The organism is Chryseobacterium jejuense (assembly GCF_900100075.1).
Classification (GTDB): domain Bacteria; phylum Bacteroidota; class Bacteroidia; order Flavobacteriales; family Weeksellaceae; genus Chryseobacterium; species Chryseobacterium jejuense.
Genome location: NZ_FNEG01000002.1, coordinates 1 through 57,671, shown reverse-complemented (window position 1 = coordinate 57,671; position 57,671 = coordinate 1). Strand labels below are relative to the sequence as shown.

The 57,671-nt window shown below is 35.5% G+C and carries 50 protein-coding genes and 1 riboswitch (1 of these 51 running past the window's edge); of the genes, 38 read left to right on the top strand and 12 right to left on the bottom strand.

Annotated features, from left to right (window positions below):
• Positions 1–107: the 3' portion of a helix-turn-helix domain-containing protein gene (locus BLS98_RS05840; protein ID WP_089734575.1), read on the top strand. The gene continues 958 nt to the left of window position 1, outside the view; the window shows 107 of its 1,065 coding nt (coding positions 959–1,065); its start codon lies beyond the left edge, outside the window; its stop codon occupies positions 105–107.
• A 79-nt stretch (positions 108–186) separates the two neighbouring features.
• Positions 187–2,361, top strand: a complete 2,175-nt coding sequence (locus tag BLS98_RS05835; RefSeq protein ID WP_089734573.1) for a TonB-dependent receptor domain-containing protein — start codon at positions 187–189, stop codon at positions 2,359–2,361.
• A 36-nt stretch (positions 2,362–2,397) separates the two neighbouring features.
• Here BLS98_RS05835 and BLS98_RS23215 read toward each other — a convergent pair whose 3' ends face one another.
• Entirely contained in the window at positions 2,398–2,556 is a 159-nt protein-coding gene (locus BLS98_RS23215; RefSeq protein WP_164464413.1) for a hypothetical protein, read from the bottom strand.
• A 973-nt stretch (positions 2,557–3,529) separates the two neighbouring features.
• Here BLS98_RS23215 and BLS98_RS05830 point away from each other — a divergent pair.
• The 11 genes from BLS98_RS05830 (at position 3,530) to BLS98_RS05785 (ending at position 14,046) form a co-directional block, all read left to right on the top strand.
• Complete coding sequence (locus BLS98_RS05830) at positions 3,530–4,444, top strand: dimethylarginine dimethylaminohydrolase family protein (RefSeq protein WP_089734571.1); 915 nt, start codon at positions 3,530–3,532, stop codon at positions 4,442–4,444.
• An 82-nt stretch (positions 4,445–4,526) separates the two neighbouring features.
• Positions 4,527–5,450 carry a citrulline utilization hydrolase CtlX gene (gene ctlX / locus BLS98_RS05825; RefSeq protein WP_089734569.1) on the top strand — a complete coding sequence of 308 codons (924 nt, stop codon included), beginning with the start codon at positions 4,527–4,529 and terminating at the stop codon, positions 5,448–5,450.
• Between the two features lie 20 nt (positions 5,451–5,470).
• Positions 5,471–5,830 carry an S-adenosylmethionine decarboxylase family protein gene (locus BLS98_RS05820; protein ID WP_089734567.1) on the top strand — a complete coding sequence of 120 codons (360 nt, stop codon included), beginning with the start codon at positions 5,471–5,473 and terminating at the stop codon, positions 5,828–5,830.
• Positions 5,831–5,874: 44 nt separating this feature from the next.
• Positions 5,875–7,296 (top strand): DUF4178 domain-containing protein, encoded by a 1,422-nt coding sequence (locus tag BLS98_RS05815; RefSeq protein ID WP_228425457.1) that lies wholly within the window; start codon positions 5,875–5,877, stop codon positions 7,294–7,296.
• Positions 7,297–7,299: 3 nt separating this feature from the next.
• A complete protein-coding gene (locus BLS98_RS05810; protein WP_228425455.1) occupies positions 7,300–7,491 on the top strand; it encodes a hypothetical protein in 192 nt (63 codons plus the stop codon).
• Between the two features lie 12 nt (positions 7,492–7,503).
• Positions 7,504–7,719: a DUF350 domain-containing protein gene (locus tag BLS98_RS05805; RefSeq protein WP_045491052.1), complete on the top strand. Its 216-nt coding sequence runs from the start codon at positions 7,504–7,506 to the stop codon at positions 7,717–7,719.
• A complete protein-coding gene (locus BLS98_RS05800) occupies positions 7,712–9,226 on the top strand; it encodes a polyamine aminopropyltransferase (protein WP_089734563.1) in 1,515 nt (504 codons plus the stop codon). Before BLS98_RS05805 ends, BLS98_RS05800 begins: the two co-directional genes overlap by 8 nt.
• Positions 9,227–9,311: 85 nt before the next feature.
• A complete protein-coding gene (locus tag BLS98_RS05795; RefSeq protein WP_228425453.1) occupies positions 9,312–10,790 on the top strand; it encodes an NAD(P)/FAD-dependent oxidoreductase in 1,479 nt (492 codons plus the stop codon).
• A 39-nt stretch (positions 10,791–10,829) separates the two neighbouring features.
• A complete protein-coding gene (locus BLS98_RS05790; protein WP_089734559.1) occupies positions 10,830–11,852 on the top strand; it encodes a hypothetical protein in 1,023 nt (340 codons plus the stop codon).
• Between the two features lie 127 nt (positions 11,853–11,979).
• Entirely contained in the window at positions 11,980–12,132 is a 153-nt protein-coding gene (locus BLS98_RS23210; protein ID WP_167356177.1) for a hypothetical protein, read from the top strand.
• A 159-nt stretch (positions 12,133–12,291) separates the two neighbouring features.
• Positions 12,292–14,046 carry a discoidin domain-containing protein gene (locus BLS98_RS05785; protein ID WP_089734557.1) on the top strand — a complete coding sequence of 585 codons (1,755 nt, stop codon included), beginning with the start codon at positions 12,292–12,294 and terminating at the stop codon, positions 14,044–14,046.
• A gap of 51 nt (positions 14,047–14,097) precedes the next feature.
• On the opposite strand, the gene BLS98_RS05780 is transcribed toward BLS98_RS05785, so the two are convergent.
• The 6 genes from BLS98_RS05780 to recJ form a co-directional block, all read right to left on the bottom strand.
• Positions 14,098–14,952 carry an alpha/beta hydrolase gene (locus BLS98_RS05780; protein ID WP_089734555.1) on the bottom strand — a complete coding sequence of 285 codons (855 nt, stop codon included), beginning with the start codon at positions 14,950–14,952 and terminating at the stop codon, positions 14,098–14,100.
• Between the two features lie 81 nt (positions 14,953–15,033).
• Positions 15,034–17,295 (bottom strand): TonB-dependent receptor domain-containing protein, encoded by a 2,262-nt coding sequence (locus BLS98_RS05775; protein WP_089734553.1) that lies wholly within the window; start codon positions 17,293–17,295, stop codon positions 15,034–15,036.
• 43 nt (positions 17,296–17,338) lie between these two features.
• Positions 17,339–19,615, bottom strand: coding sequence for an outer membrane beta-barrel family protein (locus BLS98_RS05770; protein ID WP_089734551.1), 2,277 nt, complete (start codon positions 19,613–19,615; stop codon positions 17,339–17,341).
• Positions 19,616–19,856: 241 nt separating this feature from the next.
• On the bottom strand, positions 19,857–20,195 hold the full coding sequence (locus BLS98_RS05765) for a DUF3817 domain-containing protein (protein ID WP_089734549.1): 339 nt from the start codon (positions 20,193–20,195) through the stop codon (positions 19,857–19,859).
• An 81-nt stretch (positions 20,196–20,276) separates the two neighbouring features.
• Positions 20,277–20,861: a nicotinate (nicotinamide) nucleotide adenylyltransferase gene (gene nadD / locus BLS98_RS05760; protein WP_089734548.1), complete on the bottom strand. Its 585-nt coding sequence runs from the start codon at positions 20,859–20,861 to the stop codon at positions 20,277–20,279.
• Between the two features lie 46 nt (positions 20,862–20,907).
• On the bottom strand, positions 20,908–22,620 hold the full coding sequence (gene recJ, locus BLS98_RS05755) for a single-stranded-DNA-specific exonuclease RecJ (protein ID WP_089734546.1): 1,713 nt from the start codon (positions 22,618–22,620) through the stop codon (positions 20,908–20,910).
• A gap of 109 nt (positions 22,621–22,729) precedes the next feature.
• Here recJ and BLS98_RS05750 point away from each other — a divergent pair, with 109 nt between their 5' ends.
• Positions 22,730–23,539 carry a M48 family metallopeptidase gene (locus BLS98_RS05750; protein WP_089734544.1) on the top strand — a complete coding sequence of 270 codons (810 nt, stop codon included), beginning with the start codon at positions 22,730–22,732 and terminating at the stop codon, positions 23,537–23,539.
• Positions 23,540–23,614: 75 nt separating this feature from the next.
• Here the strand turns inward: BLS98_RS05750 and BLS98_RS05745 are convergent, their stop codons facing one another.
• Positions 23,615–25,237: an ABC-F family ATP-binding cassette domain-containing protein gene (locus BLS98_RS05745; RefSeq protein ID WP_089734542.1), complete on the bottom strand. Its 1,623-nt coding sequence runs from the start codon at positions 25,235–25,237 to the stop codon at positions 23,615–23,617.
• 121 nt (positions 25,238–25,358) lie between these two features.
• On the opposite strand from BLS98_RS05745, the gene smpB reads away from it, so the two are divergent.
• The 5 genes from smpB (at position 25,359) to BLS98_RS05720 (ending at position 30,176) form a co-directional block, all read left to right on the top strand.
• On the top strand, positions 25,359–25,817 hold the full coding sequence (gene smpB, locus BLS98_RS05740; RefSeq protein ID WP_045501613.1) for an SsrA-binding protein SmpB: 459 nt from the start codon (positions 25,359–25,361) through the stop codon (positions 25,815–25,817).
• Between the two features lie 77 nt (positions 25,818–25,894).
• Positions 25,895–27,406 carry an OmpA family protein gene (locus tag BLS98_RS05735; RefSeq protein WP_089734540.1) on the top strand — a complete coding sequence of 504 codons (1,512 nt, stop codon included), beginning with the start codon at positions 25,895–25,897 and terminating at the stop codon, positions 27,404–27,406.
• A 97-nt stretch (positions 27,407–27,503) separates the two neighbouring features.
• Entirely contained in the window at positions 27,504–28,244 is a 741-nt protein-coding gene (locus tag BLS98_RS05730) for a YebC/PmpR family DNA-binding transcriptional regulator (RefSeq protein ID WP_089734538.1), read from the top strand.
• Between the two features lie 136 nt (positions 28,245–28,380).
• On the top strand, positions 28,381–29,205 hold the full coding sequence (locus BLS98_RS05725) for a UDP-2,3-diacylglucosamine diphosphatase (RefSeq protein ID WP_068940214.1): 825 nt from the start codon (positions 28,381–28,383) through the stop codon (positions 29,203–29,205).
• The gene (locus BLS98_RS05720; protein WP_089734536.1) at positions 29,205–30,176 is read left to right on the top strand and encodes a glycosyltransferase family protein; all 972 of its coding nucleotides are present in this window, start codon (positions 29,205–29,207) and stop codon (positions 30,174–30,176) included. The genes BLS98_RS05725 and BLS98_RS05720 overlap by 1 nt, the downstream gene beginning before the upstream one ends.
• Here the strand turns inward: BLS98_RS05720 and BLS98_RS05715 are convergent.
• A complete protein-coding gene (locus tag BLS98_RS05715) occupies positions 30,165–30,455 on the bottom strand; it encodes a GNAT family N-acetyltransferase (RefSeq protein ID WP_089734534.1) in 291 nt (96 codons plus the stop codon). The genes BLS98_RS05720 and BLS98_RS05715 overlap by 12 nt on opposite strands.
• Before the next feature lie 122 nt (positions 30,456–30,577).
• Positions 30,578–31,327, bottom strand: a complete 750-nt coding sequence (locus BLS98_RS05710) for an RDD family protein (RefSeq protein WP_089734531.1) — start codon at positions 31,325–31,327, stop codon at positions 30,578–30,580.
• Positions 31,328–31,354: 27 nt separating this feature from the next.
• Here BLS98_RS05710 and BLS98_RS05705 point away from each other — a divergent pair, with 27 nt between their 5' ends.
• From BLS98_RS05705 to BLS98_RS05670, 8 genes are all read left to right on the top strand, one after another.
• Positions 31,355–32,338 carry a stage II sporulation protein M gene (locus BLS98_RS05705; protein ID WP_089734529.1) on the top strand — a complete coding sequence of 328 codons (984 nt, stop codon included), beginning with the start codon at positions 31,355–31,357 and terminating at the stop codon, positions 32,336–32,338.
• The gene (locus BLS98_RS05700; RefSeq protein ID WP_089734527.1) at positions 32,322–33,284 is read left to right on the top strand and encodes a DUF4013 domain-containing protein; all 963 of its coding nucleotides are present in this window, start codon (positions 32,322–32,324) and stop codon (positions 33,282–33,284) included. Before BLS98_RS05705 ends, BLS98_RS05700 begins: the two co-directional genes overlap by 17 nt.
• Positions 33,277–34,056: a DUF4129 domain-containing protein gene (locus BLS98_RS05695; RefSeq protein WP_089734525.1), complete on the top strand. Its 780-nt coding sequence runs from the start codon at positions 33,277–33,279 to the stop codon at positions 34,054–34,056. Before BLS98_RS05700 ends, BLS98_RS05695 begins: the two co-directional genes overlap by 8 nt.
• 11 nt (positions 34,057–34,067) lie before the next feature.
• The gene (locus BLS98_RS05690) at positions 34,068–35,225 is read left to right on the top strand and encodes a DUF4350 domain-containing protein (protein ID WP_089734523.1); all 1,158 of its coding nucleotides are present in this window, start codon (positions 34,068–34,070) and stop codon (positions 35,223–35,225) included.
• 65 nt (positions 35,226–35,290) lie between these two features.
• Positions 35,291–36,322 carry an AAA family ATPase gene (locus tag BLS98_RS05685; protein WP_089734521.1) on the top strand — a complete coding sequence of 344 codons (1,032 nt, stop codon included), beginning with the start codon at positions 35,291–35,293 and terminating at the stop codon, positions 36,320–36,322.
• Positions 36,323–36,392: 70 nt separating this feature from the next.
• Positions 36,393–36,743, top strand: coding sequence for a four helix bundle protein (locus BLS98_RS05680; protein ID WP_089734519.1), 351 nt, complete (start codon positions 36,393–36,395; stop codon positions 36,741–36,743).
• Between the two features lie 67 nt (positions 36,744–36,810).
• Entirely contained in the window at positions 36,811–38,133 is a 1,323-nt protein-coding gene (locus BLS98_RS05675; protein ID WP_089734517.1) for a DUF58 domain-containing protein, read from the top strand.
• Positions 38,134–38,156: 23 nt separating this feature from the next.
• Entirely contained in the window at positions 38,157–38,576 is a 420-nt protein-coding gene (locus BLS98_RS05670; RefSeq protein WP_089734515.1) for an OsmC family protein, read from the top strand.
• Positions 38,577–38,784: 208 nt separating this feature from the next.
• On the opposite strand, the gene BLS98_RS05665 is transcribed toward BLS98_RS05670, so the two are convergent.
• Positions 38,785–41,400, bottom strand: a complete 2,616-nt coding sequence (locus BLS98_RS05665; protein ID WP_089734513.1) for an MGH1-like glycoside hydrolase domain-containing protein — start codon at positions 41,398–41,400, stop codon at positions 38,785–38,787.
• Positions 41,401–41,588: 188 nt separating this feature from the next.
• A riboswitch (SAM riboswitch) is annotated at positions 41,589–41,696 on the top strand.
• Positions 41,697–41,756: 60 nt separating this feature from the next.
• Between BLS98_RS05665 and BLS98_RS05660 the strand changes: the two genes are divergently transcribed.
• The 8 genes from BLS98_RS05660 (at position 41,757) to metF (ending at position 52,013) form a co-directional block, all read left to right on the top strand.
• Positions 41,757–42,695 (top strand): alpha/beta fold hydrolase, encoded by a 939-nt coding sequence (locus BLS98_RS05660; protein WP_089734512.1) that lies wholly within the window; start codon positions 41,757–41,759, stop codon positions 42,693–42,695.
• 4 nt (positions 42,696–42,699) lie between these two features.
• On the top strand, positions 42,700–44,238 hold the full coding sequence (locus BLS98_RS05655; RefSeq protein WP_089734510.1) for an ACT domain-containing protein: 1,539 nt from the start codon (positions 42,700–42,702) through the stop codon (positions 44,236–44,238).
• Positions 44,239–44,424: 186 nt separating this feature from the next.
• Entirely contained in the window at positions 44,425–45,585 is a 1,161-nt protein-coding gene (locus tag BLS98_RS05650) for an O-succinylhomoserine sulfhydrylase (protein WP_089734508.1), read from the top strand.
• 105 nt (positions 45,586–45,690) lie between these two features.
• Complete coding sequence (locus BLS98_RS05645) at positions 45,691–46,701, top strand: homocysteine S-methyltransferase family protein (protein WP_089734506.1); 1,011 nt, start codon at positions 45,691–45,693, stop codon at positions 46,699–46,701.
• 83 nt (positions 46,702–46,784) lie between these two features.
• The gene (locus tag BLS98_RS05640) at positions 46,785–47,876 is read left to right on the top strand and encodes a fatty acid desaturase family protein (RefSeq protein WP_089734504.1); all 1,092 of its coding nucleotides are present in this window, start codon (positions 46,785–46,787) and stop codon (positions 47,874–47,876) included.
• 1 nt (position 47,877) lies between these two features.
• A complete protein-coding gene (gene metH / locus BLS98_RS05635; RefSeq protein ID WP_089734502.1) occupies positions 47,878–50,544 on the top strand; it encodes a methionine synthase in 2,667 nt (888 codons plus the stop codon).
• 2 nt (positions 50,545–50,546) lie between these two features.
• A complete protein-coding gene (locus tag BLS98_RS05630; protein ID WP_089734500.1) occupies positions 50,547–51,026 on the top strand; it encodes a hypothetical protein in 480 nt (159 codons plus the stop codon).
• A 27-nt stretch (positions 51,027–51,053) separates the two neighbouring features.
• On the top strand, positions 51,054–52,013 hold the full coding sequence (gene metF / locus BLS98_RS05625; RefSeq protein ID WP_089734499.1) for a methylenetetrahydrofolate reductase [NAD(P)H]: 960 nt from the start codon (positions 51,054–51,056) through the stop codon (positions 52,011–52,013).
• A 278-nt stretch (positions 52,014–52,291) separates the two neighbouring features.
• On the opposite strand, the gene BLS98_RS05620 is transcribed toward metF, so the two are convergent.
• A complete protein-coding gene (locus tag BLS98_RS05620; RefSeq protein ID WP_089734497.1) occupies positions 52,292–53,443 on the bottom strand; it encodes a hypothetical protein in 1,152 nt (383 codons plus the stop codon).
• Between the two features lie 187 nt (positions 53,444–53,630).
• On the opposite strand from BLS98_RS05620, the gene folE reads away from it, so the two are divergent.
• The 3 genes from folE (at position 53,631) to cysS (ending at position 56,322) form a co-directional block, all read left to right on the top strand.
• Positions 53,631–54,296: a GTP cyclohydrolase I FolE gene (gene folE, locus BLS98_RS05615; protein WP_045490962.1), complete on the top strand. Its 666-nt coding sequence runs from the start codon at positions 53,631–53,633 to the stop codon at positions 54,294–54,296.
• Between the two features lie 4 nt (positions 54,297–54,300).
• Positions 54,301–54,732 carry a DinB family protein gene (locus BLS98_RS05610; protein WP_089734495.1) on the top strand — a complete coding sequence of 144 codons (432 nt, stop codon included), beginning with the start codon at positions 54,301–54,303 and terminating at the stop codon, positions 54,730–54,732.
• Between the two features lie 123 nt (positions 54,733–54,855).
• Positions 54,856–56,322, top strand: a complete 1,467-nt coding sequence (gene cysS / locus BLS98_RS05605; protein ID WP_089734492.1) for a cysteine--tRNA ligase — start codon at positions 54,856–54,858, stop codon at positions 56,320–56,322.
• Positions 56,323–57,671 lie beyond the last annotated feature (1,349 nt).

Sequence of the window (57,671 nt, the reverse complement as noted above, 5' to 3'; positions counted from 1 at the left end):
AATCCACTTTCTTTTCAACATTCAAAAAAATAAAAAATACAACACCACTTTTATACAAGCAGTCACAAATCCTTACTGAGCCAAGGTTTCAGAGTTCAAATTTATAATTTCGTACTGCGGAATTTATATTTCAAAACCTTATTTTTAGGATAAGCCAATACTTTTGACTTCATAAAATTAAAAATTATGATTGTCAAATTATGGCTCTTGTTATTGCTGCTATTCTTATCTTTCTTGGGAAAAGCTCAGGATATTGCAAAAAGGAAAGAGGCAGATTCACTTGCAGAGATTAAAACGCCTACAACATCTATTTCTGAAGTAGTTCTTCAGTCTGCTTCACGAAAAATAAAGCTCAATGATGGAAACTTGGTAATGGCCGTTTCCGGAAATAAAGATTTTAAAACTTCAACCCATCTTCTCGATGTTCTGAGAAAAACTCCAGGTGTTTCTGTGGATCAGGAAGACGGAATTTTTATTGGTGGAAGAACTACTCCGGCTATTTTCATTGACGGAAAACAAATGGTTATGAGTAATCAGGAGTTGCAGGCCTATTTAAGATCGTTATCCCCAGAAATGGTAGAATCTATAGAAGTGAATACCAATCCTTCTTCAAAATATGATGCAGAATTTAAAGGGATTATTGAAATAAGATTAAAAAAGAATGTAAATCTAGGTTTGAAAGGCAGTTACAATGGAAATATATATGCCAATAAATTCAGCTACAGGGAAAATACATTCAATATTTCTTACAATACAGGAAAAGCAACTTACAATGTTCAGGCAGGACTTAATGATGGGATTTCAACGTATCGATATAATGCTTTGCAGCATTTGGCCAATACCAATATCATGAGAACTCATACTTATCAGGAAGATCAGGGGAAAGTTTATAGCATTCAGGCAGGAGCCGATTTTAAATTAAATGATAAAAACAGGCTGGGCTTCAATCTAAGAGGTAATTTCAGGACGAATGACCGCCTCCGAAACGGATCTCTCTATGCTGTTGCTAAGAATGAATCTCAAACAATCTTTAATACAATCAGTGAAAACCCAATACATTACAATCAGGATAATTATGGAGTAACAGCTGATTATTCCTTTCTGAATAAAGGATTTAAGCTTAATATTTTGGGAAACTATCTCTCTGTGAAAAACATGCAGCAGGATCATTTTATCAATAAAGATAAATCTTCTTCTGAAGTATTGTCCTACTGGAAATCTGATATGTTTAATAAGATTGATATTTATGCAGGGCAGATAGATGCTTCTCAGAAAATAGGAAATGCAGATATAGAAGCAGGCTTTAAGTACAGTAATTCGGTTACTAATAATAATATCAGATATGATACTTTATCTGTAAACAATCAGTTTATTTTTGATCCTACAAGAAGCAATGTTTTCACTTACAAAGAAAATATAATAGCAGGTTATCTGGCATACAGACAAAAGTTTGAAAAGTTTCAGATCAATGCGGGATTAAGGGTTGAAAACACGCGAAGTATTTCAGATGCCATTACTGTGAACTCTGTTGTTTCGAGAAATTATCTTGAATGGTTACCTTCTTTAAGTCTCAATTATACTTTTAATAAATCCAGTGAGTTTTCCCTTTCTTACAGCAGGAAAATAACAAGACCCGTTTTCTCTCAACTTAATCCCTTTCGGTTTTATTTCAGTCCTTTGAATTACTGGATAGGAAATCCTTATCTGCAACCTTCCTTTACCAGTCAGATTAAAGCAGCTTATCGTTATAAAAGCTGGGTGATGAGCTTGACGGTTGGAAAAGAAAAAGATGTAATGACTCGTTATCCGCTGTACAATCCGGAGACGAATGTATTAGAATACCTTGGAACCAATCTTCCCTACAGGAATTTTGCCATTCTTGAAACGAGTTTTCCTGTGAAAATGACAAAATGGTGGAATATGACGACCCAGATCACAGGATATTATAACTATGAATTAAGACCTTATCTGGATGAGGTTTTCGCTCTTAACATTTATAATTACGAAGTAAGAATGAACCACTCATTTTCGTTGCCAAAAGGAGTTACGATGAATGTTTTTGCCAATTATGAATCCAGAACAGGAAATAGCCTTTACATCATAAAACCGAGGTATACAGTAGATGTGTCTGTTCAGAAATCATGGTTTGATAATAAGCTCAATACAAAAATAGGCTATAATAATATCTTTGATTCCTACGATCAGCATTTAGAATTCCGCCATAAACAGATTATGAATAACCGATTTACCCATTGGTGGGACAGCAGCCGTCTGGTTCTTGCATTAAGCTATAATTTTGGAAGTTCGAAATATCAAGTAAAAGAAATGCAGAAAACAGAAGAAGAAAACAGAGCCAGATAAAAGAAAACCTGCTTTTTAAAAGCAGGTTTAATATTCTTATGGGCAAACGCAGTTACCACATGTCCAGATTCTGCAGCTGCCATCTTCATTCCACTCGCAGCAGTATCTTTCTCTGTTTATTCCACCGATTACCGATTTTTGTTGCTCTCTTCCTAATTTTTGTGCATTTTTCAGCACAGGATTTTTCTTGTTCATGATTTTGTTATTTTTGATGTTAATAGATAGTTAAGTTTTGATTTTTTATGGGCATTGACATCTATCACAAGTGTAGAGCGTGCATTTTCCTGACGGATCCCATTCACAGCATCTTTTGCCTGCTGAGATTCCTATTCCACCTACTACTGATTTCTGTTGCTCTCTTCCTAATTTTTGTGCGTTTTTTAGCACAGGATTTTTCTTGTTCATGATTTTGATTTTTTGATGTTGATAGTTAAGTTTTAAACAATATAATTTAACGATAAATTATATCACTAATATATGACTTTATTTTGTTTAAAAAAGAATTTTTTATTATTATGTATGTGAAATTAAACAAGTTGTATTGTATTAAATAGAATTTCAACAATTTTTTATCATAAAATAAAGAGGATAGAGTACGACTCAGAAAGGTGAAATTGAAAGTTACTGTTACAAAAACCCTTGTACATATAATTGGATGTAGGCTCATTAAAAAAGCCGTCTCAAAATTCATGAAACGGCTTTCTCAATATTTTATGGACAGCCACATTTGTTGCATATCCAGAGCATGCATAATCCTGTTACATCATTCCATTCACAGCATTTTCTGGGACCGGTGAATTCACCTCCGATAATAAATTTTTGTTGGTCTCTTTCTAATTTTCGTGCGTTTTTCAGCACAGGATTTTTCTTGTTCATGACTTTGTTTGTTTTGATGTTAATAGTAAAGTTTTTGAATTATAATTCCGCGAAAATTATATCACTAATGTAGGATATTGAATTGTAAAAAAAATCTTTTTTTTCGTTCTTATGTAGATGAAATGTAGTAGGTTGTAGATGTTTTTGTATGCTTTACACTGCGGTTTGTTGGATAGGGGGAGAATTTCGCTAAAAGAAGGAGTCTGTGAAGGGCGAATTTCAGACATAAAATAATCCAAAAATTTTCTAGATAGAGACCTTTACTTATATTTGTAGTATTGCATAAATCTTTATGAGACTAAACATTAAAAACGAAACGGGTAGGCTGAGATCAGTAGTTCTAGGCCAGCCTAATTCACTGGGAGCTGTTCCCACACTAGAGGAAAGTTATGACGCTAAGTCATATTACTCAATCGAACACAACATTTATCCTAAAGAAGAGGATATCATTAATGAAATGAACGCTTTTGAAGCGGTGTTAAAAAAGTATGACGTTGAAGTACTTCGTCCAAGCATTATTCAAGATTACAATCAGGTTTTTTCAAGAGACGTTGCCTTTGTAATTGATGATAAGATGATTATTTCCAACGTAATTGCAGACAGAGCTGACGAACAGGAAGCATACAAAAGTGTTTTTGAAAAAGTAGCTTGGAGAAAAATTATAAACCTTCCGGAAACAGCTCATATCGAAGGTGGAGATGTGATCGTATGGAATGATTTTATTTTCATCGGAACCTGCTTCAGCGAAGATTACAGAAACTATAAAACGGCAAGAACCAACGAATATGCCATCGAGATTTTAAAAGAATATTTTCCTAAGAAAAGAATCATCGACCTTGAATTAAAAAAGAATGATAAAATTCCTTTTGAAGGGATTCTACATTTAGATTGTACTTTCAACCCGATAGGAGAAGACAAATGTATCATCTACAAAAACGGATTCGTAGACGAAAGCGATTATCGTCTTATCATCGATATTTTCGGAGAAGAAAACTGTTTCCACATCAATGATGAAGAAATGTTTGAAATGTTCCCGAATATTTTCTCTATTTCTCCCGATGTTGTAGTCTCCGACAAAGCATTTACAAGAATGAATAACCATTTAAGAAATGAATGGGGAATGACTGTAGAAGAAATTCCTTACAGGGAAATTTCTAAAATGGGAGGTCTATTAAGATGTTCTACAATGCCACTTGTAAGAGAGTAATTGAGTTGTAGAGTTATAGTGTAGGAGAGTTTTAGAGTGGGAGATAATCTTTCAATCTTTTAATTTTTTAATTCAAAAAATCATGCAAACAACAGATACAGTATTAATGATAGAACCGATTGCATTCGGTTATAACGCAGAAACTGCGAAAAACAATTACTTTCAGATAGAACAGACAGGTTCAGATATTCAGTCAAAAGCTTTGGCAGAGTTCAATACTTTTGTTGGGAAGCTGAGAGAAAAAGGAATCAATGTTATTACCATAAAAGATACACTGGATCCTCATACACCGGATTCCATTTTCCCTAATAACTGGGTAAGTTTCCACAAAGACGGAAAAGTGGTTTTATATCCGATGTTCGCTTCCAACAGAAGAGTGGAAAGAAGAGATGATATTCTTGAAAACATCAAAGGTCAGGGATTTGATATTGCTGAAATTGATGACTGGTCATTTCCTGAAACCCAAGGCCATTTCCTTGAAGGAACAGGAAGTATGATCTTCGATCACGACAATAAAATTGCTTATGGTTCTGTTTCTTTGAGATTAGATGAAAGCTTATTCAGAGAATTCTGTGCAAAATATGGTTTTACGCCGGTAGTTTTTCATTCTTATCAGACTGTAGGTACAGAAAGACTTCCTATTTATCACACCAATGTTATGATGTGTGTGGCAGATAAATTCGTAGTGATTTGCCTTGATTGTATTGATGATGAACTGGAAAGAGAAAAGGTGATTGAAACCATCAAAAATTCAGGAAAAGAAATTGTTGAAATTTCAGAAGAGCAGATGCAGCAGTTTGCAGGAAATATGCTTCAGGTTCAGAATAAAGAAGGAGAAAAATTCCTTGTGATGAGCCAGACTGCCTACCAATCTTTAAACCCGGAACAGGTAGCTGCTATTGAAAAGTATTGTGGAATTATTTATTCCGATTTAAACACTATTGAAGTAAACGGAGGTGGAAGCGCAAGATGTATGCTTGCAGAAGTTTTTCTTCCAAAAAAATAATATATTTACGAAAAAATTAATTGAACCCATTATCAAATAAAGGTTTACATATTCTTCTGACTTTGGAAACAGAGTCAGAAGATTTGTTATTAGACAGCACAGGTTTTCTTGCCTTCACAGAAAGTATTCTGAAAACCAAAGAAGTAGAGATTGTAGGAATTACCAATCACGTTTTTGAGAATCATAGTTTCACTTCGGCAGTGTGCCTTAAAGAATCCCATCTCTGTATTCATACATGGCCGGAATTTAAACAGCTTACCTTCGATGTTTTTCTTTGTAATTATACTCAGGATAATACCGCCAAAGTAGAGCAGATTGCAGATGAGGTTGTTCAATATTTTAAAGCTAATACCATTCAGAAACACAAAATTTACAGATAAAAATGGATCACATTTGTCCTCTTTGCCGGACTAACAACAATGAAATGGCTATAGATTTTACCATTGAAGAGTTTATTTGCAGCCATTGTAAAAATCTTATTACCGTAGGACAGTCTACCCAAAGAAAGATTGTTAAAAAACCTGTGGAAAACGTTGCTTTGGAAGTTGGCGGTAAAGGAGTTCTTTATGGAACAGAGTACTGGGTGATTAATATTGTTATTAAGAAATACGGCTTAGATACCTTTTGGCGAGAATATTCATTAAAAGACAAGGCCGGAAACAATGTATACCTTAGTGAAAGTGATGGGCATTGGGTTTTTCTTCGTCCCGTAGATTTTGCTTTTAAAGAATTCAAATATTATGCTGAAGCAAATGGCAAGAATTACAGATGGTATGAAACTACCCCTTGTACAGTGTATGCCGCTACCGGTTTTTTTGAAGATAAACTACAGTTTGGACTGGCTACTTACAAAGAATATGTAAATGGAACTGAAATGATCTCCCGTGAGGAATATGGGAAATCAGTGCAGTTTTTCAAAGGAAATCATATTTCAAGGTCTGAAATTAAAAAAGCATTTGGCGTTACAGATATGCCTTACCGCTCCGGAACCGGAATTGTTCAGCCATTTTATTATAATGTTAAGCAATGTACCAATATTATGGCAATTACGGCCTTATTGATATGTGCTTTGCAGTTGTATGTGGTAACCTCAAGAAGTAATCAGACGGTCTTTGAGCAGAACATCAATTTTGCCGATGTTACGGATAAAGAAGTGGTGAGTAAAAGTTTTACTCTTTCAGGCGGTTCTGCACCATTAAAAGTACATGCATTTTCTGATGTGGATAACTCCTGGGCGAGTGTTGGGCTCAGTCTTGTGAATGAGAAAACCAACGAAGTGATTTATGCTTCTAAGGATATTGAAAAGTATTCCGGATATGAAGACGGAGAAAGCTGGAGCGAAGGAAGTCAGTCAGAAGATTTCAACTTATGTGGAATTCCTGCAGGAACTTATCATTTTCTGATCTCGGCAGAAAAAGAAGGCGGAACTACAGATCCCTTTAAATTGGGCTATAGACCTCAGAATGCAGATTTTTCAATTCTTAAAAATAATGAAGGAGGTTTCTCGCTCAAAAATGATAAAGATCAAACAATCAGGACCTATAATGACCTGGAAGTTTTAACAAGTGAAATCATATTGAGGACCGGCCTTCAGAATACTATAAAAGAGACTGGAAAATTAGATTCTATACTTCTCAATATGACTCAGGAGTATGGTGATCCTGTCAATTTTGAGAAAAACCCAGCCGTAAATATTACAGCCACCTGGCTGCCGGTTTCCTTCTGGAATTTTGGGATTGTCCTGGTTTGTCTCATCCTATTTACAGTATTGAGCTATTGGATGAAACGTACTTTCGAATCAGGAAAATGGAGTAATAGTTCTAACTCACCTTATTCAAGCAATTAAACCATGGAAACAATAATCAATTATATCAAAAGCAACTTGCTGTTAGTGGCGATCGGAGGATTTTTTATGGGGTTGTTTGTTTATCTTACATTTACAGGAAATCAATTCTGCGATTGTGTAAAAACAGAAAAATATCGTGACGGAACTACAAAAAGCCATTCCAGAACAGGATTTTACAGATACTATCACAAATAAAAATTAAAAACTATGGACAATATCAATTTCTTACCAATATTAAACTCGGTTCTTTACTCATTTTTAGGAATCGCTATTCTGCTCGTATGCTATTTCATTATTGAAAAGCTTACTCCAGAAAAGACATGGCATGAGATTGCTCAAAATAAAAATATAGCGTTGGCTATTGTATTCGGAGCATTTATTATCGGAATTTCAATGATTATAAGCGCGGCAATTCATGGATAAGAAGAGGATCCCTCTTGAGCTGCTTTTATTATTTTCTGTATTTGTCATTGCGACATGTGGATTGATCTATGAACTGGTGGCGGGAGCATTGGCAAGTTATCTTTTAGGAGACTCTGTAAAGCAGTTTTCCTTTATTATTGGAGTTTACCTGTTTTCTATGGGAGTAGGTTCCTATCTGGCTAAATTCATTAAGGGAAACCTTATTGATAAATTCGTAGAAATCGAAATTCTGGTTGGAGTTGTTGGCGGGGTAAGCTCAGTGGTATTATTTGTTTTATTTAATACACTGGCGCATTTTGAAAGTGTGCTTTATCTTTTTGTTTTCTTCACAGGATGTTTGGTAGGCGTGGAAATTCCGCTTTTAATGAATATTTTGAAAGATAAAGTTCAGTTTAAAGACTTAGTTTCAAATGTATTCGCCTTTGATTATATTGGGGCTTTACTGGCCTCTATTCTTTTCCCTTTGGTTTTAATTCCGCAGTTGGGAATTGTAAAAACCCCGTTGTTTTTTGGGTTGATAAACATTTCCATTGCTATATTCTTATGCATTTATCTTAAGAAAGAATTATCAAAACCTTTCTTACTAAAAATAAAATCAATAGCAGCATTTATTTTGCTGGTTGGGCTTTTCGTCTTTTCAGATAAGATTTTGTCATATTCTGAAGAAAAACTTTATGGGGAAAACGTTGTCTATACAAAGAGTTCTCCTTATCAGAGAATTGTTTTAACAAGAAATAATAGGGAATTCAGGCTTTATTTAAACAATAACCTGCAGTTTTCATCAACCGATGAATATCGTTATCATGAAGCATTGGTACATCCGGCAATGTCAATGGCTAAAAATATTGATAATGTATTGATCTTAGGCGGTGGTGATGGTTTTGCAGTGCGCGAAGTCCTAAAATATAAAGAAGTGAAAAAGATTCAGCTTGTTGATCTGGATGGAGAAATGACAGATTTCTTCAAAACCAATGAAACCATGCGAAGACTAAATCAAAGTGCTTTGTCCAATCCAAAAGTGGAAGTTATCAACAAAGATGCTTACATCTGGGTAAAGGAAAACAAAAAGAAATTTGATGTCATCATTATAGACTTTCCGGATCCGTCCAATTACAGCTTAGGAAAACTGTATTCTCTGCAATTTTATAAAGAACTTGAAAGACTCACTACCCCGGATACCAAAATTGTAGTACAAACCACTTCTCCTTATTTTGCGCCGAAGTCTTTCTGGTGCATCGAGAAAACCCTTAACCAGATTTTTCCTTTTACTTCAGCATATCATACCTATGTTCCGTCATTTGGAGAATGGGGATTTTCCATGGCTTCCTTTGAGCCTGTGAATAATAAGACCTATAGAAGGCTTTCCAACTTGAAATATTATGATTATGATTTTTCAAAAATATCATATTTCAGCAAAGATATGAAAGTAAATGAAGTAGAAGTTAACCGTCTGGATAACCAGATATTAGTCCGTTATTTCGATGAAGAGTGGGGGAAAGTTCAGTAGAAAAGATTTCCTGAAAACAATAGTGTTGGGAGGATTGATGCTCCCTTTTCTGCAATATTGCGGAAGGAAGGTCAAATCTCTGCTATTGAAAATAACGGGAACGAACCATGTGCTGGGGCACCAATTATGGGCAAAAGATTTTCCACAATTTTCTGAAGTTATCCACACTAAGTATCTTGTGGTAGGGGGCGGAATCTCCGGGCTTTCGGCTTGCAGGTTTTTCAGTCAGCATGATGAGAATGATTATCTTTTGTTGGAAATGGAAGATCATTTAGGTGGAAATTCCTCTAATGGGCAGAATAAATTTTCAAAATTTCCACTGGGAGCCCATTATCTGCCTTTGCCCAATAAAGAAAATACAGAGATCATCGAATTTCTTACAGAGTGTGGTATCTGCCAGGGAACGGAGGAAAACGGAGAACCTATTTTGGATGAGTATCAGATGACTTTTCCACAACAGGAAAGGCTGTTTTATAAAAACTCATGGCAGAACGATATTGTTCCCCAAAAAGGAATTTCAACAGAAGTACAGAAAGAGCTTGATAGATTTTTTAAAATGATGGATGATTTCCGTCAAAAGAAAGATGCTCGGGGAAACTATTGGTTTGCAATTCCTGTTCATGATTCCAGCAGGGAAGATGAGGTTCGAAACCTTGAGAAAATTATTTTTAAAGATTGGTTACAACAACATAATTTTAAGTCTGAAGAACTTCTTTGGCTATTGGATTATTCCTGCAGAGACGATTACGGGTTAGGAATTGATTACGTTTCTGCCTGGGCTGGAATTCATTATTTTTCAGGCAGAAAAAACAACTGGAGTAAAAAATATAAGGATCAGGTATTCACATGGCCGGAAGGAAATGCTAAGCTAACTTGTTATCTTTCAAAGTATACGAAGGAAAAATTATTAACTAATAATTTAGTTTTTAATATTAAAGTTACTGATAAGGTTGAAATTTTAAGTTTTGACAATGCTCACAAGAAGACCAGAAAAATCATTGCAGATAAAGTTTTGTTTGCCACGCCAAAGTTTGTCAATGAAAGAATTTTTAGCAACCGAAAGGCTTCCTCATTTCATTATGTTCCCTGGTTATTAACAACCATTACTCTGAAAAATGAATTCGGGGGCGATGAAGAGCTTGCTTGGGATAATGTAATTTATGGATCATCCGGTTTAGGATATATTTTTGACCAGCATCAGAATATCAACCAAATTATGGGAGAAAAAGTAATTACTTACTATAAAAGCTTCTCTACAAATGATTGTAAAAAGGCAAGAAAGAAACTGTATTCCATGAAAGAAGCTGAACTTAAAAGTTTAGTTTTAGAGGATCTGAAGAAAGCTCATCCTTTGATTGAAGATTTTATCCTTGAAATGGAGTTTCATAAAATAGGGCATGCAATGATTGCTCCCGTTCCGGATCAGATTTTTGGAGACCGTGCAAAAGAAGCAAAAGAACCTATTGGTGGGAAAGTATTTTTTGCCCATTCTGATCTCTCAGGAATTTCTATTTTTGAAGAAGCTTTTTATCAGGGAATTAGAACAGCCAAAGAAATGCTATAATTGTTAGAACTGACAAGATGATATAATAAATATCCATTAATGAAACAACCTTGGATACATAGTGCAAAAACAGACTGGTGGTTTATTTTATCCCCACCTTTTTTGGTATTGCTGATTATTTTTCTTTTTCAGAAACAAATTCAGGGATTGGAAAACCATTATTCCTTTTATACATGGCTTTTCCTGATCGTTTTTGTAGATGTAGCGCATGTCTATTCCACTTTGTTTAAAACCTATTTTGTAAAAGCTGAAGTACAGAGAAGAAAGCTGCTGTATTTTGGGATTCCTATCATAAGCTGGTGTTTAGGAGTTGCTTTGTTTCAGTTGGGAAGTTTGACATTCTGGTCTGTACTGGCGCTGATTGCAGTTTTTCATTTTATCCGTCAACAGTACGGTTTTATGAGAATCTACGCTCGTTTTGAACCGGATAACTGGAGTAAGAAAATAGATGAGGTTGCAGTGTATGCGGCTACCATTTTTCCAATGTTATATTGGTTTCAGACCCCACGTGCCTTTACCTGGTTTGTGGATAATGAATTTACCTGGCTTAAAAATGTACCTAATTATATTGGAGGTCTTACGGTTCTGTATATTCTGATTGTAACAGTTTGGATCATCAAAACAATAGTAGGAGCTATAAAGACTAAAACCATCAACATTCCTAAAGTAGCACTCATTGTAGGAACTTTTCTTTCCTGGTATTTTGGAATCATATACTTTAACAACGATCTTCTTTTTACTTTTCTGAACGTAGTGTCTCATGGTATCCCCTATATTGCTCTGATCTATATCCGTGAGATTAAACAGAAAGATCAGCAGCAGCTAAACTGGATGCAGATTTTTAAATCATTTTCAGGGATCTTTTTATTTGTAGGAATCATTTTAGGGCTAGCTTTACTGGAAGAATTCCTGTGGGAAACTCTCGTGTGGAATGAGCACTTTTCATTAGATTTTGCAGTTTCCGAAAATCTGCTTCAATTTTTGGTTCCTCTATTAGTCGTTCCACAGCTTACTCATTATCTTCTGGATGGTTTTATCTGGAAGAAACAAAAAGAATCCTAATCATTTTTTTCATTGAAGAGAGAATAATTCTTGGAGGTTTCATTAATTATTACTAGTTTTATAAAAATCCAACTGAAGTAATTGTCTTACAGTTGGGTACAGTGTCAAATCAACTAAAAATCTTATTATGAAAAATCAAATTAAATCTAATGCAAAAAAGCTAAACAGAGAAGTATTAAAAAAAATTGAAGGAGGTAGTATTCCAATTGACGGAGGTGGCTGCAAGTGGCCTGAATGTATGAATAGCTTTGGAAGATGCTCCCGAATAGCTTGTATATAAATTAAATCATAACCAGATAAACCGTTGTATATAAATTTTACAACGGTTTTTTTATGTCTGACAGTTGTGCCATAGCTTACGCTCTATCTTCTGGATGGTCTTATGTGAAGAAAACCCAAAAAAGTTAGTTAACTTTGTCATTATCTTTAAAATCTAAAAATGAGACAATATCTTCTGTCATTAGCAATTTTTCTTGGAATCATTGTGGGAGCTCAGCAGAAAACATTTTGTAATCCGATCAACATAGATTATGGGTATACTCCTTTTGAAGTATTTTCAAAACAGGGGAAACACCGCGCCACAGCAGATCCGGTAATCGTCAATTTTCAGAATAAGCTGTTTCTTTTTTCCACCAATCAAGAAGGATATTGGTACAGTGATGATATGCTGGACTGGAAGTTTGTAAAAAGAAAATTTCTCAGAGATAATAAATACATTCATGATCTTAATGCTCCGGCAGTATGGGCAATGAAAGATACACTCTATGTGTATGGCTCTACCTGGGAACAGGATTTTCCGATCTGGAAAAGTACAAATCCCACTAAAGATGACTGGAAAATTGCAGTAGATACTTTGAAAGTAGGAGCATGGGATCCCGCATTCCATTATGATGAAGATAAAAATAAATTATACCTATATTGGGGCTCAAGTAATGAGTGGCCATTGCTGGGAACAGAAGTGAAAGTGAAAAATCTTCAGTCTGAAGGCTTCGTTAAACCTATTCTTAAACTGAAACCTGAAGATCACGGATGGGAGCGTTTCGGGGAATATAATGACAATGTTTTTCTTCAGCCTTTTGTAGAAGGAGCGTGGATGACGAAACATAACGGAAAATATTATATGCAATATGGTGCTCCGGCAACAGAATTCAGTGGATATTCCGATGGAGTATATGTAAGCAAAAATCCTTTGGAAGGCTTCGAATATCAACAGCATAACCCATTTTCTTATAAACCTGGAGGTTTTGCAAGAGGAGCTGGGCACGGAGCCACTTTTGAAGACAATTATAAAAACTGGTGGCACATTTCCACCATCTTTATTTCTACCAAAAATAATTTTGAAAGAAGACTGGGGATTTGGCCGGCAGGTTTTGATAAAGATGATGTGATGTATTGTAACACTGCTTATGGTGATTATCCAACTTATCTTCCACAGTATGCACAAGGGAAAGATTTTACAAAGGGTCTTTTTGCAGGGTGGATGTTGCTGAATTATAATAAACCGGTTCAGGTTTCATCTACTTTAGGAAGTTATCAGCCCAATTATGCTGTAGATGAAGACATCAAGACCTATTGGAGTGCTAAAACCGGAAATTCCGGAGAATGGTTCCAGACTGATCTTGGTGAAGCTTCTACAATCAATGCCATTCAAATTAATTATGCGGATCAGGATGCTGAGTTCATGGGAAAAACCCTAGGGAAAATGCATCAATATAAAATCTATGGCTCCAATGATGGTAAGAAATGGAATGTGATTGTGGATAAAAGCAAAAACACAAAAGATGTTCCTCATGATTATGTTGAACTTGAGCAGCCCGCAAAAGCCCGTTTTCTTAAAATGGAAAACCTGAAAATGCCTACGGGAAAATTTGCATTAAGTGGTTTCAGAGTATTTGGTAAAGGAGCAGGAAAGCAGCCTGCCAAGGTAGAAGGTTTTGTGCCTTTAAGAGCTGATCCAAAAAAATATGGGGAAAGAAGAAGTATTTGGATGAAATGGCAGCAGCATCCTGAGGCAGATGGCTATGTAATCTACTGGGGGAAATCTCCCGATAAAATGTACGGAAGCATTATGGTATATGGAAAAAATGAATATTTCTTTACAGGTGCAGACAGAACAGATGCTTACTACTTCCAGATTGAAGCGTTCAATTCCAATGGGGTTTCAGTAAGAACAGCAGTCGCAAAATCTGAGTAAATCAAATTAAAAAATATAAAAGGATAGCACGTTTTGAACCCTCAGAACGTGTTATTTTTTGTCTGTCTTTTTAAGAAAGTCTTCAATCTTATCCATAAGAAAAGTATTGTTAGGTTGTTTATCCCAATCCAAATGCCCACCGTTAAATTCATAAGACTCATGAACAACATTATTTTTACTCAAAACAGAATCCAAAATTTTGTTTTGACTTAAAGGAACCACACGGTCTGTTTTTCCATAGTAAGAAAGAGTGGGGGAAGAAGTGGTGTTAATCCAGTGTACAGGACTTGCAAAATTAACTGCTGAGGTTTTTACAGGCAATGTTTTATCATCAACTAAGTGTTTTTCTACAAAAGAATATTCTTCATAACTCTTAAAACCTTCATCTGAAAGATCAGCAGGACCTACAATATTGATCACTGCTTTTACGTTTTTATCAGTATCAAAATGATAAGCATAAAGCATGGATAAATGTCCGCCGGCACTGTTTCCCATAAGAATCACCTCAGGCTTATAGTTGAGTTTCTTTTTCAGAAATGCAATGACACTTTTAATATCATCTGTTTGATCGGGAATAGCATATTGGGTAGCAGAAGCCAGCCTATAATTCATATTGACAAAAATATGGTCCGGAAATCTTTGCATCATAGAAAGCGTAAAAAAGGTAAGCTGAGATTTATTTCCACCACGCCAGCCGCCACCGTGAATCATAATAAAGACTTCCTTTTTTTTAGATGATTTTTTATTGGGAATATAAAGATCCATAACCTGTTCCGCATTATTTCCATAATGAAGATTTTCCTCTTTATTAAAGCTGATATTATTTCCAAGACTAATCTTGTCTTCTTTACAGGCAGTTAATAACAGAGAGATAAAACAGATGATAAATACGAATTTCTTTTTCATACAATTAAAGATAAAAAACCTGCTGAAGAATCAACAGGTTTCTGTACAAAATAATTTGATTGAATATGAAGAAAGATAGTTTTATCTGGTTCTGCTCTTGATAGAATCTGAAGCCCCTTCAATGTCCCTTACTTTTTTCAGCTTTTTATTCCCGAAATTGTAAGTAAGACTCACAGTTAAGTCTCTTCGGTACTGATTCTGGTGGACATAGTTATAATTTCCGTTGGCTTGATAATCATCAATTACTACAATATTGGTTCTTAAAACATCATTTACATTCAGGGCAAACGTCCAATCGTTCCAGTTTTTCTTGATGCTGAGATCTAAACTTGATAAACCTCGTAACATACCCAGCTCTATCTGTTGCTTGTCTATGTAAAAGAAGTTAACCCCAAGGAACCACGTTTTAGCCTTATCAAGACGAATGGTATTATTGGTTTGAATCAAAATACTGGTAGAATTGATATTATTGACGTAGGTTAAAGGATTACCTTTCTGATCTACGAAGCGGTCTCCTGTAGTAGGATCTATATCCAGGCTTCCATTATTTCTGTTATGCTGAACGCCAATACTGAAGTTGGTTGTCCAATACTGCTTGAAAAATGTTTTTTGAATTCCAACCATGGCAGACATTTCCTGTTTATCCCCAAAATTGGTTCTGATATACCGTAAAGCAAGATTTTTTTCGACAACATCGTTAGGATGTTTAGGATATCCCTGCAAAGGAACCTGAGTGATAGCATCTTTAATATAAGAATGATTTAAAACTACAAAATAGGAGTTCTTATACATATACATCAACTCCTGATTATAATTGGATGCAGCTTTTACAAAAGGGTTGTTTTGAGTATAATTATCATCAGTCAGTTTATTTCTTACTGGATTTAATTCCCAAAAACTAGGCCTTCTCATTCTGCTTGAAAATGAATAGGAAATATTATTCTTATCATTAATCGCATAGTTAAGGCTTAGATAAGGAAGGAAATTATTGTAGTTTCTTTCAATTCTTTTAAGAGCTTCTGCATCTGAAGGTGGATTATCTGATGTTCCTATGCTGTTGGTAATTTCATATCTAGCTCCCAGCTTTCCTGAGAATTTATCCGAGAACTTCTTCTCAGCAGTAATGTAAAAGCCATAAATATTTTCATCATAAACAAAATGATTAGGTTTAGGATCAAATACTGGTGGTGGTCCAAAAACAAATGTGTCGTTTTTAGTATCGTTGTCTGTTTTTGTTTTATTATAATTCCCACCCACAGAAATAGTCAGATCATTCTTAAATTTCTGAATGTAATCTACCATTCCGGAGAAATTATTGATGACCTGTGGCAGATCCTGTATCAATTGTGTACTCTTTCCTAATACCTCTCTATTGATATTAGAGTTGTACGTCATATTATTGATATACTGAAATTTTTTATAGTTAAGATAAGATGCATTTACATTCAATTTACTCCCTAAAGAATCTGTTTTTAATTCATAATTTAAGTTCAGTGAGTTATTGTAACTTCTTGCATCCTCTTTGTTTTTAGACCAGGTATATTTTGGTTCTTTTTGGGGAGCAATAATCGTATTGAAGAGATTGACCGTAGAATTATAACTTTTATTGGCCCATGTATTCCAAGATAATGCTAAGTTGCTCTTATCATTTAATTGATAGTCTATATTCAGATAGCCGCCAATGTTTTTATTTGGATCATCAATATCACCGGTAGATTCATTGGATGAACTGTCACTACTGTTTTTCAGCGTGTAGGTTTGGGCTTCAATATTCTCACCACCACTAAGGCTGGCGCTTATTCCTAGTTTATCTTTTCTGTAATTAGCCGAAAAGCTTGCCTGGCTGCCATTATATTTACCTTGGGTATTAGAGAATCTCATATTTCCGTTAAGGCCATCGCTCATTTTTTTCTTTAAAACGATGTTGATAATCCCATCAGAAGATTCCACCTGATATTCGCTTCCCGGGACCGTAATCACTTCAATTTTTTGAATGTTTTCTGCCGGCGTATTTTTTAGGAACTGAGCCAATGATTCTGCATCCATATTGGATTTTCGTCCATTGATATAGATTAATACATTGTTCTTTCCTGCAATCTTTAAGGTTTTATCATCCGTTGAAGACAATAAGGGAGTTTGTTTCAGAATGTCGAACGTTGTATTTCCTTTCGCTATGGGAGAAGATGCAACATCATATACCAGACGGTCACTTTGTTTTTTGAAAACCTGTTTGGTGATGGTAACACCTTCTATATTTTTAGTCTTTGTAGAGTCAGATTTCTTTTCCTGAGCAAATGCACAGGTGCCGAAGATGACAGCTATTGACAAAAGTATACGTTTCATGTTTGTTTTTTTAGAGTGGTTAAGAGAGAGACGTTTTTATAGATTAGGTTCTTGATTTTACAGCATCATTCGCTGATTTCATTTCCCTTGCTTTTTTCAGTTTCTGATTTCCGAAATTGTAGGTTACTCCAATGCTTATTAATCGAGGATAACTGAAGTTGGTGATATTATTATATTTTCCATTAGGCTGTACACCATTAACTCTGTAGAAGCTCTGATTAAAAATATCATTACCTTCTGCAACGATGGTCCAGTCACCAATAATTTTCTTCACACTGATATCAAAGCTTTGTCTTACCCCTATTGTTCCGCCTTCCATGGCTACTTTGCTTCCGAAATAATAATTAACTCCTAGAAACCAGTCTTTTTTAGAAGAAAGACGAATGATATTGTTAAGGGTTGCAGACATATTATAGTTTTTAACATCTACGATATAAGGTTCCAGTTCTTCAGATTCATATGGACCCAGTTGAGAAGTGGGATCTTGCCATACTCCGCCTGTATAAGTATTGTATGCGAGATTTACAGAATAGTTAGTTGTCCAGATATCTTTAAACCAGGATTTGTTCATCCCAAGTGTTAAACCTATTTCTCTGTTCTTCCCATAATTGGTTCTGATGTATCTCAGGAATCTTATTTTGTCCATAAGCATATTACCCGCTGCATCGTATATGTAATTACCATTTTCATCCTTTTGGGGAGTCGTTAAAATTCCCTGTAGAGGAAGTAAGTCAGAAGCTGCCGCATCGTCTACCATAGTATAGCTCAGATTAAAATAGAATGCATTTTTGTACATATAATTCAGCTCCTGATTATAGAATTTAGCAGCAAGCACAAACGGATTATTCTGAGTATAGTTGGTAGGAGTAAAATACGTTCTGGATGGGTTCAGTTCCCAGAATCTCGGCCTTCTGATTCTGCTGGAGAAAGTGTAACTTAAATTGTGATCCGAATTGATAGCATAGTTTAAATTCAGATAAGGAAGCAGGTTATTATAATTTCTTTCAAATCCTGTTTTTCCAATTATATCTCCGGTACTTCTTGTCATTTCATAGCGGGCTCCAATCTTTCCGGATAACTTTTCAGTCAGCTTTCTTTCATAGTTAAGATAGATTCCTAAAATATTTTCCTTGTAAATAAAATGATTAGTTTGTTTAGTATCCATTACAAATTCATCACCTATCAATTTATCCTGTCTGGTATCATTATCTGTATTGGTGTAATTATAGCTTACTCCCATTAACCAGGTTGCTCCTTTTGTCGTTTTTTTAAGAAAGTCTATGTTAGCTGCATAATTGTTGATGATTTGTGGTACAGATTGTTGTAAAGCAGAGTAATTTTTTTTATACATTTCACTTGAAGGATCAAGACCTAAAGGAATACTTTCATTAAAGCTTACCTTGTCTCTGTTAAACCATAAATAAGAAACATTAGAAGTTAGTTTACTGCCTATAGAATCTGTCTTTATTTCATAATTTAAATTGAAAGAGTGATTTCTTGTTTGGGCATCTTCATGATTCACTGTTCTGTCGGATAGTTTTCCGTTTTGCCAGTTCGTCATATCCAGAATAGAATTGAAACTTTTATTATATCTCATATTATAAGAAAGTCCCAGACTCTGTTTTTTGTTGATCTCATAATCAACATTAAATCCACCACCGAAGTTTTTATTAGGATCATCATTAGTACCGTAAGACTCATTTCTGAAGGTTGCATCTCCATTAGAAAGCGTATATCTTTGTCTTTCCGTCCAGCTTCCCATTCTGAAATTAGAATTTCCTGACCATTTTCCCTGTCTGAAGTTAAAAGATCCTCCTGCATTAGGGTTGTTGTAATAAGCCTGCTCGTTCTGCATTTTCAAAGTTCCATTGTAGCCATTACTTTTGTTCTTCTTCATTACAATATTAATAACCCCTTCCTTAGATTCTACCTGAAACTCACTTCCGGGAACTGTAATCACTTCAATTTTCTGGATATCTTCTGATGGAGTAGACTTCAGCATTTCAATCAATGCCTCAGCATCCATATTACTTTTTTTATTATTGATGTAAATAATAGCATCAGATTTTCCGAGAATCTTCAATGTTTTACCATCAATACTTGAAATCATGGGAGTTTGTTTCAAAAGATTAAAAGTATTAGTGCCTTTAGCAACAGGAGAGGCTGCTACATCGTAAACAAGACGGTCTCCCTGCTTTTTGAAAACCTGTTTCTTGATATTGACTGACTCAATAGCATTTACTTTCAAACTATCTTTTTTCTGCTGGGCGGCAACAAGTCCGCTGAAGAATAGAGCTGCAATGAGAATTTGAGTTTTCATGATTATTATTTTTTAATTAATAGCTTGTATGGTTTGTTATTTTACATTACAAAGATATATAATAAATTTAGTATCATGCAATACAAAGTACTTAAAAATAAATTAAAATAATTTTAATACATTGATTATCAGTTGTTAAATTTTATGTTTAAAAATTTACTTGCTTGACCTTTCCGTATAATAAGACAACTGTAACAATAATTTTGTTACAGTAAAACATGAAATTTTATGAAAAATAATTTTATTCCCTGTCGAATTTTGCCAGTTTTTTATCTACCCATACCGTAGCAAAGGGGAAAAACGCAGCTAATAGAGCGAAGACAAAATCTTCATCATCCCAATTGTAGATTTTTCTTGCAGGAATGCAGAGTAAAAGATAGAGGGTAAAAAATAATCCGTGTAAGCTACCAACTACACTAATAAAAATAATGGAATACAGATTTTCATCATATCGAATCCAGATCATCGCAACACAATACAATAAAACACATGAAATGGCCTCTGCAAGACAAATCTGTTTAAACCATTTGATGAGCTTTTCCTGGGAGTATTTTGAGAAAAATTTTTCGATGAAGTCCATTTCTTGTATGATAAGTAGAGCGTTAAAAGCGAAGAGACTTTTGTTTCTAATTTTTAACCTCTGATTTTTGGTTTTGCAAAATTACTTATAAAAATTACTACCATCCAAATATTCAAAGACTTCAGGTGGTAACATAGGCCTTACATTCTTACTGTCTTTTATCATATTACGGATTTCAGTAGCAGAAAGTTCTATCACCGGAGCTTTTATCATAGAGATATTCTCATGCTGAAGATATTCAGAATCTTTCTTTTCGCCTTCAAATACCCTCGGATAAACAATGATATGGTGATTCTTAATCAGAGCATCAGCATTTTTCCATTTGTTAAGACTATCCAGATTATCTTCTCCCATAATCAGGCTGAAAGAGTAGTCCGGATATTTTTCGTGAAGATAAGTAAGAGTATCAATAGTATAACTTGGCTTCGGAAGAGAAAACTCTACATTGGAAGCACGCATTTTTGGATAGTTTTTCACAGCGAGCTGTACCATATCCAATCTATTGTGGTCTTTCAACAAAGATTTCTTATCCTTGAACGGATTTTGTGGGCTCACTACAAACCATAGTTCATCCATATCCGTATTTTCCAGAATATAATTAGCTAAAATAAGATGTCCGATATGGATTGGATTAAAAGATCCGAAGAATAGCCCGATTTTTTTCATATTAGTTAGGTAGCAGGAAATAAGTAATCGTATGAATGATGATTACCTAATCCCTAAACTTTACATCTTTTATATTGAGATAATGAGTTACATTGCCTTTCCAGTGATTTTCTTCCAGAGTAAAAGCAAGGTCAAAACTTTTATTTTTAAAATCCTCTAGAAATTGTCCTAGTTTGAAACCAACACATTCAATATTTCTTCCTGTAGCTTCCTGTTTAATATAAAACTTCAGGTGATTATTATCTTTCCCCATTGTTTTTACATAACCCGAAAGTTTCTGGTCATTTAGGGTGAAGATAGGCTTCATATTCTGAGGTCCGAAAGGAGCCAGTTTTCTGTGGAAATTGATAAACTCTCTGTTGATATCATCAACCTCAATTTCTGAATCAATAGTAATAGAGGGTTCCTTTTGGTGGTTCTGAATTTTTTCTGAAACAATTTTTTCAAACTTTATTTTGAATGCTTCAAATTTTTCTTTCTCCATAGAAAGTCCGGCAGCAGCATGATGCCCCCCGAATTTAAGGAAATATTCAGAACATAAATCCAGAGCTTCATGAACATCAAAATCTGAAACAGATCTTGCGGAAGCTACCATTTCACCATTATTACCGTCTGTAAAGACCAGGGTAGGTTTATAGTAGGTTTCAATAAGTCTTGAAGCTACAATTCCGATTACCCCTTTGTTCCACTCAGGATGATAAACAATGGTAGTATGTTTTGTTTCCTGCTGAGATTCTATAATCTGATTCAAAGCAGAAAGGGTAGAGTTCATATCCAGCTCGCGTCTTTCATCGTTGAGATTCATAATGTCACTCACGATCTGGTTGGCATGTTTCAGATTTTCAGAAACCATAAGCTCTACAGCCGCTTTTCCATGGGAAATTCTTCCTGCAGCATTTATTTTAGGAGCAATTTCAAAAACAATATTTGAAATTTCAAAATGAGACAGTTTATCCTCAGGAATTAATAACCTTATCCCAAGATTTCTTGTTTTTCTAAGGGTTTTCAATCCCATTTTTGCAAGAACCCTGTTCTCTCCGGTCATAGAAACAATGTCGGCGGCAATGGATATAGCCAGAAGATCTGTAAGTTCAAATAACTCAGCATCCGGAAGTTTATAGATGGTATTCAGTCCCTGGCAAAGTTTAAAGCCTACACCACATCCGGAAAGCTCCTTGAATGGATATCGGCAGTCACTTCTTTTAGGATCCAGAACAGCTGCAGCATTAGGAATCTCTTCACCGGGAAGGTGGTGATCACAGATAATAAAATCTATGTCCAGGCTGGAAGCATAACTAATCATATCGAGCGCCTTAATTCCACAGTCTAGAGCAATGATTAATGAAAAACCATTCTCTTTAGCAAAATCAATTCCCTCTGTAGAAATTCCGTATCCTTCAGAATTCCTGTCCGGAATATAGTAGTCCAGATATTTTTTCTCAACAATTTTGCTAAGGTAAAGGTACATTAAGGCAACTGCTGTAGTTCCATCCACATCATAGTCACCATATACCAATATTTTTTCGCCATTTTCAATTGCAGTGGCAATACGCTCTACAGCTTTTTGCATGTCTGCCATTAAAAACGGACTGTGTATATCGTTAAGGTTTGGTTTGAAAAATTCTCTAGCCTTCTGATAATTGTCAATTCCTCTTAGAACGAGAAGTTTAGATTCAAAAGTGCCAAAACCAAGTGACGAACTTAGTCCGTCCACAACTTCCTCATCGGGTTCGGGCTTGTAAATCCATTTTTGACTCATGTTCACAAAAATAAGGAAAAAAAATAGCATTTTGATTGGATAGGGAGCTAAGTTTTGACTTAATAATTGTTAAAAATTGATTACCTTCGTCCTCCAAATTTAAATGACTATGAAAAAAATTATCGTATGCCTTACTATTTTAGGGGCAATGAACTCGATGAATGCACAATTTAATCTCGGAAAAGCTGCCGGAGTTGTTACAAAGGGTGCAAAAGCTTTAACGTTTACGAACGAAGATGCCATCAAATTATCTAAAGAATCTGTAGATTGGATGGATAAAAATAATGCTGTAGCAGGACCTAAAGATCCATATACAGTAAGATTGAACAAACTGTTTGGAAAACACAAAACACAAGACGGTCTGAATCTGAACTATAAAGTATATAAAGTAAAAGATATCAATGCTTTTGCTTGTGCAGACGGTAGTGTGCGTGTATTCTCTTCTCTAATGGATATTATGACGGATAACGAATTATTGGCTGTAATTGGCCATGAAATCGGTCACGTTAAAAATCAGGATACAAAAGATGCCATGAAATCTGCTTATTTAAAAGCAGCAGCATTAGATGCAGCTTCATCAGCATCTGGAGCAGTAGCTACTCTTAATGACAGCCAGATAGGAAAAATGGCTAACGCCTTTTTAGATGCTTCTCACAGTAAAAAACAAGAATCTGAAGCAGATACTTATTCTTATGATTTTATGAAAGCTAATAAGTATGATGTAGTAGGTGCTTATACCGCTTTCAAAAAATTAGCTTTATTGTCAGAAGGAAGTACACAATCTGGTTTTGAAAAAATGTTCAACTCTCACCCGGACAGTGAAAAGAGAGCACAAGCTGTTAAAAAGAGAGCAGAAAAAGACGGATTATGGAAAGATCCGGGAACTGTAGCTATTCCAACAACGAAACTTACAAAATAATTATTTTATTTATTGTTTAAACGAAAAAACCTCAAAGCATTGCTTTGAGGTTTTTTATATATTGAATGTATCAGATTAAGAATACATTTTCTCTCTTAATTCCTTTACTTTTTTATCAGCAAGGTATTCGTCATAAGTCATTTCTCTGTCAATGATTCCGCTTGGAGTCAGTTCAATGATTCTGTTACAGACAGTTGATAACATTTCGTGGTCATGAGATGCCAATAAAAGGTTTCCTTTGAAGTTAGACAATGAGTTGTTCAATGTTGTGATACTTTCAAGGTCTAAGTGGTTGGTAGGTTCATCTAATAAAAGAACGTTAGCTTTCTGAAGCATCATTCTACTGAACATACATCTCATTTTTTCACCTCCGGAAAGTACTTTACAAGATTTCAGCGCTTCATCACCAGAGAAAAGCATTCTTCCTAAGAATCCTCTTACGAACTCTTCGTGGCGCTCCTCATCGTTTTTAGTGAATTGTCTTAACCAATCAACCAGGCTTAAATCTTCCTGGAAGAAATTAGTGTTATCTAAAGGCATGTGAGATTGGTTTGTTGTAACTCCCCAAGCAACAGTTCCTTTGTCTGCCTCAACATTTCCAGCCAGAATTTCGAAAAATTCAGTGATTGCCAGAGAGTTTTTAGAAAGCACTGCTACTTTATCCCCCTTTTTAAGGTTTAAATCAATACTAGAGAATAATAATTCTCCGTCTTTTGTTTTTTCAAGACCTTTTACATCAAGGATTTGATCTCCAGCTTCTCTTTCCATTTCAAAAATGATGGCAGGATATCTTCTTGAAGAAGGCTTAATATCGTCAATATTTAATTTGTCGATCATTTTCTTTCTTGCAGTAGCCTGTTTAGCCTTAGCAACGTTAGAACTGAATCGGGCAATGAAATCCTGAAGTTCTTTTTTCTTCTCTTCAGCTTTCTTGTTAGCCTGAGCTCTTTGTCTTGTTGCTAATTGAGATGCTTGGTACCAGAAAGAGTAGTTACCCGTATAAAGGTTAAGTTTAGCATAATCTAAATCTCCGATATGTGTACAAACCGTATCCAAGAAGTGACGGTCGTGAGATACTACAATTACAGTATTCTCGTAATCAGCAAGGAAATCTTCAAGCCAAGATATAGTATCAATGTCAAGGTCATTGGTAGGCTCATCCAGGATTAGTACATCAGGATTTCCGAAAAGTGCCTGAGCCAAAAGAACCTTTACTTTGTCCTTGTTCTCAAGTTCACTCATCATTTGCCAGTGCATATCATCTTTGATACCTACGTTTGAAAGCATGGTTTGTGCATCAGATTCTGCAGTCCATCCACCCATTTCATCATAGATTACACCCAGTTCCCCAGCTTTAATTCCATCTGCGTCAGAGAAATCTTCTTTTGCGTATAACGCATCCATTTCCTCTTTTATCTCAAATAATTTTTTATTACCTCTTAGTACAGCTTCAAGAACAGTATATTGATCAAAAGCAAAGTGATCTTGCTCCAAAACTGACATTCTCTTCCCTGGTTCCAGAGATACGTTACCTGTTGTAGGATCCTGCTTTCCTGTTAATATTTTAAGGAATGTAGACTTTCCCGCCCCGTTTGCTCCGATGATCCCGTAGCAGTTTCCTTTGGTAAACATAATATTTACCTCGTCAAAAAGAACTCTTTTCCCGAATTGTAAAGATAAGTTAGATACTGTTAACATATAGTTTTGTAAATTTGGCGCAAAAATACGAAAAGAATTTGGGTATTTTGTAATAATATAATAGTCAAGTTTTTAAATGTATGGTATTTTTTATATATTTCATTAACGAAATTTTAAAATGATGAAGATTGAAAAAACAGTCAGTATATTAAATAGAAGAGCCCGCTTTGAATATGAAATTCTAGAAGAATACGAAGCTGGAATGGTTTTAACAGGTACAGAAATAAAATCTTTACGTTCTTCTAAAGCATCTATCACAGAATCCTTCTGTCAGTTTATTGATGGGGAGTTATACATCATCAACATGATGATTGATGAGTATAAATTGGGAACTTTTTACAATCATAAAACAAAAAGGGAACGGAAATTGCTCTTGCACAAAAAAGAATTGCAGAAACTTGAAAAAAAGTTAAAGGATGCAGGAAATACGATTATACCTTTGAAATTATATATCACTGATCGAGGGAAAGCAAAAGTGCTGATAGCGCTGGGTAGAGGGAAAAAGCTTTTTGATAAAAGAGAGGCCATTAAAGATAGAGAAAATAAGCGGAACCTGGACAGAATATTAAAGAAAAGTTAAAAATCATTTGAAAAACTTTGTATATAAAGAAAAATTATATTTATTTTGCATTATCAATTATTTAATCATTTAATTCTATGAAAAATCTAAAATTAGGAATTTCAGCATTGGCGCTTACCGTTGCCTCTACTGTTTTCGCACAGACTACCAACAATCCGTGGTTAATCGGAGTTGGTGCTCACGCTGAAAACCACGTAGCAGCAAGATCTTCATTCGGTAATACGTTCTCTGCGAAAAATTTGACAAAGAATCTGTTCAATATGAACAGCTATTCTATTACACCTCCATTATCTAAGCTAACAGTTGCTAGAAACGTTGGTAAAGGTTTAGTTATCGACTGGCAAACTTCTGTTGGAAATGTTGAAAACAAAAGATTCAACATGGGGAAAGAATTTTTCTTGATGACAGGTATTGGTTTCCAGGCTAAAGCTGCAGGTCTTTTATGGAACGAAGAATCTTGGTTCGATCCATATTTAAGAGTTGGTGCTAACTACCTAAGACATGACTATACAGGACAAACATTCCCTAAGAATGGTCTTGATGCTAATGGTAATGTATTAGATGCTAACGTACCAAACGGAAAAGATGGTAACGAGGCTGGTAAAGCTAACTTCTTTACTGTATCTACAGGTGCTGGTGCTAACTTCTGGGTAACTAAAAACTTCGGTCTTGGTATCCAAGGAGATTATGTATCAACTCCAGGTGATAAGTCTACTGTTGCTAACTTCTGGCAAGCTTCTGCGTCTATCTTATTCAGATTCGGAAACAGAGATAGAGATAAGGATGGTATCCTAGATAAAGACGATCTTTGTCCAGATACTCCAGGTTTACCAGAATTCCAGGGATGTCCTGATACTGACGGTGACGGAGTTCCAGATAAAGACGATCAATGTCCAGATGTAGCTGGTCCAGTTGAAAACAACGGTTGTCCTTGGCCAGATACTGACGGTGACGGTGTAATCGATAAAGATGATGCTTGTCCTACAGTTGCAGGTCCTGCTGAAAACAAAGGTTGTCCTTGGCCAGATACAGACGGTGACGGTATCCTTGATAAAGATGATGCTTGTCCTACTGTTCCAGGTCTTCCAGAATACAACGGATGTCCTAAACCAAAAGAAGTAATCGCTACAAATGCAACAGGTGCACTTAAAGGAATCTTGTTCAACTTTAACAAAGCGACTATCAGACCAGAATCTAACAGCAAATTAGATGAAGCTGCTACAATCATTAAAGAATCTACTGATGGTACGTTCTTAGTAACAGGTCATACAGATGCTAAAGGTGCTGCTGCTTACAACTTGAAACTTTCAAGAGAAAGAGCTGCTTCTGTGGTTGCTGCTCTTGAATCTAGAGGAGTTAGCGGTACTCAGTTAAAATCTACTGGTGTAGGTTCTAGAGATGCTAAAGTTCCAGCAAAAGCAACTGATGCTGAAAGAATGGTTGACAGAAAAGTAGTTGTTGAAGCTATCAACGGTGCTGCTTGGGATGCACTTAAGAAATCTGATCTAGACGTAGTAGTGAAGAAGACTGTAGTGAAAAAAGGAAAAGCTCCAGCTAAGAAAAAAGCTCCAGCTAAAAAGAAAAAATAATTAATTTTTCTAAATAATGAATACCTCCAAATTTTTTTGGAGGTATTTTTTTTTTGTAGACTTTTAAGTAATTTTGTTGAAAATTTAAAATTTAAAAATGGGAAGAGCATTTGAATATAGAAAAGCTTCTAAAATGGCCAGATGGGATAAAATGGCCAAAACATTCTCTAAAATAGGTAAGGATATTGCATTAGCTGTAAAAGCTGGAGGAACAGATCCTGAAGCTAACCCGGCATTGAGAAGATGTATCCAAAATGCTAAAGGGGCAAACATGCCTAAGGATAACGTAGAAAGAGCAATTAAAAAAGCCAGTGGTGCTGATGCTGAAAACTATGAAGAAATTACTTATGAAGGATACGGACAGGGAGGTGTTGCTTTCTTTGTAGAATGTACTACAAACAACACTACAAGAACGGTAGCTAACGTAAGAGCTATTTTTAATAAGTTTGACGGAAACCTTGGTAAAAACGGTGAGCTTGCATTTATCTTTGATAGAAAAGGAATTTTTACAATTGATTTGGCCCAAGTGAAAATGGAGTGGGATGACTTCGAAATGGAAATGATTGATGGTGGAGCTGAAGATGTAGAAAAAGACGAAGAAGAAGTAATGATTACAACTGCTTTTGAAGATTTTGGATCCCTATCTCACAAATTAGACGAACTTGGAATTGAAGCAAAGAGTGCAGAATTACAAAGAATTCCAAACAATACAAAAGAAGTAAACGAAGAACAGTTCAAAGCGAATATGAAAATGCTTGAGCGTTTCGAGGATGATGATGATGTACAAAACGTTTACCACAATATGGAAATCACTGAAGAGCTAATGAACTCTTTATAAAAAATAACATAGCATTCATATACAGTTAACTTTCAATTAGTTTCTTTGTAAAAAACTATGAAACGCCTTACCATGTTTTCAATTCGGAAATAACAGGCGTTCCGTCCAGCAAATTTTAAAGCTGAAAAATATACGGATGAAAAGAAACGTTGAGTTAGTTGTCATATCGGATGTTCATTTGGGAACTTATGGATGTAAGGCTAAGGAATTGCTGAGATACCTCAATTCTATCCAGCCTAAAACTTTGGTTTTGAATGGTGATATTATTGATATCTGGCAATTCAAAAAGTCTTACTTCCCTAAACCTCATTTGAAAGTGATCCGGAAGATCCTTTCATTTGCTACCAAGAATACGGATGTTTATTATATCACAGGCAATCATGATGAAATGTTCCGTAAGTTTACCGATTTTGAATTGGGAAAACTGAAAGTCTGTAATAAAATATGCCTAACTATTGACCAGAAGAAAACCTGGATCTTTCATGGTGATGTTTTCGATGCCTCAGTTCAGCATTCCAAATGGATCGCCAAACTCGGTGGAAAAGGATATGATCTTTTAATTATCATCAATAATGTTGTAAATTGGTTTTTAGAGAAGATGGGTAAAGAAAAATATTCATTTTCAAAAAAAATTAAAAATAATGTAAAGAAAGCAGTAAAGTATATTGGAGACTTCGAGCTTACAGCTTCTGAACTGGCCATTGATAATCAATACGACTATGTAGTGTGTGGGCATATTCATCAGCCTCAGATTCGAGAGGTTGTTAATAAAAAAGGATCCTGTACTTATCTGAATTCCGGAGACTGGATTGAAAACCTGTCGGCACTAGAATATCATGATAAGGAATGGAAGATCTTTTATTATGACGATCATAAACATTTACTAAAAGATGACGAAGCAGAGGAAATACAGGAGATGGATAATTCTGAGCTTTTAAAAATCGTAACCAATTTCACTTAATGAAAATTTTGTATGCATTTCAGGGTACCGGAAACGGTCATGTGGCCAGGGCACAGGAGATTATTCCGATACTCAAAAAGTATGCTTCGGTGGATACACTCATCAGTGGTCACCAATCGCAATTAAAGGCTGATTTTTCCATTGATTTCCAATATAGAGGTATTTCCCTTCTTTATAATAAAACAGGCGGTTTATCCTACCGAAAAACATTTGTTGAAAATAAATTCTTTGATGCAGCAAAAACAATAAGGAATTTAGAGCTTTCTCAATATGATTTAATCATTAACGATTATGAACCTTTGACAGGCTGGGCCTCAAAACTGAAGAAGCTGCCAATGATTGAACTTAGTCATCAGGCCTCCATGAGTTTTGCGGAAACCCCTAAACCTGAAAAGAAAGATTTTCTGGGAGAAATGATTTTAAAATATTATGTTCCCAGCGAAAGAAAGATTGGTTTTCATTTTGAAAATTATCATCCACAGATTAAAAAACCGGTCATTCGAAGAAAGATCAGAAATCTTAATCCTTACAAACAAGGCTATTACCTTGTTTATCTTCCAAGTTTTGCAGATGAAAATATTATTAAGGTTCTAAGGAAAATTCCGGTAGAATGGAAAGTATTTTCAAAATACAGTAAAGTACAGATTAAAGTAAAAAATGTTGAAGTATTTCCTATTGATGAAATCCAATATCTCAAATATTTTGAGGGTTGTGAAGGAATTCTGTGCAATGCAGGTTTCGAAACTCCCGCTGAAGCACTTTTCATGGATAAAAAGTTATTTGTAATTCCTATTCATAACCAGTATGAACAGGAATGTAATGCCTGTGCTCTCGATAAGATGGGGATTCCGAATTCTAAGGTTCTAAACCTGCAGGAGATTATGGAGTGGGTAGCTTCAGATCATCATCTGGAAGTAGATTATCCGGATGATATTGAAGAAATTCTGGTGAAGGATGTTTTAATTCTTTAAAAAGATATCCTCCACATCATTCATTCTCATCATAACTGCTCTTGCATAAGAACAGTGAGGATAAACATTCCAGCTATTTTCCCTTGCAAATTTGATGGCTTCTTCCACTAAATATTTTCCCATTCCTCTTCCTTCAAATTCAGGATGTACCAAAACAAAAGAAATAATCAGTTTTTGATCTTCCGGGAAAATAGTATACGTTAATCTTCCTATTTCTTTTATTTCGTTATTCAGGGTAAGAACTCCGCCGTTTCCGGATTTGTTGTTTTCAAATTTCATGATAAGGGGCTTTATTGCTAATAAAGATACGAAAATTATGAGGACTGATGAAATGTATTGGTTTCAATAGTTTATTATTCACCATTCATTTTGAGAAGCAAAATTTATAATTGAAGAGTTTGCTAATTATCTTTTCCTGTATAATAGTTATAATCTTTAATAATAACATTGATAAACTGTTTTTCCGTCATTTTGGTAGGATCTATTTCCAGTTTAAGAATGCTTTTAATCTTATCGGAAAGCTTACTGATAATCTGACGGTCATCGGCTTTCACAGCTTTGGTATAATTATCTTTGATGATTCTCATATCATTATCACTCAAAGCAATCACCTGAGGAAATGAAGGAACATAGTCTTCGTTGATGTTTTCAAGAATAGTATGAGAAATATTGATGTTGTTCTTTAAAGAAATCACAGCAGTTCCTGAAGCGATATCCCCCAAACGCTGATTGTTTTTGGAAACAATCATTGAAATTAAGCCTACCACTCCGGCAAAAGATACATCAACCAGTCTGAATACCCAACGGATCATATAATCTCCAAAACTGGCCTGGTATCCATCAATCTTTACCACTCTGATTTTCATAAGTTTTTTTCCAGGGGTCTGTCCTTCCATTAAACTCTCCAAAACAAGAGGATAAATGTAAGTAGGAAAAGTAAGGATAATATAAACGGCCATTACAGACCAACTATCAAGGCCATTAAGTAAATAGCCCAGGTCCAGGATGTTGAAAAATAAATACAGAACGATAACAACATAGGCAACCCTAATCAGAAGATCAATGATAAATGCAAGCATTCTTTCTCCAACACTTGCTGTATTGAAGTTAATATTTACATTTTGTGAGGTATTTATCGCGATCTGAGACATATTTTTTATTATTTTAGCCTTACAATTATGAGAGAAGTTTATTTCATTAAACAAAATAAAGAAAAATGGTTGGGAATAGAACAGGTTATTGATGGGAAAATAAAAAAAAATCCTGATGACCTGTCTTCATTGTATATAAACCTGATCAATGATCTTTCTTTTGCTCAGACTTACTATCCTAAAAGTAATACTACTGTTTATCTGAATCACCTATCTTCCCAAATCTTTCAAAAGATTTATAAAACCAAAAGAGTAGAGGAAAACAGATTGGTGTATTTCTTTAAAACAGAGGTGCCGCTGCTGGTGTATCAGTATCGGAGATATTTACTGTATGCTTTTCTGTTTTTTGTTCTTTTTACTTCCATAGGAGTACTTTCAGCCATGTATGATAAAGATTTTGTAAATATTATTCTTGGAGAAAGCTATGTAAACGAAACCATCGAGAATATTAAAAAGAATAATGCAGTTGGAGTCTATCAGAGTGGAACAACTTGGGGAACAACGATTGGAATTATTTTCAACAATATCCAGGTAGGCGCTAAATTATACATATACGGAATTGCTGGCGGAGTGGGAACTCTATTTGCTTTGCTTTCCAACAGTGTAATGTTGGGATCTTTCCAGTACTTTTTCTATGATTATGGAGCATTAAAAGATAGTGCAAGAGGAATCTGGCTTCATGGTGTTTTTGAAATATTCGCCATGGTTGTGGAAGCTATGTGTGGATTAATTTTAGGAGCATCCATTCTGTTTCCAAGGACTCTTTCAAGATTTAATTCTTTTAAACAAGGATTTAAAGACTCTTTTAAAATATTTTTAAGCACTGTTCCTTTCACTATTTGTGCTGGAATTATCGAAGGGTATGTGACAAGGCATGCCTTAAAAATGCCTGTTATCCTGAATCTGATTATTATTCTGGGATCTCTGGCAGTGATAGGATTCTACTATTTTGTATATCCAGCTATTGTCAATAAAAAAACTAATAAACACACCAATGATACAATTTTATAAAAAAAGAGATTTTGGAACTTTCATCAGTGACAGTATCAACTTTTTCAAATTATATGGGAAAAATTATTTTAAAAACTACATTCTGATTAACGGTTTACTGTTGATTTTAATGGTAACAGTTTTTATTTTCGGATATAAAGAACTTTTTTCTCAAATTTTCGGCTCCAATCTGGGTGGAGATACTTATTATTTTGAAAGATATTTTTCAGAGAATGCCGGAATGCTGATTGGGGTAGGGGTTCTTACATTCCTGCTTTTTATGATCCTGGCGATTATCAATTATCTTTATCCTGTCTTTTATCTGAAAAGGGTTGCTAACGGAGTAAAGAGTATAAAGACGGATGAGATTTTAGGTGACTTTAAAGAAAACATAGGTAAAATTGCTAAGTTATGCCTTGGGATGACATTTATTGTAATTCCTTTATCATTATTTGTGGTAGGGTTCTCCTATCTTCTGATCTTTGTGCTTATCGGAATTTTCCTGGTTATGATTGTTTATCCTACATTATTTAATGTGATTACATTTCTGATGTATGATTATTTTAATTCAGACAGAGGTTTCATGGAAAGCCTGAGCCGTTCTATCCGTTCACAGTTTTCTTATCCTAACGGAAGTGAAAAATCACCTTTTTGGAAATATTGGGGAGCATCATTTGTGATGTTTATTATAATATCACTGGTCAGTTCTGTATTTACCTACATTCCGATGATCTTTTTCTATGGTTCGGTACTCACAACTACACCCGATGGAAATTTTGAGCAAAACCCTTTCACAGGTGCTTTTGGAATAGCATTTTTTGTGTTTTATGGGATTTCGATGCTGCTTTCATTCTTCCTTTCCAATCTGTTGTATGTGAATGCGGGATTGATGTATTATGACAGCAGAACAGACCTTCATCAGAAAGTAGAACTTGAGGAAATAGACACTATTGGAATTAATGAATAGGATTCTTTTTTTCATATTATTAGTTTTCTCCCTAAGCTTTGTTAATGCTCAGGAGGATGATTATACGGCAGATTCACTGTATACAACCGGGCATTACCATAATATGCTTCGGGCAGACTCTGTACTGGCAAAGAACCCTGTTTCAGAAAATACAGTGTATTCAAAGGAATTTAAGAAGAATGTTCCATCAAGATATAAAGGAAATGAATTTGATTATACCGTATCAAAACCCAGAGAATCTTTCTGGCAGAAACTGCTGAGAAAAGTTGACCGTATTTTCAGAAGTATTTTTGGAGAAACGGTTTTTGAAAAATCTTCTAAATTAACTGTAGCACTTGTGCGCCTTTTTGCGATAATTCTGGTAGGATTTCTTCTGTATTTTGTTATTAAATATATTGTCGGAAAAGACGGGAACTTTATTTTCGGAAAAAAGAATAAGAAGATGAATCTGAATGTAGAGGAACTCCATGAAAATATCCATGAAATCAATTTCCCTGAAAGTATTGCAAAATTTGAACATACAGGAGATTATCGTTCAGCAGTTCGTTACCAGTTCTTATTCATTCTTAAAAAATTAAGCGACAAAAAACTGATTAACTGGAATCCTGAAAAGACCAATAAAGACTATGTGGCAGAACTGAAAGCAGCCCATCTTAAAAATGAATTCTTTGATCTGTCATATATCTTCGATTATGTATGGTACGGAGAATTCAATATTGATGAAGAGAGCTATCAGAAATTTAAAAATCAATTCCAGGCATTTAAACCATAACCCCATTAACCATGAATAAGACTTTCAGAATATATGCTGTGATCTTCATCGTTGTGATGGTTATTTTGGCGTTGCTTGAAGTAAATAAAAAAGAGACTACAGACTGGCGTAAAAATTTTGATGTCGATCAAAAGTCTCCGTTTGGTCTTTTTGTATTTGATAATGAAGCTAAAGATCTTTTTAAAAATAATCTGAAGAAGATCAAGCAGACCCCTTACGAATATTACAATCAACATAAAAAAGACACCCATAATATTGTCATTATTGAAACTGAGATTGATACAGAATCTTGGAAAAAAATTATAGATCAGGTTTCAAAAGGCTCGGATGCCATGCTGGTGATAAGCCGCATGCCTAAAGACGTTTCAGACAGTATAGGGTTTTATGATTCAGAGATTTCTTTTGAAGAAGAAAATGTCCTTAAGCTTACGGATACAAAATATAAGAATGACTTCATTCAGCTGGATAAATTTCCATCAGGAAGAGGTTTTTCATTTATTAAACCCGGTGTAGAAGTATTGGGGAAAACTGTAGAGAAGAAAAATACAGATCAGGTTAACTTCATCAAAGTAAAATTCGGGAAAGGAAATTTCTACGTTCATAGCGAACCACTTTTCCTTACCAACTATTATCTGTTGAAACCCGGAAATGTAAAATATGCGCAGGATGTATTCTCTTATCTCCCGGATCGGGAAACGGTTTGGTTTGTAGAGAATAATTCCAATGCTTCCCGTTTTTTCATGAGATTTATATTGGGGAATCCGGCGCTGAAATATGCATGGTGGGTATTTCTGGGTGGGCTTGTTCTTTTTATTTTCTTTAATGCAAAAAGAAAACAGAGAATAGTACCTGTAATAGAACCATTGAGAAATACCTCACTGGATTTTGTGAAAAGCATCGGAAATCTCTATCTTCAGGAAGGCGATTTCCATGATATGATGGCGAAAAAAGCCCAATATTTCTTGAACAAAGTAAGATTAGACCTTCTGATTGACACTCAAAATATAGATGAAGAATTTGCCAAGAAGCTCCAGATGAAAACCGGAAAACCCATGGAAATGATTAATGAAGCAATCAGTCTTATCAAAAGAGCACAGGATCCATATGCTAGTGTAATGAAGGAAGACTTAGCAAGAATCAATAAATTATTAGACGAGATAGTAAAATAAGAGTCCCAACGGGACGATTTAGCCAAAGATAGAACGAAGTCCTATCAAACCAAAAAATAAAAATTATGGAAAATCCAGATAACTCAAACATAGAAAATCAAACCTCTATCAATCTCAATAAAAACGAAGATCAGTTCCAGTCGAGAATTGATATGATAGAGCTTCGTGCAAGCCTGGATAAGGTAAAAGCGGAAATAGGAAAAGTAATTGTAGGACAGGAAAACATGATAGAACATCTTCTGGCTGCTTTACTTTCAAACGGCCATGTTCTGATTGAAGGTGTTCCGGGAGTTGCTAAAACTATTACGGCAAAATTATTAGCCAAAACCATTGATGTAGGTTTCAGCAGAATTCAGTTTACACCGGATTTGATGCCTTCAGATATCCTGGGGACTTCAGTTTTCAGTGTGAAAAACTCTGAATTTGAATTTAAAAAAGGACCAATCTTCTCTAACTTTATACTGATTGATGAGATCAACAGATCACCAGCAAAAACTCAGGCTGCATTATTTGAAGTCATGGAAGAAAGACAGATCACAATGGATGGTACCCGTTATATTATGGAGGAACCATTTCTGGTGGTAGCTACCCAAAATCCAATAGAACATGAAGGAACATACAGACTTCCTGAAGCGCAGCTAGACCGTTTCTTGTTCAAAATTAACGTAGGTTATCCGAATCTTGAGCAGGAAATCGCGATCATTAAAAATCAGCACGAAAGTAAAAAAGAAGATAAAACAGAAGGGATAAACCATGTTATTACAGCAGAACAATTGAAATCTTACCAGCATTTGGTAAAAGAAATCATTGTAGAGTCCCAGTTGATGGAATATATTGCAAAAATTATTATCAACACCAGAGAAAATCAGTTCTTGTATTTGGGGGCTTCACCAAGAGCTTCACTGGCACTTCTTACTGCTTCCAAAGCTTTTGCAGCATTAAGAGGAAGAGACTTTGTTACACCTGAAGATATCAAGGAGGCAAGTTATGCCGTATTAAGACACAGAGTAATTGTTTCTCCGGAAAGAGAAATGGAAGGGCTTACTGCAGATGAAATTATCCGTCAAATCTTAGAAGGAATAGAAATTCCTAGATAGGTAGTAGATAATAGGTAGAAGGTGGCAGTAGATAAAGTATATGGTTTAATTAAAGTACAAAATATTACATATGGCAAATTTTAAAGATCTTTTAGTTTGGCAGAAGTCTATTGATTTTGTTACTGAAATTTATAGAATTACAGAAGTCTTTCCTAAGAATGAAGTCTATGGATTAATATCACAGATCAGAAGGGCTGCAGTTTCTATACCCTCCAATATTGCTGAGGGAAATTCAAGAAGAAGTAAACTGGATTATCTACAGTTTTTAAAAATATCAAGAGGGAGCCGTGCAGAAGTAGAAACACAATTAATAATTTCAAAAAATCTCAAATTTTTAAATGAAGAAGATTATTTAAAATTAAATCAGGAAATTATTGAAATAATGAAAATGTTGAATGGCTTAATTAGCTCACTACAATAATAATGATTTACATAAAGTGAATGAGCACGTACCTAAAACCTATAATCTGCGACCTGCAACCTAAACAATGAAAAACTTATACATCAATACCCGTTTCTTCTTTACGCTCATTGGAGTGGGGATCCTGTATGTTCTGGCGTTTTTCTTTCCAGTACTGATGTGGGCAGCCCACATTGTATTGCTGATATGTTTTCTTGCCGTTATGGTAGATTATTTGCTGATATTTAATCAGAAAAATGCTGTACAGGCGCAAAGAATATTACCGGAAAAATTGTCCAATGGAGATGAGAATTTTGTAAAGATTGATATTAAAAATAATTACAATTTTAAAATCACGACGAAGGTCATTGATGAAATACCGTTTCAGTTCCAGAAAAGAGATTTTTTAATTGAAAAAATGATTAATCCTGGGACAAATACTTTCTTTCAATATAGCTTAGAACCTAAAGAAAGAGGAGAATATCATTTTGGAAGCTTGAATGTTTATGCTTCATCACCATTAGGGTTTGTTGCCAAAAGATTCAGTTTTCAGAAAGATGCCATGTTGCCGTCTTATCCGTCTTTTATTCATCTCAGAAAATATGAGTTGATGGCGTTGCAGAGTGAGTTTCTGTTAGGCGGAATCAAAAAGGTAAGAAAGCTTGGGCATACGATGGAATTTGAACAGATCAAAGAGTATGTTCCGGGAGATGACATCAGAACCATCAACTGGAAAGCAACTTCGAAGGCCAACCGTTTGATGGTAAACCAATTTCAGGACGAAAAATCACAGCGTATTTTCATGCTGATTGATAAAGGAAGAACCATGAAGATGCCTTTCAAAGGATTGAGTCTTTTAGATTATTCCATCAACGCAACCATGGCTTTGTCTCATATTATTTTAAGAAAAGGAGACAGGGCAGGAATGATGACCTTTTCCAAAAAAGCAGAAAATAAAATTGCTGCTGAGAATAAATCTGGACAGCTTAAGAAAATATCAGAGTCGCTTTATAATGTTAAAACCGATTTCTTTGAAAGTGATTTCAATAGATTGTATCAGGATGTAAAATATTCTATCAATCAAAGAAGCTTGATTTTGCTGTTTACTAACTTTGAAACATTAGACGGATTAAACCGTCAATTAAAATATCTTCGCGGAATTGCTAAAAACCACCTGTTGGTAGTAGTTTTCTTCAAAAACTCGGAACTGCAGACACTCATCAATAAGAACCCTGAAAGTATGCAGGAAATCTATGACGAAATTGTTGCTGAAAAATTTGAATTTGAAAAGAAACTAATTATTCAGGAACTCCGCAAATACGGAATTTATACAGTATATACACTTCCTGAGAATTTGAACATCGATGTTATCAATAAATATTTAGAGATAAAAGCCAGAGGAATTTTATAATTTTGCAGGAATAATAAGCAACAATGAAAATAACACTTAATAGAATCAACGACGACTTTTTATTTGAATGTACAAACGGACAGGGGAACTCTATCCTTTTAGACAATACTTCACAACCTGGAGCTAAAGGAGTTTCTCCAATGGAAAGTGTTCTGATGGCAGTAGCAGGATGCAGCGGAATAGACGTAGTTTCTATTTTAAAGAAGCAACGTCAGGAAATTAAAAGTTTTCAGGCAGAAGTAGAAGGAGAGAGAGTTCAGGTAGAGGATGCAAAACCTTTCAAATCCATTAAAGTAAAATTCCTTTTAGAAGGAGAAATTGATCCTAAAAAAGCCTTGAAAGCTGCAGAATTATCTTTCGAAAAATATTGTTCTGTATCAAAAACGTTAGAACCAAACGTAGAAATCGGATACGAAGTATTCGTTAACGGAGAAAAAATTTAAAACTATAGATGAGGCTTTCAAGCCTCATTTTTTATTTAGCCACTAATGCACTAATGTTTTAATAATATACTATCCTATAAAAAATAGGTATATAGGCTTTATGTGAACAAATAATTCGTGAATTCGTTGCAAAAAAAATAGTGTACAAAAAAGAAACCGGATGAAACATCCGGTTTTTTATTACTCATTACCTATTACTGATTACTCATTAGAAGGTAAGTCTTGGTTTTATCAATTTAGCCACAGTGGCTGTCCATCCTGTTTGATGAGAAGCACCTACACCACGACCGTTATCTCCATGGAAGTATTCAAAGAATGTGATATAGTCTCTAAAATGCTCATCATAATTGAACTTCGGATTTCCACCATTGAAGGCACGTTGCCCATGTTCATCTTTTAAGAAAATAGAACAAAGTCTTTTACTGATATTTTGAGCCACTTCATCCAGGTTTTTTTTATCCCCACTTCCGGTTGGAAACTCTACTTTCAGACTGTTTCCGTAATAATAATGAAAACGTTGTAAACTTTCCACGATGAGGAAGTTAATAGGAAACCAGATGGGTCCACGCCAGTTGCTGTTTCCACCAAACATTCGGCTGTCGCTTTCTGCCGGAGTATAATACACAACATTTTCATGACCATGAACAGAGAATACAAAAGGATTTTCTTCATATACCTTAGACATGGCCCGGATTCCATAAGAACTTAAAAATTCTTTTTCATCCAGCATTCTTGTTAAAACCTTAGTTAATCTGTTTTTGCGGAGAATACTCATCAGGTGTTTTCTGCCTTGCCCTTCCTCGTCCCAATGAGAAACCAATTTGGTGAGTTCCGGTTTATTTTTTAAGATCCATTCCATTCGGGTTTTAAAATTCGGCATCTTTTCCAGAAGTCTGTGATCTACGATTTCTACAGCAAACAAAGGAATTAATCCAACAATACTTCTCAATCGTAAAGAAACACTATTTCCGTTTCCGAGTTGGAGAACATCATAGAAAAATCCATCTTCCTCATTCCATAAACCTTTTGTTCCTTCTCCCAGATTTTCCATGGCTTCTGCGATATAAAGATAATGTTCAAAGAATTTGATAGCCATATCTTCATACACTTGGTAATATTGGGCAAGTTCCATGGCAATCCGCATCATATTCAGGGCATACATGGCCATCCAGCTTGTTCCGTCTGCCTGTTCAAGATGTTGGCCATCCTCTAAAACAGTATTTCGGTCAAAAGCTCCGATATTATCCAGCCCAAGGAAGCCGCCTCCGAAAATATTCTTTCCGTTTTTATCCTTTCGGTTGACCCACCATGTGAAATTCAGAAGAAGCTTTTGGAATACTTTTTCAAGAAATAATAAATCTGGCTTTCCATTGTTTTTTTCATCAATCTTAAAAACCCTGAAGCAAGACCACGCATGTACAGGCGGATTCACATCACTCATATTCCACTCATAGGCTGGCAGCTGTCCGTTAGGATGCATATACCATTCTTTAGTCAGAAGTAAGAGCTGTCCTTTAGCAAATTCCGCATCAATGATAGACAAAGGAACACAGTGAAAAGCTAGATCCCAGGTTGCATACCATGGATATTCCCATTTATCAGGCATGGAAATAATATCTTTATTATGAAGATGGTTCCATTCTGTATTTCTTACATAATCATGAAAATTTCTTGGAGCTTCAAAGTTCGGATCCCCTTTCAGCCATTTTCCGATATTGTAATGGTAGAACTGTTTATTCCAAAGAAGTCCTGCAAAAGCCTGTCTTTGAACGTTTCTTTCATCTTCATTGGTTGTATCATTTTGAACTTCATTATAAAATTCCTCTGCTTCAGCCTTTCTGGTCTCGAAGATTCCATCAAAATTATCAAATGGCTCATCGCTTTCATCAGGACATAGCCTGAATTCAAAGACCTGAGATTGTCCGGCTCCAATTAATTCATCGATTAAAAAAGAAGCTTTAGTTCCTCTTTTCTCGGGATTTACCGTATTGCTGCGGTGAATAATATAATCATTGATTCCATCTTTAAAGTAAGTGTTTTCTGCCTGAGGAGCTCCATAAAGCTTGGGAGTATTGGTTTCATTGTCACAGAATACACTTTCAGCGTTCCCATTTCTTGAATAAAACTTCTTGATGGATATACTATCGTGCTCAATAGTAATACTTCCGTCATGCGAAGCATTCATTTCAGCTTTATAAGTATTGTATCCCCATTTCCAGTTATTTCTGAACCATGTGGTAGGTGCAACCACAATAGGTGCATCATATTGACTTCGGTTGCAAACGGTTACTCTTACCAGGATATCATTGTGATCGGCTTTACAGTATTCAATAAAAATATCAAAATAGGCATCGTTGTCAAAAATTCCTGTGTCAAAAATTTCATATTCCGGCTCCTGTTTGCTGCGGCTTCCGTTTACTGCAACAAGTTCATCATAAGGAAATTGATTGATAGGATATTTATAAACCATTTTCATATAGCTATGAGTAGGCGTATTATCCAGATAATAGAAAATTTCTTTGATGTCTTCACCATGGTTTCCCTGTGGATTGCTCAATCCAAAGAAACGCTCTTTAACAATTTTATCCCTTTTATTCCAGAACGAAAGGGCAAAGCAGAACAGCTGCTTTACATCAGAAATTCCTGCAATACCTTCTTCACCCCAACGGTAGGTATAGCTTTCCGCGTTATTATGATTGGTGTAATTCCACGCATTCCCGTCCGGGCTGTAATCTTCCCGTACATTTCCCCATTGCCGGTTGCTTACATAAGGTCCCCAGTTTTTCCATTTGGTATCTTGTAATCTTTCTTTTTCGGCGATCATATTTCATCATTTTTCAATACGAAGTTAGTTTTTTTGTAAAATAATTCCAATTCATTTTATCTGAATAATAATTAATATGCCTTTGAAATACTTGTGTTTAAGGGCTTTTTTAAATATTAAATTAATTTTTTTTTGATTTTAAAAGAAAAGAACTACCTTTGCACTATTCGTTCATTCAAATATTGAAAATGTTATCAAGAAAGGTTGAGGGATTAGACCCTATGAAACCTTAGCAACCCTTTGCGCAAGCAAAGAAGGTGCTACGTTCTACCAAAGTAATTTTGGACAGATAACTTACTGAAGTTCTTTTCAGCCATTTCCTGTGGCATTTTCAATTGTATTAAAATTTAATAGAATTGAAAACAGAACTAAACTATATTAATCTTTCGTATCAAACCAGTTCCCAAAAGGAATACAATATCTCGTTGAGCTATGAGCTTTTCGGGAAAGACCTGTTTACAGCTCCTATCATTTTAATTAATCATGCCCTTACCGGAAATTCAAACGTATCCGGAGAAAAAGGCTGGTGGAAACAATTGGTAGGTGAAAATCAGATCGTTGATACCAATACATATACTGTTCTGTGCTTCAACATTCCCGGAAACGGATACGATCATTTTTTAATTGAAAATTATGAAGACTTCACCCCTTCAGATATAGCCAATATATTTCTGAAAGGATTAGAAGCTTTACATATTACAAACCTATACTCCATTATTGGAGGCTCCCTCGGCGGAGGAATTGCGTGGGAAATGTTAGCAAAACAACCCAAGCTGGCAGAAATTTTTATTCCCATTGCCTGTGATTACAGAACTCATGATTGGCTTCATGCACAATGTCTGGTTCAGAAATTTTTATTGAATGATAAAGATGAGCCATTACAAAAAGCAAGAATCCATGCCATGTTGTGCTATAGAACTCCGGAATCACTTAATGAAAGATTTCAAAATAAATACAATCAGGAGAAACAACGCCTGGAATCAGAAGATTGGCTGGTTTATCACGGTAATGCATTAAACGAAAGGTTTAGTTTGCAAGCCTATAAACTGATGAATCATTTGCTGATGAATATAAATACTGATGAAACAGCTCTGGAGAGAATAGAAGCACGAATGCACATGATCTCCGTAGATACAGATTTATTCTTCCCGGCTTCTGAAATCCGAATGTGTTTTGAAAAGCTGAAAAAGAAAAAGGAGAATATCTCTTATCACGAGATCCAATCTATGCACGGGCATGATGCCTTCCTAATGGAATATCAACAATTAAATAATATCATAAAAAACATTTTATAGAGTCATGAAAAATGCCAACGAAATAAAATTTTTAAAGAACAGATCAATTGTCAAATTTGAAGGAGAAGATTTCTTAGGAGAAATCGGAATTGACGGACGAATTTTTAAAGCGCTTACTTTAGCGCGTATCAGTGTGGGAGTAATTTCTCAGCAAGCAGTAGAAAATGGAATTTCTATTTTAGTACACGAAAACGATGCTGAAACAGCAGTAGCTTGTCTTATTGATGAATTTGAAGCAGAGAGAAAGTCAGGAAAAGTATCTCAAATATATAGTATCAACAATGTTTCTGTTATTGGTTTTGTAGCAGAAGACTCCAATAAAGTCTTTGCAGAGCTGGCGAGAAACAATGTTTTCCCATTGCTTTTAAACAAAGTTGCTGGTGAAAACAGAGTAAACATTGTAGTCACTTCTTCGCAGGATGAAAAAACAAAAAACATCATAGAGTCTGAAATCTTCAAAAAGCCGAAGACCGTTCATCTTGCCATTATTGGTCATGGAAATGTAGGGAAAACATTAATTGAACAGGTTTTAGAATCTTCAGAAGAGATTAAAAGACGTAAAAAAATAGACCTTAAAGTAGTTGCAGTAGCCAATTCAAAGAAGATTGCATTTAACAAAAAAGGCTTTGACGCCAACTGGCCTGATGAGGTTTTAACAGCAGAACAGCCATCCAACGTAGAAGAGCTGATCAATTTTTCCAATGAAAACCAACTGGAAAATCTAATTGTTGTAGATAACACGGCAAGCAAGGATTTTGTGAAGAACTACCATGCATTAGCTGAAAACGGATTCGACCTGGTTTCTTCCAACAAAATTTTCAACACTCTTCCTATTGAAGAATACCGTAAACTAAGATATACGTTGAGCAAAAACAACAGACGTTATCTGTATGAAACCAATGTAGGAGCAGGTCTTCCGTTAATTGATACCATCAAATTATTACACCTTTCGGGAGAAAATATCACAAGAATTAAAGGAGTGTTCTCCGGAACATTAAGCTATGTTTTCAACAATTTTTCTTTAAGAGATGAAAAATTCTCAACAATTGTGAATGAAGCTTTGGAAAAAGGATACACAGAACCGGATCCAAGAGAAGACCTATCCGGAAATGATGTGGCAAGAAAACTATTGATCCTGGCAAGAGAATTAGATCTAATCAATGAATTTGAAGATATCAACATTCAAAATCTGGTTCCGGAAAATCTATTGTCAGTTTCAAAATCAGAGTTCCTTTCAAGATTAGAAGAACTGGATGATGAATACCAGAAGATCAAAGAAAATCAGGAGCCTGGTCACGTATTACGTTATGTGGGAGACCTGCACGGAAACTTACAGGAAGAAAAAGGAAAGCTTGATGTAAAACTGATTTCTGTACCGGGAAGTTCTGCGCTAGGACAACTGAAAGGTTCAGATTCCATCTTTGAGATCTACACAGAAAGTTATGGTGAAAATCCAATTGTAATTATGGGAGCCGGAGCCGGAGCAAAGGTAACAGCAAGAGGAGTATTCGGTGACATTTTAAGACTAAGTGAAACAAAATAAATCAATTCAACAATCTATCAAATGATATCAATCCCGAAGGGATGATTTAGCCAAGGATAGAATAGAATTCTATCAAACATAATCACATCGCATTTATAAAAATGTACCCATTTTAAAACAAATGCACCGTGATTAAACATTGGAACAAGCATCATAAAGATACATTGTAATATCAATTAAAACTATATGGAAAATTTCGAAACATCAGCAATAAGAACCCAAACGGAGAGATCTCAGTTTGATGAGCATTCCACACCACTATATCTTACCTCCAGCTTTATTTTTCAGGATGCCGAAGATATGAGAGCAAGTTTTGCTGAAGAAAAACCTAAAAACCTGTACAGCCGTTTCTCTAACCCGAATGTAACTGAATTTACTGAAAAGATCGCCAAAATGGAAGGTGCAGAAGCAGGATATGCCTTTGCAACAGGAATGGCAGCCATCTATTCTACATTTGCAGCTTTGTTAAGTGCAGGAGATCATATTGTAAGCTGTCAGTCGGTTTTCGGATCTACTCACACTTTATTCACAAAATATTTCCCGAAATGGAATATTGAAACTACCTATTTCAAAGCAGAAGACGCTGAGAATGTAGAACAGTATATAAAACCCAATACAAAGATCTTATACCTAGAAACGCCTACCAATCCTGCGATTGAAATTCTGGATCTTGAGTTTTTCGGTCAGATTGCAAAGAAACATAACTTAATATTTATTGTAGATAATTGTTTTGCAACACCTTATCTTCAGCAGCCTATTAAATATGGTGCAGATGTTGTTGTACATTCTGCAACGAAACTGATTGACGGACAGGGAAGAGTATTAGGCGGAATCGCAGTAGGAAAAGAAGACCTGATCAGAGAAATCTATCTTTTTGCAAGAAATACTGGGCCTGCTTTGTCTCCATTTAATGCATGGGTATTGTCAAAAAGTTTGGAGACATTGGCAATCCGTGTTGAAAAACACTGTGAAAATGCATTGAAGGTAGCCGAGTTTTTAGAAAGTCACCCTAATGTAGAACTCGTAAAATATCCGTTCCTGAAATCCCATCAGAGCTATGAAGTAGCCAAAAAACAGATGAAGCTTGGTGGAAACATTGTTGCTTTTGAAATAAAGGGTGGCATAGAAGGGGGAAGAAGCTTCTTAGATAAGATCCAAATGTGTTCACTTTCTGCAAACTTAGGGGATACAAGAACGATTGTAACCCACCCGGCATCTACCACACACTCTAAACTGTCAGACGAAGAAAGAAACGAGGTAGGAATTACAGCAGGATTAGTTCGTTGTTCAGTAGGTTTAGAAAACGTAGACGACATTATCGCAGACCTAAAACAAGCCTTAGATTAACCACAAAGAGCCCCAACGGGGCGATTTAACCAAAGATAGAACGAAGTACTATCAACCCCTATCAACCCCAAACCTATCAGTCTCACTCAACAACTATAAAAAGAGATGACAAATATAGAATCACTAAACAAAGCCCTCAAAGAACGTATCCTGGTACTGGACGGTGCTATGGGAACCATGCTTCAGCGTTACAAGTTCGAAGAAGAAGATTACCGTGGCGAGCGTTTCAAAGACTGGGAACATCCGGTAAAAGGGAATAATGACCTGCTTTCTTTGACACAGCCTCAGGCCATTGAAGAAGTACATAAGAAGTACCTTGAAGCAGGAGCGGATATTCTTGAAACCAATACATTCTCCGGAACTACTATTGCAATGGCAGATTATCATATGGAGGAACTTGTGTATGAGCTGAATTACGAGTCAGCAAAAATTGCCAGAAAAGCCTGTGATGAATACACTGCGAAAAATCCGGATAAACCGAGATTCGTTGCAGGATCTATCGGACCAACCAATAGAACGGCAAGTTTAAGCCCTGATGTGAATGATCCTGGATACAGAGCCATTACTTTTGAAGAACTGAGAGTCGCTTACAAACAACAATGTGAAGCTTTATTAGACGGTGGTTCAGATATTCTATTGGTAGAAACCATCTTTGATACATTGAATGCTAAAGCTGCTCTTTTTGCTATTGATGAACTTCAGGAGGAAAGAGGAATAAAAATTCCGATTATGGTTTCAGGAACCATTACCGATGCATCAGGAAGAACATTGAGCGGACAGACAGCAGAAGCCTTTTTGATCTCTGTTTCCCACTTGAATTTATTAAGCGTCGGCTTTAACTGCGCATTAGGAGCAGATCAGCTGACTCCTTATCTGGAAACATTGGCTCATAATTCAGAATTCTACGTTTCGGCATATCCAAATGCCGGATTACCGAATGCCTTTGGAAAATATGATGAGACACCTGAGGATATGGCGAGACAGATCAAGGAATATGTGGAAAAAGGATTGATTAATATTATCGGAGGATGTTGTGGAACTACTCCGGAACATATCAAGGCCATTGCCGAGCTGGTCGAAAAATATGACCCAAGAAAATTGAGAAAATTTGTATGATTTGATAGATTTTTTTAATTAAAATCAAGAATAAAGACTCGGTTATAAATATTATCTTTAAGTAAACCACAAACTTTAATATAATGGAAAAGCCGAGTTACTTAAAAGATTCAGAGGATGCCAAGCTGTTCAATGAACTAAGAAAGAAAGTAAACCAACGGGTAGAAGCTATTCCTGAAAACAGGGACGTTTATATTAAGATTAAAGCGGTAATTCTCCCCTTGATCTATGTAGGTTTATATTTTTTCGCTGTATTGAATGCAGAAAAACATTGGGTCTATATTCTGAGTTTTGTTTTAATGGGAATTTCTTTGGTTTTAATTTATTTAAATCTAATCCATGAAGCAGCCCATAACAACATCTTTAAAAGTAAAAGACTGAATGGAGTGGTGCTTCACATTTTTGATTTTATAGGAGCCAATTCCTATATCTGGAAGAAAAGACATATCGCAAGTCACCATGCTTATCCCAATGTGGATGGCTGGGACACCGATATTGAGCAGAGTGGTTTGCTATTAATAGTGCCTTGGATTAAGGCAAAAGGAGTACAGAAGTATCAGCATAGGTTTTTCTTTTTGGTATATCCGTTGTACTTGTTCAACTGGATGTTCATAAGAGATTTCAGAGACTTCTTTGATAAGGAAAGAGTGATTTTGAAAACTCAGGGAAGAATACCTGTTGTGGAGAAAGTAAAAATGGTGAGTTATAAGCTGTTTTACTTTTTTTATCAGATTGTAGTTCCTGTAGTGTTCTTTAAAGTATCAATCGGTTTAGCTTTAGGAGCTTGGTTTTTACAGGTGATTGCAGCAAGCATTTTTGCACTGTTTGTTTTATTGCCCTTGCATCCGCTTCCTGATAATGCTTTTCCAAGATTGAATAAAGATAACGGGCTTCCATTCAGCTGGCTTCGTCATCAATTGGAAGTAACCAATGATTTAGAAGAAAACAATTGGTTGGTAAGAAATGTATTAGGAAATTTTAATTTCCATGTGGCTCATCACCTTTTTCCCAATTACAGCTATATGTATTACAATGAGATCACGGAGGAGATAGAAGAATTTGCTAAAGAACATGGCTTGGCATACAAAAGATTTCCACTGTTCACCGCTTTAGGCAAGCACAGGGATTTATTAAGGCAGAATGCAAATAATGCCTACTATATTTTAGAAGAATAAAATGAAATATTTAAGATTATCAGGCCTTGAGCCTCTTATCATAACGCCGGAAAGTAATTTCATCAACGTTGGTGAAAGAACTAATGTTGCCGGTTCCAAAAAGTTTTTAAGACTCATCAAAGAGGAGAAATTCTCTGAAGCCTTAGACATTGCCCGCCATCAGGTAGAAGGAGGTGCCCAGATTTTGGATGTTAACTTTGATGATGGTTTGATTGATGGAAAAGCATCTATGATTAAATTTCTGAACTTAATTGCTTCAGAACCGGATATTGCAAGAATCCCGATCATGGTAGACTCTTCCAAATGGGAAATTCTGGAAGCAGGTCTTCAGGTAGCACAAGGAAAGTGTGTGGTAAACTCCATCAGCTTAAAAGAAGGTGAAGAAGAATTTATCAAACACGCCAAAGCGATCAAAAGATATGGAGCTGCAGTAATTGTAATGGCATTTGATGAGGTAGGGCAGGCCGACAGTTTTGACCGAAGAATTGAAATTTCAAAACGGTCTTATGATATTTTGGTGAACCAGCTTGGCTTCCCGGCAGAAGATATCATTTTCGACTTAAATATTTTCCCAGTAGCAACGGGAATGGATGAGCATAGAAGGAATGCCATCGATTTTATTGAAGCTACACGTTGGGTAAGACAAAATCTTCCGTATGCATCTGTGAGTGGCGGAGTAAGCAACGTTTCCTTTTCATTCCGTGGAAATGATACCGTAAGAGAAGCCATGCACTCCGTATTTCTTTACCATGCCATTCAGGCCGGAATGAATATCGGTATTGTAAACCCTGCCATGCTGGAAGTTTATGATGAGATTAATAAAGAATTGCTGGGACTTGTAGAAGATGTAATCCTTGATAAGCGAGAAGATGCCACAGAAAGACTTCTTGATTATTCAGAAAAACATAAATCAGTCAAAAAAGAAAAAACGGAAGATCTGGAATGGAGAAACAATCCATTACAGGAAAGAATTACCTATGCTCTGGTAAAAGGAATTGACCGTTTTATTGAAGAAGATGTAGAAGAAGCCAGACAAGTAGCTGCAAAACCACTTCACGTTATTGAAATTAATCTGATGACCGGAATGGGAGTAGTAGGAGACTTATTCGGAAGCGGAAAAATGTTCCTGCCACAGGTAGTGAAATCGGCAAGAGTAATGAAAAAAGCTGTTGCTTACTTACAACCGTATATTGAAGCAGAAAAAGACGGATCAAGACCGGCTAACGGGAAAATCCTGATGGCTACAGTAAAAGGAGATGTTCACGATATTGGAAAGAACATTGTAAGTGTAGTTTTAGGTTGTAACAACTATGAAATTGTTGACCTTGGCGTAATGGTTCCTGCTGAAAAGATCATTCAGACTGCCATTGCAGAAAAAGTAGATGTAATTGGATTAAGTGGATTGATTACCCCAAGTTTGGATGAAATGGTGTACATCGCTTCAGAATTAGAAAGACAGAATTTAGATTTTCCTTTATTAATTGGTGGTGCTACCACTTCAAAAGCACATACCGCAGTGAAAATCGATTTAAAATATAAAAATGCAGTCGTTCACGTTAATGATGCTTCAAGAGCTGTAAACGTGGTAAGTTCATTATTAGGAGACAGAAATAAAGAATATGTTTCTGATTTGAAAAACGATTACTCAGATTTTAGAGAAAAGTTCCTGAACAGACAGGTGGATAAAGATTATGTTTCCATTGAAGAAGCAAGAGAAAATAAGTTCAAAATAGACTGGGAAAACGAAAACATTTTCACACCGAACAATTTAGGGATCACTGTAGTTGAAAATCAGGACCTGAGAGAACTATTACCTTTCATCGACTGGTCTCCATTCTTCAGAAGCTGGGATCTTCACGGGAAATACCCGAATATCTTAGAAGATGAGGTTGTGGGAGTACAGGCGAAGGAATTGTTCAAAGATGCTCAAGTTATTTTAAACAGAATCCTGGATGAAAAGTTATTAACAGCAAAAGCAATCTTTGGAATTTTCAAAGCCAACTCCAACGAATCCGATGATATTTTGATTTTTGATGAGAATAATAATGAGCAGGCTAAGTTTTTAACCCTAAGACAGCAGGCTCAAAGATCAAAAGGAAAAGATTATCTGGCATTAAGCGACTTTATTGCCCCACAAAGTACAGGGAAAACTGATTATATGGGCGCTTTCTGTGTAACTACAGGTTTCGGAACTGATGAATTAGCAGAAGAATATGAAAAAGCCAATGATGACTACAATGCCATCATGGTAAAAGCTCTGGCAGACCGTTTTGCAGAAGCTTATGCCGAATTTTTACATAAAAAAGTAAGAACAGAATATTGGGGGTATGCCGTTCAGGAAGAATTAAGTAATGAAGAATTAATTGCAGAAAAATATAAGGGAATCCGTCCGGCACCGGGGTATCCGGCTTGCCCAGACCATTTGGAAAAACATGCAATCTGGGATTTATTGAAGGTTGAAGAAAATATCGGAGTTTATTTGACGGAAAGTCTGGCAATGTTCCCAACAGCAGCTGTTTCAGGATATTATTTCGGAAGCCCCCATGCAAAATATTTCGGACTGGGAAAAATTGCAGAAGACCAATTAAAAGAATACTCGGAGAGAAAGGGAATTTCTTTACAAGAAGCAAAGAAGTGGTTGTCTCCCAATTTAGCAGATGGAATATAAATATGAAAAGTGCAATCCTCATTTTGTTTTTATTGATAAACATTTTTGCTTATGGGCAGAAATGTAATTATCAGACTGCTGTAAATACTGAAAACTTAAAACAAACAGGTCGGTTTAAATTATTGATTAAAAACAATGATGAAAAATCTTTCAAAATCAGCAAAGAGCTTAATCTTTGTAATATGAGATTAGAGAAATTCGAATTTTATAATGAAGAGACTCAGACTTTTGAAGCAGCCCATATGCCGAAAAAAGATATTGATTGTTTTACTTATAGTAGTAAAGCTATAAATCTCAAGCCAAGTCAAACCTACATTTATGATATAAATATTAAATCTGATTTTGAAGTACTACAAAGCAACAAGTTCTTTGAAACTTTCAATGATAGAAAATACAGATTTAAATTAACTTTTTCATTAGGCTCTTATGATAGATGCAGAGGATCTAACACCTTAATAACAGATTGGATTTATAAAAACTAATGAAATTTTAGGTAATAAAAATTAAAAATGAAGATAACAGAACACATTAAAAACGCAAATGGAAAAACCCTATTCTCCTTAGAAGTGGTTCCGCCACAAAAGGGGATTGGTATTGAAGATCTGTACACGAACATAGATCCGTTGATGGAATTCAAACCACCATTCATTGATGTTACCACGTCAAGAGAAGAATATATCTATCTGGATAAAGGAAATGGATTGATGGAGCGTCGTATCACAAGAATGCGCCCGGGAACATTGGGAATTTGTGCTGCCATTCAGCATAAATATAATGTGGATACCGTTCCACACCTTTTATGTGGTGGTTTTACCAAAGAAGAAACAGAATATCTTTTGGTAGATTGTATGTATCTTGGTATTGATAATGTGATGGCTTTAAGAGGAGACGCCATGAAAGGACATCAGTATTTTGAACCCACTCAGGGCGGACATGCAAGTGCGATGGATCTTGTGAATCAGATTAACAATCTGGGGAGAGGAAAATACCTTCACAACGAAGAACAGGTTTGTGATGAACTGAATAAATTCTGCATTGGAGTAGCTGGATACCCTGAAAAACACATGGAAGCCCCATCTATGAATTACGACCTGAAATGGCTGAAGCAAAAAGTAGATGCCGGAGCAGATTATATTGTAACTCAAATGTTTTTTGACAATAAAAAGTATATTGAATTCGTTCAGAAAGCAAGAGAGATGGGAATTACCGTTCCAATCATTCCAGGGATTAAACCAATTGCCACCAAAAAACACCTGAAAATCTTACCGCAGGTATTCAAAATAGACCTTCCGGAAGAGTTGATCAATGAAGTGGAGAATGCAAAAAATAATGAAGCTGTTAAGCAGATCGGGATAGAGTGGGCCATTGCCCAATGCAAAGAATTGCTGGATTTTGGAGTTCCTGTTCTGCACTTTTACTCAATGGGGAAAAGCGATAATATAAAAAAAGTAGCTGGTGAGCTATTCTAATAAAAGTACCAAAAATGAAGAACCCCTGTCTTAAACGGCAGGGTTTTTATTTTTATAATCTGATACAGAAATTTTTTCTTAAAGATAAAACTAGTTTGAAAAAGCCGTAGGCTACACACCTGCTTAGAAAGAATCAATGGAGTTGATTCCATCTTTGCTCCCTCAAAACTACAACAGCAAGCTAATAAAAACTTTGCGCCAAATAATACACAGCTCCCAGAAAAAAGCAAACTGAATCTTTAGGTAATCAAAAATATCAATACCTTCCATCTTCCTAACTAAAGAATTGGATGTCTTTCAAATTCTTTATTCCGATCAAATAAATATCGATAAGTTGCAAGCCTCCTGGTTACAGTAGTATCAAGAGTTTCCGCAATCTTAATCATCTTTGGATTAAAATCACCAATCCACTGAAGTTCCGTAATCGTAAAATCTGTATGTTTTCTCAAATGTTGAGTCCCTTCCCAGATCATATAGCCGTCAATCCCTTTCCTCTGCCATTCCGGAACAACACCGAAAACAAGACCAACCATTTTTTCATTCTTTTTAAAACGTTTTAAAAACAAGAACTTAAGCTTTTGAAAAACTCCAAACTTTCCGTTGAGGTATTTAAACCACTGGTTGAGGTCCGGAAGATTGATCCACATGGCGATAGGTTGATCATTCTCATACACAAACCATGAAATATGTTCATTCATAATAGGCTTCATGGTATTGAACATTTTCAGAACCTTGGCTTCTTCCAGTTGTTTTCCCTCTCCGTGAGCAGCCCATGCTTTATTATAAACCTCTGTAAAATCCTTCGCAAACTTAGGCAAGTTATTCTTTTTCATAGGTTGAGCAGAAATTGCTGGATTCCTTCTGTTTTTCTCGTGAGCAATGGTAAAAATGCGTGAAACTTCGGCAAATACCGGTCTGGTAAAACAAAGCTGTTCAAAATAGATCTTCAGCCCATAATTTTCAAAAAGATCTTTATAGTAAGGGAAATTATAGTTCATTCCATACAAAGGCTCTATAAAACCTTCAATTAAAAGCCCCCAGAATTTATCCCGCTCTCCAAAGTTGATAGGACCATCCATGGCTTCCATCCCTTTTTCCTGAAGCCAGTTTTTACAGTGGTCAAAAATGAAATTAGCCGTTTCCTGATGATTGATACAGTCAAAAAATCCAAATCCGCCGGTAGGTTGCTTCTGTTCATAACAATTGTTGATGAAAACTGCTACTTTTCCAACCGTCTTATTCTCTTTTTTAAATAGAAACCTTTTACATTCTCCACTCTTGAAGAACTTGTTTTTTTTTGGATCAAAAATCTCCTCAATATGCTTATCTAATGGGCGGATATAATTTTTGTCGTGTTGATAAAGTTGTGCGGGAAATTCCAGAAATTCCCTTTTGTGGTCTTTGCTTTGTACTTCTTCAACAATAATCATATAGTTTTTAATCAGAGTAGGTTATAAAAGATAATATTTTCATCCAGCTGAAATCTCCGTGATTGAAAAGTATTCAATAACCATAGATATCATAGAGGTTCCCATCAATCCAAAAAATGAATAAAAACTTTTCGGAAAAAATAGATGAAACAATATTATCCGTATTTTTGCTGCAAATTAAATAAAAATGGTTGATTTTACTGATAACGACGATGATATTTTCACTGGAAAAGAACATACGCCTATAAGGGAAGATGCTTTTGATAAATCGCCACAGGAAAAAATTGAAAAAATTACTGAGCTTTTTGGAGAAATTATGGAAACATTAGGACTGGATATGACTGATGATTCCCTGAAAGACTCACCAAAGCGTGTTGCCAAAATGTATGTGAACGAGATTTTCGGAGGTCTTCTTCCCGAAAACAAACCGGGTATCTCTACATTTTCCAATAAATATAAATACCGTCAGATGTTGGTGGAAAAAGATATCACCGTATATTCTTTTTGTGAACACCACTTTTTACCGATTATAGGAAGAGCACACGTTGCTTATATCTCAAACGGAGAAGTAATTGGTCTTTCAAAAATTAACAGAATTGTGGATTACTATGCAAAAAGACCACAGGTTCAGGAAAGACTAACAATGCAGATTGTAGAAGCTCTGAAAGAAGCTTTAGGAACAAAAAATGTAGCATGTATCATTGATGCAAAACACCTTTGTGTAAACTGTAGAGGAATTAAAGATACAGCAAGTTCAACCATTACGGCAGAATTAAGCGGAATCTTCAGAACAAACCCTATTACAAGACAGGAATTCTTACATTATGTAGGAAGCCATGCAAAATTAGACTAATTCAATGAACTATCAGATCCTTAAAAATATTGTAGATGCCGAGGTTCAGAGGTTTCAGACAATCTCTGCGGAAGACTGGGAATATAAAGCCAGTCCGGAAAAATGGTCCAAAAAAGAAATTATTGGCCACCTTTGTGACAGTGCTTTTACAAATATCCGTAGATTTGTAGTCACTCAATATAAAGAGAACGAGAATATCGTATACGATCAGAACATTTGGGTGAAAGCCCAGAACTATCAGAATGTTCCAGTTTCCGAATTAATTAATCTTTGGAAAGCGTTGAATTATCAGGTTGTTCATGTTGTAGAAAATATTCCCGATGACGCATTGCAAAGAACTTGTGATACTACTAAAACTGAACTTCAGAGGTTTACGTTAGAGTTTATCATTAAGGATTATGTAGATCATTTGCAGCATCATTTAAAAGCGATTTAATTATGATAAAATTTAAAAAAGTTTCCCATAAAATTTTTATCACCACGATTATTTGTTGTGACAGATTTTTATTTTAACTAATTTTTGAATCTTAAAACTATTGAATCTTTTAATAAAAAATAAATGCAACTAAAAATATACAACTCGCTTACAGCGGAAAAAGAAATATTCAAACCCATCTTAGAAGGAAATGTAGGAATGTATGTCTGCGGACCTACAGTGTACAGCAACGTGCATTTGGGAAATGTAAGAACTTTCCTTTCTTTCGATTTTATCTACCGTACCCTAATGCATTTAGGATATAAAGTAAGATATGTAAGAAACATTACGGATGCCGGTCACCTTACTGATGACGGTGATGTAAATAACGACAGATTCGTTAAACAAACCCGTCTTGAAAAATTAGAACCAATGGAGATCGTACAAAAGTACACAGTTGATTTCCACAAAGTGCTTGAGATGTTTAATTTGCTTCCACCAAATATCGAACCTACAGCTACAGGGCATATTGTAGAGCAGATTGAGCTTACTCAAAAATTAATAGATACAGGTTTTGCCTACGAAAGTAACGGTTCCGTATACTTTGATGTATTGGAATACAATAAAAGAGGATTGAACTATGGTGAACTTTCAAAACGTAATATAGAAGAACTTTTTGCAAATACCCGTGATCTTGATGGACAAGGCGAGAAGAAGAATCCACAGGATTTCGCTCTTTGGAAAAAAGCATCTCCCGCTCACATCATGAGATGGAACTCTCCTTGGGGAGAAGGTTTCCCGGGATGGCATCTTGAATGTACTGCGATGAGTACTAAATATTTAGGTGAAACTTTTGATATCCACGGGGGAGGAATGGATTTAAAATTCCCTCACCACGAATGTGAAATTGCTCAAGGAAAAGCTTGCAACGGAGCAGCGCCGGTACATTACTGGATGCATGCCAATATGTTGACGATGAATTCTCAACGTATGAGTAAATCTACAGGGAACTATATCCTTCCAATGCAGTTGGTAACAGGAGATAATGACTTCTTTGAAAAGTCTTTCCACCCGTCAATTGTACGTTTCTGCTTCCTGCAGGCACATTACAGAAGTGTGTTAGATATTTCTAATGATGCGATGATTGCCAGCGAAAAAGGATTCATCAGATTAATGGAAGCTGTGAAAGTATTGAATTCCATTACTCCTGATGATAATAAACAGTCAGAATTCAGCCTTACAGAATGGAAGAACAAATGTTATGAGGCATTAACAGATGATTTCAACTCTCCAATTCTAATCGCTCATTTATTTGAAGCTGTAAAATACATTTTTGCTTTAAATGATGGCAAAGAAACGATCTCAACAGCAGATTTTGAAGATTTAAAGTCAACATTAAATGCCTTTATCTTTGATGTCTTGGGATTACAAGCTGTAGAGGAAAATAATAATGAAAAGCTGGATCAAACCCTAAAAGTTTTAATCGAACTTAGAAATCAGGCAAGAAAATCCAAAAACTTCGAACTTTCAGACCAGATCAGAGATAAACTGCTTGCTGAAGGCATCGAATTAAAAGACGGAAGAGACGGAACATCCTACGTTCTGAACTAAAAATACAAACTTCGGTTTTACAATCATTCCGTAAGAATCCAATATACAGGACTCTTACGGAATTTTTTTTATCCACTTTTGAAAAGGCTCTTACTCAAATAGAGATTCTGTAGTCCCCTCGATGTATTTATTCTCTATTCTTCACCTTTTCTTTCCAATATTCCACCTTGCTATTTTTCTCTCTTCTTTTAATTTCATACTCTCGAGCCCTCGGACTTTCAAACACTATAATTTTTCAGGAGCTTAATCCCGCTATCCACTCATACTCCTCGCACCATTGCCCTCCAACGCTCAAATCCTTTCTCTTACCAACCCATGCTGCGGGGTAACCGTTTCTATCGGGGCTAGGGTAGGGGACCTGAATTATATAATAAGTAATGAGTAATGAGTAATGAGTAATGAGTAATGAGTAATGAGTAATGAGTGGCGGGGAATATAGAATATAGAATAGAGAATAGAGAATAGAGAATAGAGAATAGGGTGGCATTAATTAGTAATATTAAGCCTTATCCATAATGAATGTCTCCCATCATTCCCTTCCTTTGGAGGGGTGTCAAAAATTCAAAGAATTTTTGACGGGGTGGTTATCCAATTATTTCCGCTCCTCTGTGCAAATCTGCGCGATCTGCGGGAAAATAAAAAAATATAGATTCCACACTATTTTTATAGCAGCTTCTCAATAATAGAATCCTCCATAATAAGCATTCTATTATTGAGTCCCTTCATCTTTCATCCTGTTTTGTGTAATCTTTGTTATCCTGTAAGAATTTCACCAACGCTCAGCAACGTATTATTAAAAAAGACTTTAATTATTCTTTCCAAACCACTAGAAGTCCATCAATAGAAACGGGCTTTAGCCCGTTTACATTAAAAAAAGCCTTTTCCTCCGGCTTTAGCCCAAACCTATATCAGCCTAACGACTCACATCATATATATTATATAGTAACATATCTATTATATATAGGTATAAAACCCTATTCTATCCCTCTCAAAACGACATTCCATACCTTTTAAAAAACAATTCCACTCTTGTGGATAAGTGTTAATAACTACATAAATATAAATATATCAATAGGTTAAATATGGGACTTACTCACAATTGGTATAGCAATGTAAACTTTATGTTAAATAGATTTGCGTGGTATGGTATAAGTGTCTATCTTTGCCCCACTGAAAAACGAAAGAGATTCAGTAAGCGCAGGAGAGCTTTTAGATAAGCAAGGAACATTTATTCTACTAAAGGAAACGGACGAAAAAAAGCTTTTAAATTTTATCGAATAAAATTTGCGAGTTAAAATAAAGTTCTTATCTTTGCAGTCCCAATTAAGGGAGCGCAGAAGTAGATGGAT

Bases quoted from the DNA above. Each gene is read 5' to 3' on its own strand.
- BLS98_RS05785 (WP_089734557.1), top strand. From the start codon at position 12,292: ATGAGACAATATCTTCTGTCATTAGCAATTTTTCTTGGAATCATTGTG.
- BLS98_RS05775 (WP_089734553.1), bottom strand. From the start codon at position 17,295: ATGAAACGTATACTTTTGTCAATAGCTGTCATCTTCGGCACCTGTGCA.
- BLS98_RS05700 (WP_089734527.1), top strand. From the start codon at position 32,322: ATGATACAATTTTATAAAAAAAGAGATTTTGGAACTTTCATCAGTGAC.
- BLS98_RS05695 (WP_089734525.1), top strand. From the start codon at position 33,277: ATGAATAGGATTCTTTTTTTCATATTATTAGTTTTCTCCCTAAGCTTT.
- BLS98_RS05815 (WP_228425457.1), top strand. From the start codon at position 5,875: ATGGCTATAGATTTTACCATTGAAGAGTTTATTTGCAGCCATTGTAAA.
- cysS (WP_089734492.1), top strand. From the start codon at position 54,856: ATGCAACTAAAAATATACAACTCGCTTACAGCGGAAAAAGAAATATTC.
- BLS98_RS05780 (WP_089734555.1), bottom strand. From the start codon at position 14,952: ATGAAAAAGAAATTCGTATTTATCATCTGTTTTATCTCTCTGTTATTA.
- BLS98_RS05690 (WP_089734523.1), top strand. From the start codon at position 34,068: ATGAATAAGACTTTCAGAATATATGCTGTGATCTTCATCGTTGTGATG.
- BLS98_RS05800 (WP_089734563.1), top strand. From the start codon at position 7,712: ATGGATAAGAAGAGGATCCCTCTTGAGCTGCTTTTATTATTTTCTGTA.
- BLS98_RS05670 (WP_089734515.1), top strand. From the start codon at position 38,157: ATGAAAATAACACTTAATAGAATCAACGACGACTTTTTATTTGAATGT.
- BLS98_RS05710 (WP_089734531.1), bottom strand. From the start codon at position 31,327: ATGTCTCAGATCGCGATAAATACCTCACAAAATGTAAATATTAACTTC.
- BLS98_RS05610 (WP_089734495.1), top strand. From the start codon at position 54,301: ATGAACTATCAGATCCTTAAAAATATTGTAGATGCCGAGGTTCAGAGG.
- metH (WP_089734502.1), top strand. From the start codon at position 47,878: ATGAAATATTTAAGATTATCAGGCCTTGAGCCTCTTATCATAACGCCG.
- BLS98_RS05720 (WP_089734536.1), top strand. From the start codon at position 29,205: ATGAAAATTTTGTATGCATTTCAGGGTACCGGAAACGGTCATGTGGCC.
- recJ (WP_089734546.1), bottom strand. From the start codon at position 22,620: ATGAGTCAAAAATGGATTTACAAGCCCGAACCCGATGAGGAAGTTGTG.
- BLS98_RS05705 (WP_089734529.1), top strand. From the start codon at position 31,355: ATGAGAGAAGTTTATTTCATTAAACAAAATAAAGAAAAATGGTTGGGA.
- BLS98_RS05770 (WP_089734551.1), bottom strand. From the start codon at position 19,615: ATGAAAACTCAAATTCTCATTGCAGCTCTATTCTTCAGCGGACTTGTT.
- ctlX (WP_089734569.1), top strand. From the start codon at position 4,527: ATGCAAACAACAGATACAGTATTAATGATAGAACCGATTGCATTCGGT.
- BLS98_RS23215 (WP_164464413.1), bottom strand. From the start codon at position 2,556: ATGAACAAGAAAAATCCTGTGCTGAAAAATGCACAAAAATTAGGAAGA.
- BLS98_RS05750 (WP_089734544.1), top strand. From the start codon at position 22,730: ATGAAAAAAATTATCGTATGCCTTACTATTTTAGGGGCAATGAACTCG.
- folE (WP_045490962.1), top strand. From the start codon at position 53,631: ATGGTTGATTTTACTGATAACGACGATGATATTTTCACTGGAAAAGAA.
- BLS98_RS05810 (WP_228425455.1), top strand. From the start codon at position 7,300: ATGGAAACAATAATCAATTATATCAAAAGCAACTTGCTGTTAGTGGCG.
- BLS98_RS05765 (WP_089734549.1), bottom strand. From the start codon at position 20,195: ATGGACTTCATCGAAAAATTTTTCTCAAAATACTCCCAGGAAAAGCTC.
- nadD (WP_089734548.1), bottom strand. From the start codon at position 20,861: ATGAAAAAAATCGGGCTATTCTTCGGATCTTTTAATCCAATCCATATC.
- metF (WP_089734499.1), top strand. From the start codon at position 51,054: ATGAAGATAACAGAACACATTAAAAACGCAAATGGAAAAACCCTATTC.
- BLS98_RS05665 (WP_089734513.1), bottom strand. From the start codon at position 41,400: ATGATCGCCGAAAAAGAAAGATTACAAGATACCAAATGGAAAAACTGG.
- BLS98_RS05645 (WP_089734506.1), top strand. From the start codon at position 45,691: ATGACAAATATAGAATCACTAAACAAAGCCCTCAAAGAACGTATCCTG.
- BLS98_RS05685 (WP_089734521.1), top strand. From the start codon at position 35,291: ATGGAAAATCCAGATAACTCAAACATAGAAAATCAAACCTCTATCAAT.
- BLS98_RS05640 (WP_089734504.1), top strand. From the start codon at position 46,785: ATGGAAAAGCCGAGTTACTTAAAAGATTCAGAGGATGCCAAGCTGTTC.
- BLS98_RS05745 (WP_089734542.1), bottom strand. From the start codon at position 25,237: ATGTTAACAGTATCTAACTTATCTTTACAATTCGGGAAAAGAGTTCTT.
- BLS98_RS05735 (WP_089734540.1), top strand. From the start codon at position 25,895: ATGAAAAATCTAAAATTAGGAATTTCAGCATTGGCGCTTACCGTTGCC.
- BLS98_RS05675 (WP_089734517.1), top strand. From the start codon at position 36,811: ATGAAAAACTTATACATCAATACCCGTTTCTTCTTTACGCTCATTGGA.
- BLS98_RS05805 (WP_045491052.1), top strand. From the start codon at position 7,504: ATGGACAATATCAATTTCTTACCAATATTAAACTCGGTTCTTTACTCA.
- BLS98_RS23210 (WP_167356177.1), top strand. From the start codon at position 11,980: ATGAAAAATCAAATTAAATCTAATGCAAAAAAGCTAAACAGAGAAGTA.
- BLS98_RS05730 (WP_089734538.1), top strand. From the start codon at position 27,504: ATGGGAAGAGCATTTGAATATAGAAAAGCTTCTAAAATGGCCAGATGG.
- BLS98_RS05715 (WP_089734534.1), bottom strand. From the start codon at position 30,455: ATGAAATTTGAAAACAACAAATCCGGAAACGGCGGAGTTCTTACCCTG.
- BLS98_RS05790 (WP_089734559.1), top strand. From the start codon at position 10,830: ATGAAACAACCTTGGATACATAGTGCAAAAACAGACTGGTGGTTTATT.
- BLS98_RS05725 (WP_068940214.1), top strand. From the start codon at position 28,381: ATGAAAAGAAACGTTGAGTTAGTTGTCATATCGGATGTTCATTTGGGA.
- BLS98_RS05630 (WP_089734500.1), top strand. From the start codon at position 50,547: ATGAAAAGTGCAATCCTCATTTTGTTTTTATTGATAAACATTTTTGCT.
- BLS98_RS05650 (WP_089734508.1), top strand. From the start codon at position 44,425: ATGGAAAATTTCGAAACATCAGCAATAAGAACCCAAACGGAGAGATCT.
- BLS98_RS05830 (WP_089734571.1), top strand. From the start codon at position 3,530: ATGAGACTAAACATTAAAAACGAAACGGGTAGGCTGAGATCAGTAGTT.
- smpB (WP_045501613.1), top strand. From the start codon at position 25,359: ATGAAGATTGAAAAAACAGTCAGTATATTAAATAGAAGAGCCCGCTTT.
- BLS98_RS05835 (WP_089734573.1), top strand. From the start codon at position 187: ATGATTGTCAAATTATGGCTCTTGTTATTGCTGCTATTCTTATCTTTC.
- BLS98_RS05680 (WP_089734519.1), top strand. From the start codon at position 36,393: ATGGCAAATTTTAAAGATCTTTTAGTTTGGCAGAAGTCTATTGATTTT.
- BLS98_RS05620 (WP_089734497.1), bottom strand. From the start codon at position 53,443: ATGATTATTGTTGAAGAAGTACAAAGCAAAGACCACAAAAGGGAATTT.
- BLS98_RS05655 (WP_089734510.1), top strand. From the start codon at position 42,700: ATGAAAAATGCCAACGAAATAAAATTTTTAAAGAACAGATCAATTGTC.